Annotated in this window: 52 protein-coding genes and 1 riboswitch (1 of these 53 running past the window's edge); of the genes, 38 read left to right on the top strand and 14 right to left on the bottom strand. The window is 64.8% G+C overall.

From position 1 onward, the window contains the following. Positions 1 to 385: 385 nt before the first annotated feature. From IE101_RS04100 to IE101_RS04080, 5 genes are all read left to right on the top strand, one after another. Positions 386 to 1,489 (top strand): ABC transporter ATP-binding protein, encoded by a 1,104-nt coding sequence (locus IE101_RS04100; protein WP_189632498.1) that lies wholly within the window; start codon positions 386 to 388, stop codon positions 1,487 to 1,489. 111 nt (positions 1,490 to 1,600) lie between these two features. Then, positions 1,601 to 2,677, top strand: a complete 1,077-nt coding sequence (locus IE101_RS04095; RefSeq protein ID WP_189632497.1) for an ABC transporter substrate-binding protein — start codon at positions 1,601 to 1,603, stop codon at positions 2,675 to 2,677. 86 nt (positions 2,678 to 2,763) lie between these two features. Further along, positions 2,764 to 4,011: an ABC transporter permease gene (locus tag IE101_RS04090; RefSeq protein WP_189632496.1), complete on the top strand. Its 1,248-nt coding sequence runs from the start codon at positions 2,764 to 2,766 to the stop codon at positions 4,009 to 4,011. Positions 4,012 to 4,112: 101 nt separating this feature from the next. Next, positions 4,113 to 5,051, top strand: coding sequence for an ABC transporter permease (locus IE101_RS04085; RefSeq protein ID WP_189632495.1), 939 nt, complete (start codon positions 4,113 to 4,115; stop codon positions 5,049 to 5,051). 165 nt (positions 5,052 to 5,216) lie between these two features. Next, a complete protein-coding gene (locus tag IE101_RS04080) occupies positions 5,217 to 7,544 on the top strand; it encodes a Tex family protein (RefSeq protein WP_189632494.1) in 2,328 nt (775 codons plus the stop codon). A 163-nt stretch (positions 7,545 to 7,707) separates the two neighbouring features. Here IE101_RS04080 and tldD read toward each other — a convergent pair whose 3' ends face one another. Next, the gene (gene tldD, locus IE101_RS04075) at positions 7,708 to 9,129 is read right to left on the bottom strand and encodes a metalloprotease TldD (RefSeq protein WP_189632493.1); all 1,422 of its coding nucleotides are present in this window, start codon (positions 9,127 to 9,129) and stop codon (positions 7,708 to 7,710) included. Between the two features lie 166 nt (positions 9,130 to 9,295). Here tldD and coxB point away from each other — a divergent pair, with 166 nt between their 5' ends. The 11 genes from coxB to IE101_RS04020 all read left to right on the top strand — a co-directional run bounded on the left by coxB (position 9,296) and on the right by IE101_RS04020 (position 18,486). Further along, the gene (gene coxB / locus IE101_RS04070) at positions 9,296 to 10,150 is read left to right on the top strand and encodes a cytochrome c oxidase subunit II (RefSeq protein WP_189632492.1); all 855 of its coding nucleotides are present in this window, start codon (positions 9,296 to 9,298) and stop codon (positions 10,148 to 10,150) included. A gap of 77 nt (positions 10,151 to 10,227) precedes the next feature. Further along, complete coding sequence (cyoE, locus tag IE101_RS04065; protein ID WP_189632491.1) at positions 10,228 to 11,175, top strand: heme o synthase; 948 nt, start codon at positions 10,228 to 10,230, stop codon at positions 11,173 to 11,175. A gap of 1 nt (position 11,176) precedes the next feature. Then, positions 11,177 to 11,374 (top strand): cytochrome c oxidase system small membrane protein, encoded by a 198-nt coding sequence (locus IE101_RS04060; RefSeq protein ID WP_189632490.1) that lies wholly within the window; start codon positions 11,177 to 11,179, stop codon positions 11,372 to 11,374. Further along, a complete protein-coding gene (locus IE101_RS04055) occupies positions 11,374 to 11,943 on the top strand; it encodes a cytochrome c oxidase assembly protein (protein WP_189632489.1) in 570 nt (189 codons plus the stop codon). Before IE101_RS04060 ends, IE101_RS04055 begins: the two co-directional genes overlap by 1 nt. Before the next feature lie 22 nt (positions 11,944 to 11,965). Beyond that, positions 11,966 to 12,769 (top strand): cytochrome c oxidase subunit 3, encoded by an 804-nt coding sequence (locus tag IE101_RS04050; RefSeq protein WP_189632488.1) that lies wholly within the window; start codon positions 11,966 to 11,968, stop codon positions 12,767 to 12,769. 118 nt (positions 12,770 to 12,887) lie between these two features. Then, complete coding sequence (locus tag IE101_RS04045; RefSeq protein WP_189632735.1) at positions 12,888 to 13,553, top strand: SURF1 family protein; 666 nt, start codon at positions 12,888 to 12,890, stop codon at positions 13,551 to 13,553. An 8-nt stretch (positions 13,554 to 13,561) separates the two neighbouring features. Continuing rightward, positions 13,562 to 14,947, top strand: coding sequence for a threonine synthase (thrC, locus tag IE101_RS04040; protein ID WP_189632487.1), 1,386 nt, complete (start codon positions 13,562 to 13,564; stop codon positions 14,945 to 14,947). After that, a complete protein-coding gene (locus IE101_RS04035) occupies positions 14,944 to 16,203 on the top strand; it encodes a M16 family metallopeptidase (RefSeq protein ID WP_189632486.1) in 1,260 nt (419 codons plus the stop codon). The genes thrC and IE101_RS04035 overlap by 4 nt, the downstream gene beginning before the upstream one ends. Then, positions 16,203 to 16,787 carry a GNAT family N-acetyltransferase gene (locus tag IE101_RS04030; RefSeq protein WP_189632485.1) on the top strand — a complete coding sequence of 195 codons (585 nt, stop codon included), beginning with the start codon at positions 16,203 to 16,205 and terminating at the stop codon, positions 16,785 to 16,787. Before IE101_RS04035 ends, IE101_RS04030 begins: the two co-directional genes overlap by 1 nt. An 88-nt stretch (positions 16,788 to 16,875) precedes the next feature. Then, positions 16,876 to 17,040 carry a hypothetical protein gene (locus IE101_RS04025; RefSeq protein WP_189632484.1) on the top strand — a complete coding sequence of 55 codons (165 nt, stop codon included), beginning with the start codon at positions 16,876 to 16,878 and terminating at the stop codon, positions 17,038 to 17,040. A gap of 51 nt (positions 17,041 to 17,091) precedes the next feature. Continuing rightward, complete coding sequence (locus IE101_RS04020) at positions 17,092 to 18,486, top strand: FAD-binding oxidoreductase (RefSeq protein ID WP_189632483.1); 1,395 nt, start codon at positions 17,092 to 17,094, stop codon at positions 18,484 to 18,486. 152 nt (positions 18,487 to 18,638) lie between these two features. Here IE101_RS04020 and IE101_RS04015 read toward each other — a convergent pair whose 3' ends face one another. Together IE101_RS04015 and IE101_RS04010 are read right to left on the bottom strand one after the other, a co-directional pair. Beyond that, positions 18,639 to 19,172 carry an adenine phosphoribosyltransferase gene (locus IE101_RS04015; protein WP_189632482.1) on the bottom strand — a complete coding sequence of 178 codons (534 nt, stop codon included), beginning with the start codon at positions 19,170 to 19,172 and terminating at the stop codon, positions 18,639 to 18,641. A gap of 69 nt (positions 19,173 to 19,241) precedes the next feature. Continuing rightward, positions 19,242 to 20,111 (bottom strand): S-methyl-5'-thioadenosine phosphorylase, encoded by an 870-nt coding sequence (locus tag IE101_RS04010; RefSeq protein ID WP_189632481.1) that lies wholly within the window; start codon positions 20,109 to 20,111, stop codon positions 19,242 to 19,244. A 152-nt stretch (positions 20,112 to 20,263) separates the two neighbouring features. On the opposite strand from IE101_RS04010, the gene IE101_RS04005 reads away from it, so the two are divergent. Both IE101_RS04005 and IE101_RS04000 read left to right on the top strand, forming a co-directional pair. Beyond that, positions 20,264 to 20,752, top strand: a complete 489-nt coding sequence (locus IE101_RS04005) for a GNAT family N-acetyltransferase (RefSeq protein ID WP_189632480.1) — start codon at positions 20,264 to 20,266, stop codon at positions 20,750 to 20,752. A 45-nt stretch (positions 20,753 to 20,797) separates the two neighbouring features. Beyond that, the gene (locus IE101_RS04000) at positions 20,798 to 21,583 is read left to right on the top strand and encodes an EcsC family protein (protein ID WP_189632479.1); all 786 of its coding nucleotides are present in this window, start codon (positions 20,798 to 20,800) and stop codon (positions 21,581 to 21,583) included. Here the strand turns inward: IE101_RS04000 and ptsP are convergent, their stop codons facing one another. The 4 genes from ptsP to purD form a co-directional block, all read right to left on the bottom strand. Then, complete coding sequence (gene ptsP / locus IE101_RS03995) at positions 21,584 to 23,827, bottom strand: phosphoenolpyruvate--protein phosphotransferase (RefSeq protein ID WP_189632478.1); 2,244 nt, start codon at positions 23,825 to 23,827, stop codon at positions 21,584 to 21,586. It abuts the gene before it with no gap. A gap of 216 nt (positions 23,828 to 24,043) precedes the next feature. Continuing rightward, a complete protein-coding gene (locus tag IE101_RS03990) occupies positions 24,044 to 25,303 on the bottom strand; it encodes an aspartate kinase (RefSeq protein WP_189632477.1) in 1,260 nt (419 codons plus the stop codon). Positions 25,304 to 25,421: 118 nt separating this feature from the next. Beyond that, positions 25,422 to 26,312, bottom strand: coding sequence for a bestrophin family protein (locus tag IE101_RS03985; RefSeq protein ID WP_189632476.1), 891 nt, complete (start codon positions 26,310 to 26,312; stop codon positions 25,422 to 25,424). A 100-nt stretch (positions 26,313 to 26,412) separates the two neighbouring features. Next, on the bottom strand, positions 26,413 to 27,675 hold the full coding sequence (purD, locus tag IE101_RS03980) for a phosphoribosylamine--glycine ligase (protein ID WP_189632475.1): 1,263 nt from the start codon (positions 27,673 to 27,675) through the stop codon (positions 26,413 to 26,415). Positions 27,676 to 27,878: 203 nt separating this feature from the next. Here purD and xseA point away from each other — a divergent pair, with 203 nt between their 5' ends. Then, complete coding sequence (xseA, locus tag IE101_RS03975) at positions 27,879 to 29,495, top strand: exodeoxyribonuclease VII large subunit (RefSeq protein ID WP_189632474.1); 1,617 nt, start codon at positions 27,879 to 27,881, stop codon at positions 29,493 to 29,495. A gap of 4 nt (positions 29,496 to 29,499) precedes the next feature. Here the strand turns inward: xseA and IE101_RS03970 are convergent, their stop codons facing one another. The 3 genes from IE101_RS03970 to IE101_RS03960 form a co-directional block, all read right to left on the bottom strand. Further along, entirely contained in the window at positions 29,500 to 29,901 is a 402-nt protein-coding gene (locus IE101_RS03970) for a hypothetical protein (protein ID WP_189632473.1), read from the bottom strand. Between the two features lies 1 nt (position 29,902). Beyond that, positions 29,903 to 30,340, bottom strand: coding sequence for a hypothetical protein (locus tag IE101_RS03965; RefSeq protein ID WP_373296048.1), 438 nt, complete (start codon positions 30,338 to 30,340; stop codon positions 29,903 to 29,905). A 103-nt stretch (positions 30,341 to 30,443) separates the two neighbouring features. Beyond that, positions 30,444 to 31,505 (bottom strand): alkane 1-monooxygenase, encoded by a 1,062-nt coding sequence (locus IE101_RS03960; RefSeq protein ID WP_229804007.1) that lies wholly within the window; start codon positions 31,503 to 31,505, stop codon positions 30,444 to 30,446. Between the two features lie 147 nt (positions 31,506 to 31,652). Between IE101_RS03960 and ftsY the strand changes: the two genes are divergently transcribed. The 3 genes from ftsY to IE101_RS03945 all read left to right on the top strand — a co-directional run bounded on the left by ftsY (position 31,653) and on the right by IE101_RS03945 (position 34,215). After that, positions 31,653 to 32,663 carry a signal recognition particle-docking protein FtsY gene (gene ftsY / locus IE101_RS03955; protein ID WP_189632471.1) on the top strand — a complete coding sequence of 337 codons (1,011 nt, stop codon included), beginning with the start codon at positions 31,653 to 31,655 and terminating at the stop codon, positions 32,661 to 32,663. Next, on the top strand, positions 32,660 to 33,559 hold the full coding sequence (locus IE101_RS03950; protein ID WP_189632470.1) for an EamA family transporter: 900 nt from the start codon (positions 32,660 to 32,662) through the stop codon (positions 33,557 to 33,559). Before ftsY ends, IE101_RS03950 begins: the two co-directional genes overlap by 4 nt. A gap of 62 nt (positions 33,560 to 33,621) precedes the next feature. Beyond that, a complete protein-coding gene (locus IE101_RS03945; RefSeq protein ID WP_373296059.1) occupies positions 33,622 to 34,215 on the top strand; it encodes an inner membrane-spanning protein YciB in 594 nt (197 codons plus the stop codon). A 32-nt stretch (positions 34,216 to 34,247) separates the two neighbouring features. On the opposite strand, the gene IE101_RS03940 is transcribed toward IE101_RS03945, so the two are convergent. Further along, positions 34,248 to 34,940, bottom strand: a complete 693-nt coding sequence (locus tag IE101_RS03940; RefSeq protein WP_189632468.1) for a glutathione S-transferase N-terminal domain-containing protein — start codon at positions 34,938 to 34,940, stop codon at positions 34,248 to 34,250. 129 nt (positions 34,941 to 35,069) lie between these two features. Beyond that, positions 35,070 to 35,146, top strand: a riboswitch (SAM riboswitch). Between the two features lie 44 nt (positions 35,147 to 35,190). Here IE101_RS03940 and metZ point away from each other — a divergent pair. From metZ to IE101_RS03920, 4 genes are all read left to right on the top strand, one after another. After that, positions 35,191 to 36,372: an O-succinylhomoserine sulfhydrylase gene (gene metZ / locus IE101_RS03935; RefSeq protein ID WP_189632467.1), complete on the top strand. Its 1,182-nt coding sequence runs from the start codon at positions 35,191 to 35,193 to the stop codon at positions 36,370 to 36,372. A 1-nt stretch (position 36,373) separates the two neighbouring features. Beyond that, entirely contained in the window at positions 36,374 to 36,841 is a 468-nt protein-coding gene (locus tag IE101_RS03930) for a GNAT family N-acetyltransferase (RefSeq protein WP_189632466.1), read from the top strand. A 123-nt stretch (positions 36,842 to 36,964) separates the two neighbouring features. Next, positions 36,965 to 38,053 (top strand): GTP cyclohydrolase FolE2, encoded by a 1,089-nt coding sequence (gene folE2, locus IE101_RS03925; RefSeq protein ID WP_189632465.1) that lies wholly within the window; start codon positions 36,965 to 36,967, stop codon positions 38,051 to 38,053. Positions 38,054 to 38,155: 102 nt separating this feature from the next. Continuing rightward, entirely contained in the window at positions 38,156 to 39,604 is a 1,449-nt protein-coding gene (locus IE101_RS03920; RefSeq protein WP_189632464.1) for a TrkH family potassium uptake protein, read from the top strand. Between the two features lie 58 nt (positions 39,605 to 39,662). On the opposite strand, the gene IE101_RS03915 is transcribed toward IE101_RS03920, so the two are convergent. Beyond that, entirely contained in the window at positions 39,663 to 41,390 is a 1,728-nt protein-coding gene (locus IE101_RS03915) for a trypsin-like peptidase domain-containing protein (RefSeq protein WP_189632463.1), read from the bottom strand. A 165-nt stretch (positions 41,391 to 41,555) separates the two neighbouring features. Between IE101_RS03915 and IE101_RS03910 the strand changes: the two genes are divergently transcribed. The 10 genes from IE101_RS03910 to IE101_RS03865 all read left to right on the top strand — a co-directional run bounded on the left by IE101_RS03910 (position 41,556) and on the right by IE101_RS03865 (position 54,115). Further along, entirely contained in the window at positions 41,556 to 42,500 is a 945-nt protein-coding gene (locus IE101_RS03910) for a glycine--tRNA ligase subunit alpha (RefSeq protein WP_189632462.1), read from the top strand. A 2-nt stretch (positions 42,501 to 42,502) separates the two neighbouring features. Next, positions 42,503 to 43,012, top strand: a complete 510-nt coding sequence (locus tag IE101_RS03905) for a DUF6446 family protein (RefSeq protein WP_189632461.1) — start codon at positions 42,503 to 42,505, stop codon at positions 43,010 to 43,012. 94 nt (positions 43,013 to 43,106) lie between these two features. Beyond that, a complete protein-coding gene (glyS, locus tag IE101_RS03900) occupies positions 43,107 to 45,389 on the top strand; it encodes a glycine--tRNA ligase subunit beta (protein ID WP_189632460.1) in 2,283 nt (760 codons plus the stop codon). A 207-nt stretch (positions 45,390 to 45,596) separates the two neighbouring features. After that, positions 45,597 to 48,137 (top strand): putative PEP-binding protein, encoded by a 2,541-nt coding sequence (locus IE101_RS03895; RefSeq protein ID WP_189632459.1) that lies wholly within the window; start codon positions 45,597 to 45,599, stop codon positions 48,135 to 48,137. A 230-nt stretch (positions 48,138 to 48,367) separates the two neighbouring features. Then, positions 48,368 to 49,108, top strand: coding sequence for a cell wall hydrolase (locus IE101_RS03890; RefSeq protein WP_189632458.1), 741 nt, complete (start codon positions 48,368 to 48,370; stop codon positions 49,106 to 49,108). A 95-nt stretch (positions 49,109 to 49,203) separates the two neighbouring features. Further along, positions 49,204 to 50,112, top strand: coding sequence for a dihydroneopterin aldolase (locus IE101_RS03885; RefSeq protein ID WP_189632457.1), 909 nt, complete (start codon positions 49,204 to 49,206; stop codon positions 50,110 to 50,112). A 43-nt stretch (positions 50,113 to 50,155) separates the two neighbouring features. Next, positions 50,156 to 51,169, top strand: coding sequence for a dihydropteroate synthase (gene folP / locus IE101_RS03880; protein ID WP_189632456.1), 1,014 nt, complete (start codon positions 50,156 to 50,158; stop codon positions 51,167 to 51,169). Then, positions 51,166 to 52,509, top strand: a complete 1,344-nt coding sequence (glmM, locus tag IE101_RS03875; protein WP_189632455.1) for a phosphoglucosamine mutase — start codon at positions 51,166 to 51,168, stop codon at positions 52,507 to 52,509. Before folP ends, glmM begins: the two co-directional genes overlap by 4 nt. 2 nt (positions 52,510 to 52,511) lie before the next feature. Continuing rightward, positions 52,512 to 53,216: a sulfotransferase family 2 domain-containing protein gene (locus IE101_RS03870; protein ID WP_189632454.1), complete on the top strand. Its 705-nt coding sequence runs from the start codon at positions 52,512 to 52,514 to the stop codon at positions 53,214 to 53,216. Then, positions 53,213 to 54,115, top strand: coding sequence for a glycosyltransferase family 8 protein (locus IE101_RS03865; protein ID WP_189632453.1), 903 nt, complete (start codon positions 53,213 to 53,215; stop codon positions 54,113 to 54,115). The genes IE101_RS03870 and IE101_RS03865 overlap by 4 nt, the downstream gene beginning before the upstream one ends. A gap of 77 nt (positions 54,116 to 54,192) precedes the next feature. Here IE101_RS03865 and ilvC read toward each other — a convergent pair whose 3' ends face one another. Next, complete coding sequence (gene ilvC, locus IE101_RS03860; RefSeq protein ID WP_189632452.1) at positions 54,193 to 55,215, bottom strand: ketol-acid reductoisomerase; 1,023 nt, start codon at positions 55,213 to 55,215, stop codon at positions 54,193 to 54,195. A gap of 121 nt (positions 55,216 to 55,336) precedes the next feature. Between ilvC and IE101_RS03855 the strand changes: the two genes are divergently transcribed. Next, the gene (locus IE101_RS03855) at positions 55,337 to 55,801 is read left to right on the top strand and encodes an Lrp/AsnC family transcriptional regulator (RefSeq protein ID WP_189632451.1); all 465 of its coding nucleotides are present in this window, start codon (positions 55,337 to 55,339) and stop codon (positions 55,799 to 55,801) included. Next, the gene (locus IE101_RS03850; RefSeq protein ID WP_189632450.1) at positions 55,798 to 56,259 is read left to right on the top strand and encodes an Lrp/AsnC family transcriptional regulator; all 462 of its coding nucleotides are present in this window, start codon (positions 55,798 to 55,800) and stop codon (positions 56,257 to 56,259) included. Before IE101_RS03855 ends, IE101_RS03850 begins: the two co-directional genes overlap by 4 nt. Before the next feature lie 75 nt (positions 56,260 to 56,334). On the opposite strand, the gene IE101_RS03845 is transcribed toward IE101_RS03850, so the two are convergent. Continuing rightward, positions 56,335 to 56,528, bottom strand: partial view of a UbiH/UbiF family hydroxylase gene (locus IE101_RS03845; protein ID WP_189632449.1) — the end only. Its footprint extends 1,003 nt past the window's final position; 194 of the gene's 1,197 nt are visible here — the last part of the coding sequence; its start codon lies off the right edge, out of view — the gene reads right to left on this strand; its stop codon occupies positions 56,335 to 56,337.

Here is a 56,528-nt window from a genome sequence, read left to right as displayed (position 1 = left end):
GGGGCCGGGACGGGGCAGGCCGGGATACAACCTCCGGGCTTCGTGGGGGCGGTGGCTTTGGCATACCACTGATTTGCCTGCAAAATGATCGCCGCTCCATGTTGGCGCTATCATTTTGGGCGCTGGCCAGGCGGTGTCGGGGAGGATTCGGTGCCGCTGCCTGATTCTTTGGCTGTCGTCTTTCGTGACGCATTCGTCGTGAAACGGTGGGCATGTCGCGAAATCGCCGCTATGGGGCGTTTCTATGTCGTTTTATTTCCTATCAGTCGTCGCGGACGCAACGAATATGAAGGGCATCACATGGCCGTTGCAAAGGGCCGGAGCATCCGCTTAAGTCGGATCAAGACAAGTGCAGGAACACCTGCCGTAACACGGGGAGACCGGGGTGACGACAGCAGCCCGCAACGACAATTTTGTCGTTTTCGATCACGTTCAGAAAAGCTACGACGGGGTGTCCCTCGTTGTGAAGGACCTCAACCTCAACATTGCCAAGGGTGAATTCCTGACGATGCTTGGGCCGTCGGGTTCCGGCAAGACCACCTGCCTGATGATGCTGGCAGGGTTCGAGACGGCCACCCACGGCGAGATCCGCCTTGATGGCCGGAACATCAACCTCGTGCCGCCGCACAAGCGTGGCATCGGGATGGTTTTCCAGAACTACGCTCTGTTCCCGCACATGACGGTCGGCGAAAACCTCGCCTTCCCGCTGGAAGTGCGGGGCATGGGCAAGTCCGAGCGTGAAGCCAAGATCAAACGCGCACTGGACATGGTTCAGATGGGCAGCTTCATCAACCGCCGCCCGGCGCAGCTTTCGGGCGGCCAGCAGCAGCGGATCGCCCTTGCGCGTGCGCTGGTGTTCGATCCGGCGCTTGTCCTCATGGACGAACCGCTGGGTGCGCTGGACAAGCAGCTGCGCGAACACATGCAGTTCGAAATCAAGCACCTGCATGAAACGCTGGGCATCACCGTAGTTTACGTGACGCATGATCAGGGTGAAGCCCTGACGATGTCGGATCGTGTGGCCGTGTTCAACGATGGCAAGATCCAGCAGCTCGCACCGCCGGCCGATCTCTACGAACGCCCCGACAACAGCTTTGTCGCGCAGTTCATCGGTGAGAACAACAAGCTGCCGGGTATCATCGAGGAGCTGTCGGGTGACAAGGCGCTGGTGCGTCTGGCCACCGGCGAGCTGATCGACGCGACCCCGGTGAACGTGACGCAGAAGGGGCAAAAGACCCTTGTGTCGATCCGCCCCGAACGCGTTGAATTCAAACCCGAGATGATGCCCGCCGGTGCCCACACCATCGACGCCACCGTGCTCGAGGTCATCTACATGGGCGATATCCTGCGCGTCGTTCTGCGTGTGGCGGGCAGCGATGATTTCGTGATGAAGATGCGTAACACCCTGGGGCAGACCAAGCTGTCGCCCGGCCAGCACATCAATGTCGGCTGGCACCCGCAGGACGCGCGCGCGCTCGACCCGATGTGATAGAATTCCTGGCGCGGCCCTTCCCGGGTCGCGTCGGGTTGCCGCAAGGACGCGGCCAAAATACGTCCATTAATCGAACCAAAATCGAACCAGCAACCGGGAGCACCCAGAATGAAGAAAATTCTTGCCCTCACCACCGCGATGACGGTCGTGGCTTTCGCCGCTTCGGCGGAAACCACCCTGACCGTCATGTCCTGGGGTGGTGCCTATGGCGAGGCGCAGACCGAAGGTCACGTCAAGCCCTTCATCGCCAAGACCGGCATCAACACCGTGATGACCGACGCTGACAATCCGGCCCCGGTGATCAAGAGCCAGGTGGAAGCCGGCAACGTGACCATCGACGTGGCTTCGGTTGAATATGCCGACGCGATCCGCCTCTGCGACGAAGGCCTGCTGGAGCCGATCGACGCAGCCGCGCTGCCCGCCGGCGCCGACGGCACCCCCGCCGCCGACGACTTCCTGCCCGGCGCCGTGACCGAATGCGGCGTCTCGACCGACGTCTGGGCCAACGTCTTCGCCTATGACAGCTCCAAATTCCCGGAAGGCCCGACCACCGCGGCCGATTTCTTCGATCTGGAGAAATTCCCCGGCAAGCGCGGCCTTCGCAAGGGCGCCAAAGCCGTTCTGGAACTGGCCCTGATGGGTGACGGCGTCCCGGCTGCCGAGGTCTATGACCTGCTCTCGACCCCGGAAGGTCTGGATCGTGCCTTCGCCAAGCTCGACACCATCAAGAAGGACGTGATCTGGTGGGAAGCTGGTGCGCAGGCCCCGCAGCTGCTGGCTGACGGCGAAGTTGCCATGACCACCGCCTACAATGGCCGTATCTTCGCGGCGGCGATCAACGAAGGCAAACCCTTCCAGATCGTGTGGGATGGCCAGATCTACGAAAACGAAATGTATGTCGTGCCGAAGGGCGCGCCAAACAAAGACACGGCGATGCAGTTCATCCAATTCGCCACCTCGACCGAAGGTCTGCGCGGTCAGGCCCAGCACATCTCCTATGGTCCGTCGCGCAAGTCGGCCATGAAGGAAGAGCTGATCTTCAAGGACGGCAAGACCGTCATGGCGCCGCACCTGCCGACCTCGCCGGACAACATGAAGAATGCTCTGCTGACCTCGGCAGACTTCTGGGTTGACCACGACGCAGAGCTGAACGAGCGTTTCAACGCCTGGCTCGCTGCCAACTGATGGCACTCCGGGCCGGAGTCTGATCACTCCGGCCCGTTTCCCCTTGTCCTGCCTGACCGCGCCTCAGCCTTTTACAAGGACTGACGATGACCGATATTTCCTCGTCCCTGACCACTGCAGACGGGCGCCCGCTGAAGGCTGCCCTGGCCGCCGCACAAGCGCGGGCCCGCCGCAAGGCCTTTCTGCTTGTCGCCCCGCTGCTGCTTTTTGTGGTGGTGACCTTCATCCTGCCCATCGGCCAGATGCTCCAGCGGTCCGTCTATCATGACGGCTTCTCGAAAGCCGCGCCGAACCTGTCCCAATGGTTTTCGGCCAATCCCGAAGGCACCGTGCCCGATGAGGCGGCCTATGCCGCACTGGTGGCCGATCTTGTCCAGATGAAGAAGGACAAGACCGTGGGCGAGGCGGGTACCCGCATCAACTACACCCTGCCGGGTACGCGTTCGCTGTTCACCTCGGCGGCCCGCAAATCCGAGTCGCTTCAGCCGCCCTACAAAGAGGCGATGATTGCGCTGGATGCCGAATGGGGCAAAGCCGAGCTGTGGGGGGCCATGCGCTCCTCCGCCTCTCCCTGGACCTCGGACTTCTACCTGATCGCCACCGACCGCAAGCGCGACAGCGATGGCAGCGTCGTGATGGTGCCGGAAAACCAGCGGATCTACATCTGGCTCTTTGCCAAGACCTTCATCCTGTCTGGCGTGATCACGTTCGTCTGCCTGCTGCTGGCGTTCCCGATCGCCCACCTGCTTGCCACGCTGCCGATGTCGAAATCGAACCTGCTGATGATCCTGGTGCTCTTGCCCTTCTGGACATCGCTTCTGGTGCGGACGACGTCATGGATCGTGCTGTTGCAGGGGCAGGGGGTTGTGAACAACGTCCTCGTGTCTCTGGGCCTGATCGGAGACGATGGCCGGATTGCGATGATCTATAACCAGACCGGCACAATCATCGTCATGACACATATCCTGCTGCCCTTCATGGTGCTGCCGCTCTATTCGGTCATGCGCACGATCAAGCCGAGCTATGCCCGTGCGGCCCGCAGCCTTGGCGCGACCAGCTGGACCACCTTCCGTCGCATCTATCTGCCGCAGACCCTGCCGGGGATGGGCGCCGGTGCGCTGCTCGTGTTCATCCTTGCCGTCGGCTACTACATCACGCCGGCGCTGGTTGGGGGCGCGGATGGCCAGCTGATCTCGAACCTGATCCAGTTCCACATGTCGAAGTCGAACTGGTCTCTGGCGGCTGCCCTCTCGGGGATGCTGCTGGTCGGGGTGCTGCTGCTCTACTGGCTCTATGACCGCCTCGTCGGCATCGACAAGCTGAAGCTGGGCTGAGGCGTTCGCGCCTCCCTTCCGCCCGATCCTTCCAATCCCCTTGAACTTTCCGGCCTGCCCGGGGGATGCGTCCCCCGGCAATCCGGAAGAAGGAGACCCAGATGGCCCTTCCCGTCTATGCCGATCCGCTTGAGCGCATCTGGTATTACACCTATCACGCGATCTGTGTGGCGATCTTCCTGTTCCTGATTGCCCCCATCCTGATCGTCATCCCGCTCAGCTTCAACGCAGAGCCCTATTTCACCTTCACGCAGAAGATGCTGACGCTCGATCCCGAAGGGTATTCGTTGCGCTGGTATGATCTGCTGCTGACCTTCGGGATGGCCGCGCCTGACGTGCCGCGCGACAGCAGCTGGTGGGCCGATGCCTGGGCCAATGCCCATTGGGTGAAGGCCGCCAAGAACTCGGTCGTCATCGGGTTCTGGTCGACCATCGTGGCCACCGTGCTGGGCACGCTGGCTGCCCTGGGTCTGGCCCGCAACGAAATGCCCTATCGTCGCGTCATCATGGCGGTTCTGATTTCGCCCATGATCGTGCCGATCATCATCATCGCCACCGGCCTGTTCTTCTTCTACTCGAACCCCTGCTCGGTGATCGGGATGGAGTGCGGCCGTCTGACCTCGACCTATACCGGGGTGGTGCTGGCCCACGCGACGCTGGGGATTCCCTTCGTGATCATCACCGTGACGGCCACGCTGATCGGCTTTGACCAGTCGCTGAGCCGCGCCGCCGCCAGCCTTGGCGCCTCGCCGCAGCGCACGTTCTTCAAGATCATGCTGCCGCTGATCCTGCCGGGTGTGGTGTCGGGTGCGCTGTTTGCCTTCGTGACCTCGTTCGACGAAGTCGTGGCCGTGCTTTTCATCGCCGGCCCCGAACAGCAGACCATTCCGCGCCAGATGTGGAACGGCATCCGGGAATCGATCAGCCCGGCGATCCTGTCGGTGGCGACGATCCTCGTGATCATCTCGATCCTCTTGCTGGCGACAGTCGAACTGCTGCGCCGCCGGTCGGAGCGGATCCGCGGTGTGACGCCGCAGTGATCCCCTCTTCGGGAATGTCTGACCTGCAAACGGGGGCCTCGCGGCCCCCGTTTTCATGCCAGACCGGGGGGCACGGGCCTGTGGCCCGTGCGGGCGCCTGCGGCGCTCTTGCGTTCCGGGGCAGGGGGGGTATGGTCGCGGTCCTCTCTTTCGAACGGAAGCCCCATGATTCAAGATGCAGTTCGCCGCATTCCCCTTGTCATCGCGCGTGAGATCGGTGCGCAGGCCCAGCAGGTGGCCGCTGCGATCGAACTTCTGGATGGCGGGGCCACGGTGCCCTTCGTCGCGCGCTATCGCAAAGAGGTGACGGGCGGCCTCGATGATACGCAGCTTCGCACGCTGGCCGATCGGCTGACCTACCTGCGCGAAATGGAAGCCCGGCGCGCGGCGATCTTCAGCTCGATCACCGAGCAGGGGAAGATGACCGATGATCTGGCGGCAGCCATTGCCAAGGCGGATACCAAGGCCACGCTGGAAGACATCTATCTGCCCTACAAGCCCAAGCGCCGGACCCGGGCGATGATTGCGCGGGAAAACGGCCTTGGCTCGCTGGCGGAAGGCATTCTCGCTGACCGCTGCGCTGATCCGGCCGTGCTCGCCGCCGGTTTCCTGAATGAGGCGGTTCCGGATGTGAAGGCGGCGCTTGAGGGCGCGCGTGACATCGTCGCCGAAAGTCTGGCCGAGAACGCCGATCTGCTGGGTCGGCTGCGCGCCCATATGAAGCAGGTTGGGCAAATCGTGGCGGCCGTGGTGGCGGGGAAAGAGACTGACGGCGCGAAATTCTCGGACTATTTCGCCCATCGCGAGGGCTGGGAAAAGGCCCCGTCGCACCGCGTTCTGGCCATGCTGCGCGGGCGGAATGAGGGGATCCTGACACTTGATCTGGAGGTCGATGCCGATGCCCCCCGCGGCCAGTCCCCGGCCGAGCGGATGTGTGGCGCGGCCCTGCAAGCCGCTGGCGCCACCCCTGGCGACCAATGGCTGCGCGAGGCCGCAAGCTGGGCCTGGCGGGTGAAGCTCAAGACCTCGCTCACCCTCGATCTGATGGCAGAGCTGCGCGACCGCGCCGAGGCCGAAGCCATCCATGTCTTTGCCCGGAACCTGAAGGACCTGCTGCTGGCCGCGCCCGCAGGCGGCAAGGCGACGATGGGCCTTGATCCGGGCATCCGGACAGGCGTGAAGGTCGCGGTGGTGGATGCGACGGGCAAGGTTTTGGCCACCGATACCGTCTACCCCTTCCAGCCCAAGAACGACCTGCGCGGTGCACAGGTGGCCCTGGCCCAGCTGATCGCCAAACATGGCGTGAAGCTGATCGCCATCGGCAATGGCACCGCCAGCCGTGAGACGGAAAAGATGGTGGCCGATCTTCTGGCGCATCTGCCCGGCGAAAAGCCGGTGAAGGTGGTGGTGAGCGAGGCCGGTGCTTCGGTCTACTCGGCCTCTGAACTGGCGGCCAAGGAATTCCCGCAGCTGGATGTCAGCCTGCGCGGCGCCGTCTCCATCGCGCGCCGCCTGCAGGACCCGCTGGCGGAACTGGTGAAGATTGAACCGAAGTCGATCGGTGTGGGCCAGTATCAGCATGATGTCGATCAGCATCGCCTGGGCCGCAGCCTTGAAGCGGTGGTGGAAGACGCGGTGAACGCCGTTGGGGTGGACCTGAACACGGCCTCCGCCCCGCTTCTGGCCCGCGTGTCGGGCGTCGGCCCCAGCTTGGCCGAGGCCATCGTCAGCCACCGCGACGCCAACGGCCCCTTCCAGACCCGGCGCGAGCTTCTGAAGGTTGCGCGCTTGGGGCCCAAGGCCTTCGAACAGGCGGCGGGTTTCCTGCGGATCACCGGCGGGAAAGAACCGCTCGACGCCTCATCGGTTCATCCCGAAGCCTACGATGTCGCGCGCAAGATCGTCGCGGCCTGCGGACGCGACATCCGCAGCCTGATGGGCGACAGCGCCGCCCTGAAACGGCTGAACCCGCGCGATTTCATCGACGACCGCTTCGGCCTGCCGACGGTGCAGGACATTCTGGCGGAACTCGAAAAACCCGGCCGCGACCCGCGCCCGAGCTTCCGCACCGCGACCTTTGCCGAGGGGGTGGAAGACATCAAGGACCTGAAGGTCGGCATGATGCTGGAAGGCACCGTCACCAATGTTGCGGCTTTCGGCGCCTTCGTCGATATCGGTGTGCATCAGGACGGGCTCATCCATGTGAGCCAGCTTGCCGACCGGTTCGTGAAAGACCCTCATGAGGTGGTGAAGGCGGGTGACGTCGTGAAGGTCCGCGTGGTCGAGGTGGATGCCCCGCGCAAGCGCATCGGCCTGACGATGCGGAAAGACAGCGCCGATGCACGCGAGGCCGCACGCGACCGCTCCGCAGAGCGCGGAGCACAACCACCTCGCCCGGGAAAACAAGGCGCGGCTCCCCGCTCGGCTTCGCCGCAATCGTCCAACAGCGGCAATGCCTTCGCCGACGCGCTGCGAGGCAAGTTCGGCAAATAAGAGGGGGGGCTTTCCGCCCCCTCTGAGCCTGCGGCTCATTCACCCCCGAGGATATTTGAGGACAGAAAATTCAAGAAAGGTGATCTGCCCTCATTTTCTGTCTGAAAATATCCTCGGGGGAAGGCCCCATCAGGGGCCGCGGGGGCAGACAGCCCCCGCCTTTTCAGGTTGCTGACCCACCGACGGTGAGGCCGCCGATCAGCAATGACGGCTGCCCCACGCCCACTGGTACCCATTGTCCGGCCTTGCCGCAGTTTCCGATGCCGGGATCGAGCCGCAGGTCGTTGCCGATGGCGCGAATGTTGCGCAGTGCGGTGGCGCCATCGCCGATCAATGTTGCGCCTTTGACCGGGGCACCGATCTTGCCGTTCTGGACGCGATAGGCCTCGGTGCAGCTGAAGACGAATTTCCCGTTGGTGATGTCGACCTGACCGCCGCCGAAGCCCACGGCGTAGATGCCGTCCCTGAGGTCCGCGACCATGGCGGCGGGGTCTTCGGTACCGGCGAGCATATAGGTATTGGTCATGCGCGGCATCGGAATATGGGCAAAGCTTTCGCGCCGTCCGTTCCCGGTGCTTTCGGTGCCCATGAGCCGTGCATTCTGGCGATCCTGCATATAGCCCACGAGGATGCCATCCTCGATCAGCACGGTGCGGTTCGAGGGGGTGCCCTCGTCATCCACGCTGATCGAGCCGCGGCGATCGGGCAGGGTGCCGTCGTCCAGTACGGTGACGCCGGGGGCGGCGATGCGCTGGCCCATCAGGCCCGCGAAGGCCGAAGTGCCTTTGCGGTTGAAATCGCCCTCGAGCCCATGGCCGATGGCCTCATGGAGCAGGATCCCGGGCCAGCCGGGGCCAAGGACGATGTCCATCATGCCGGCGGGGGCGGGGACGGCGTCGAGGTTCACCAGCGCCACGCGCAGCGCCTCACGCGCCGTGTCCTGCCAATGTGCGGGGTCGAGAAGGGTCCGCAGGCCAAAGCGACCGCCGCCGCCGTGGCCCCCGCTTTCCCGCCGTCCGTTCTGTTCGACGATGACCGAGATATTGAGGCGGGCCATCGGGCGGACATCGCGCAGGCGCAGGCCTTCGGGGCGCAGGATTTCAATCTCTTGCAGCCCCGCGCTGATCGTCGCGGAGACCTGGACCACGCGGGGGTCGAGCGCGCGGGTGAAGGCGTCAATCTCGCGCAGGGCGTCGATCTTGCCGGCAAAGCTTGCGTCCAGCATCGGGTCCGCGTCGCTGTAAAGGCGCGTGTTGGTGCCGCGCGGGGCTTCGGCGAGGGTGCCGCCGCCATCCCCCACGGCAAGGCGGGCGGTTTCCGCGGCGCGGCGGAGCGCCTGTTCCGAAATCTCGGTCGAATGGGCATATCCGGCGACCTCGCCCCGCACCGCGCGCATGCCGAAGCCTTCGGAGGCGTCATAAGAGGCTGTTTTCACGCGACCGTCGTCGAGCACAAGCGCCTCTGACCGGCGGCGTTCGAGGAACAGTTCGCCGTCATCCGCGCCTGCGACAGCCTGTCGCAGGGTGGCCAGCGCCTTGCCCTCATCCAGAAGATTGTCGAACGGGCGGAAGGCTGTGTCAGTCATGAAACGTCCTTGATCTCGATCAAATGGCGGCGGATTGTCGCACGGTTTTGCTTGTCGTAGCCTGCCTAATATGTTTTCAACGGCAGAAGAAACAACGGGATTCTGCCCGCAACTCGGGCATGGTCGAATGGCGGACAACAAGCCGCACACGAACGGGATGAGAGACATGCGATTCATCAAGACCCTTTCCGGGCTCGTTTTGGGGATGGCGGCAGCTCCGGCGCTTGCTCAGGATCTGCCGGTCATCGGCAAGCCCAAGGATGGCGTTTACGGCTTCCAGCCGGCGGCGACTGAACTTGCGCGTGAGCTGCAGGGCCTCGACCACATGCTGCTGTACATCATCACGGCGATCGTGCTGTTCGTGACGGCGCTGATGATCTACAGCTTTGTGCGCTTCAACCGCCGCGCCAATCCGAAGCCGGCGACCTTCACCCACAACACCCCGATCGAGATCGCATGGACACTGGTCCCGATCGTGATCCTGGTCTTCATCGGCGCCTTCTCGCTGCCGGTGCTGTTCAAGCAGCAAGAGATCCCGGAAGCCGACCTCACCATCAAGGTGACGGGCTACCAGTGGTACTGGGGCTATGAATATGTGGGCGAGGACGTGGCTTTTGACAGCTTCAAGCTCGAGCGCGACCAGCTGGCCCAGTACGGCTATGATGACAGCGATTATCTGCTGGCCACCGACACCGCCGTGGTTGTTCCGGTTGGCAAGACGGTCGTGATGCAAGTCACCGGTGCCGACGTGATCCACTCCTGGACCATCCCGGCCTTCGGCGTGAAGCAGGACGCCGTCCCCGGTCGTCTGGCGCAGCTGTGGTTCAAGGCGGAAACGGAAGGCGTGTTCTTCGGTCAATGCTCGGAACTTTGCGGCAAGGATCACGCTTATATGCCGATCACCGTCAAGGTCGTGTCCGAGGCCAAATATGCCGAATGGCTGGCCAAGGCCAAAGGTGGCGACGTGCAACTGTCGTCGATCGCTCCGGCCCAGCCGGTGCAGGTCGCGGCGAGCAACTGATCGCCGATATCTGAAGGGCAGGTGCGGGCGGCCGATCTGGACAAGAGCGGCCGCCCGGGCCCACCGAGGGAACGGAAATGAGCGACATTCATGCAAATGGCGATGTGATCGGGGCCCAGACCGGCGAGGCGGGCTTTGGTGACTATGTGGCGCTGCTCAAGCCGCGCGTCATGTCGCTGGTGGTGTTCACGGCCATGGTGGGGCTGCTGGTCGCGCCGGTTTCCGTGCACCCCTTCGTGACCTTTACGTGCGTGTTGTTCATTGCGCTGGGGGGCGGTGCCTCGGGTGCGTTGAATATGTGGTGGGATGCCGACATCGATCAGGTGATGCGCCGCACCAAGGGGCGCCCGATCCCCGCCGGCCGCATCCAGCGCGGTGAGGCGCTGGGGCTGGGTCTTGCCCTGTCGGGTCTGTCGGTCATCATGCTGGCGCTGGCGGCAAATATCCTTGCCGGGGCGCTGCTGGCCTTCACCATCTTTTTCTACGTCGTGATCTATTCGATCTGGCTCAAGCGGTCGACGCCGCAGAACATCGTGATCGGCGGCGCGGCAGGGGCGTTTCCTCCCATGATCGGCTGGGTCTGTGCGACCGGCTCGATCTCGGTCGAGGCGGTATTGATGTTCCTGCTGATCTTCATGTGGACGCCGCCGCATTTCTGGGCGCTGGCCCTGTTCATGAACAGTGACTATGAAAAGGCCGGGGTGCCGATGCTGACCGTCACCCATGGCAAGCGCGTGACGCGCAACCATGTGCTGGCCTATACCATCGCGCTGGTGCCCTTCGCGCTGGCGGCGGGGTTCACATCGATCGGCGGGCCGGTTTACCTTGCGGTGTCGGTGCTGCTGAATGCGGGCTTCCTTTGGGGTGCTTGGCGCATCTGGACCCGGAATGAGATCACGGCTGAGGCCGATGGCTATGCCACCGAAAAGGCCGTGTTCAAATTCTCGCTCCTCTATCTTTTCCTGCATTTCACCGCCTTCCTCGTGGAAGCGGCGCTGAAATCCTATGGCCTTGGGGGCTGGTGACATGACGATCCGGACCGAGCATGAAATCCATCAGCGCCGCTTCGGGCGCAATTTGGGGCTGGGCCTGACTCTGGTGGCCTTTGTGGCGCTGGTCTTCGGCCTGACGGTCGTGAAGGTCACGAATGGTGATCCGATGCGGGGCCTGATGCCCGCCCATGCGCCCGCCGCCGCGCCGGAAGGCCAAGGGGGGAACGGCTGATGTCGAGCAGTCGCAAAACCGCGATGATGCTGGGGGGCGTTGCTGCCACCATGTGCGCGCTCAGCTTTGCCGCCGTGCCCTTCTATGACTGGTTCTGCCGGGTGACAGGCTTTGCCGGGACGACGGCGGTTGCCACGCAGGGCGCAGATCATGTGCTGGATCAGACGGTGCTGATCCGCTTTGACGCGTCGAAAGAAGCGGGGATGCCGTGGTCCTTCAAGGCGCAGCAGGTGTCGATGCGCGTCAAGATCGGCGAGACGGGGCTGGCCTTCTACGAGGCGCACAACCCGACAAACCGCACTGTCGCCGGCACGGCCAGCTATAACGTCACCCCGGATTCGGCCGGTGGTTATTTCACCAAGATCGAATGTTTCTGCTTTACCGAACAGGTGCTTGCCCCCGGCGAGACTGCGGTGATGCCTGTGACCTTCTATGTCGACCCCGAGATCGTGAACGATCCCGAGGGCAAGTTCGTGAAGGAGATCACCCTCTCCTACACCTTCCATGAAACACCGCTGCCAGAAAAACAGGCGGCGCTGGCGGTGCCGGCATCCGGCGCAACCAACTGATAAGTCAACGAGGGAACAAGAAATGGCCCACGCCAAGAACCACGATTACCACGTTCTTCCCCCGTCGATCTGGCCCTTCCTCGGCTCGGTCGGCGCGTTCATCATGCTGTTCGGGGCAGTGCTGTGGATGCACGGCTCGGGGCCCTGGATGGGTCTGATCGGCCTGGCCATGGTGCTCTACGTCATGTTCGGCTGGTGGGCCGATGTGGTTGCCGAGGCACAGGTCGGTGATCACACGCCGGTGGTGGTGATCGGTCTGCGCTATGGCGTGATCATGTTCATCATGTCGGAGGTGATGTTCTTCGCCGCCTGGTTCTGGTCGTTCTTCAAGCACGCCATGTATCCGATGGGGCCGATGTCGCCGCTGGTCGATGGCGTCTTCCCGCCCGAAGGCATCCAGACCTTCGATCCCTGGCACCTGCCGCTGATCAACACGCTGATCCTGCTCTGCTCGGGCGCGGCCGCCACCTGGGCGCACCATGCCATCGCGCATGAGAACAACCGCAAGGACCTGGTGAATGGTCTGGCTCTGGCGATCATTCTCGGCGTGTTCTTCACCATCCTGCAGGCCTATGAATATAGCCACGCCGCTTTCGGCTTTGCCGGCAATATCTATGGCGCAAACTTCTTCATGGCGACCGGCTTCCACGGCTTCCACGTGGTCATCGGCACGATCTTCCTGTTCGTCTGCCTGGTCCGCGCCCTGCGTGGCCATTTCACCCCGGAACGTCACGTGGGCTTTGAAGCCGCTGCCTGGTACTGGCACTTCGTGGACGTGGTCTGGCTGTTCCTCTTTGCCTCGATCTACGTCTGGGGCCAGGCCTGATCGCCTGATTGCGACGGGCAACCGCCGCACCTTCCCTCGGAAGCGCGGGCCTTGTAGAAGGCTCGCGCTTTTCCTGTTTCAGGGGCCGCGAATGGCCCAAGCCGCGCAAGGGACGATGATGACCCGCAAGATGATCTTACCGCTGCTCTTTGGCCTGATCGGGGTGGTCATCCTGATCGGCCTCGGGTCCTGGCAGGTGGCGCGGCTGCAGTGGAAATTGGGGGTTCTGGCCGAGATTGATGCCCGCGTCGCCGCAGCCCCCGTGCCGCTGCCCGCCGCGCCCGAAACGCCGCGCGACCTCTATCTGCCCGTCAGCGCCGAAGGCCGCTTCACCGGCGAGGCGCTGCGCGTGTTGTCGAGCCGCAAGATGGTCGGGGCGGGGCATCGTATCATTGCGGTCTTTGAAACCGGCGGGCGGCGCATTCTGGTCGATGCGGGCTTTGTGCCGGAAGGTGACGCCGCCCAGATGCCGCAAGGCCCGGCCATCATCACCGGGAACCTGCACTGGCCGTCCGAGGTCGACAGCTTCACACCCGCACCCGACGTGGCCAAGGGGCTGTGGTTCGCGCGTGATCTGCCTGCCATGGCCGGCGCGCTGCAGACCGAGCCGGTGCTGATCGTGGCACGGGCGCCCGTCGCCGCCGGAATCGAGCCGCTGCCGGTGGACAGTTCCGGCATCCCGAACGATCATCTGGGATATGCGATCACGTGGTTTTCGCTGGCTGTCGTCTGGTTGGGGATGACAGTTCTCTATCTCTGGCGTATCAGACGCCGGAACGCATGAGGGCAGGAATGCAATACATCTCGACCCGCGGGCAGGCGCCCGTCCTTTCTTTCGGCGAAGCCATGATGACGGGCCTTGCACGTGACGGCGGCCTTTATGTGCCGCAGGCCGTGCCGACCTTCACCGCCGATGAGATCGCGGCGCTGGCCGGGCTACCCTATGAAGAGATTGCCTTCCGCGTGATGAAGCCCTTCATGGGCGACACCTTTTCGGACGAGGAGTTCAAGGGCCTGATCGCGCGCGCCTACGCGGGCTTCGGCCATGCCGCCCGCGCGCCGCTGGTGCAGTTGGGCCCGAACCATTTCCTGCTGGAGCTGTTCCACGGCCCGACGCTGGCCTTCAAGGATTTCGCCATGCAGCTCATCGGGCAGATGATGCAGGCGGCCCTCGCCAAGACGGGTGAGCGGATCACCATTGTCGGCGCGACCTCGGGTGATACCGGATCGGCGGCGATCGAGGCCTTCAAGGGGCTGGCGAATGTGGATGTGTTCATCCTCTTCCCGCATGGCCGGGTGTCCGAGGTTCAGCGCCGTCAGATGACGACGCCCACTGAGGGCAATGTCCACGCCCTGGCGATGGATGGCGATTTCGATGATTGCCAAGCCCGCGTGAAGGACATGTTCAACGACTTCGACTTCCGCGATGGGGTGCGTCTGGCCGGTGTGAACAGCATCAACTGGGCGCGCGTGCTAGCGCAGGTTGTCTATTACTTCTCGTCGGCCGTCAGCCTTGGCGCACCGCTGCGGAAGGTGAGCTTCACTGTCCCCACGGGCAATTTCGGTGACATTTTCGCGGGTTACATTGCCCGCCAGATGGGCCTGCCGATCGAGCAGCTGGTGATCGCCACAAACCAGAACGACATTCTGGACCGGGCGATGAAATCGGGCGCCTATGCGACAAACGGGGTCAAGCCCTCGATCAGTCCGTCGATGGATATCCAGGTCTCCTCGAACTTTGAACGCGCGCTGTTTGATGCCTATGGCCGCGATGGTGCTGCCGTGGCGCAACTGATGGCGGAACTCAAGGCCGGGGGCTTCACCATCAGCCAAGGCGCGCTGGAGATTCTGCGCGCCACCTTTGCCTCGGGCCGCTGCTCTGAGGATGAGACGCGCGCCACGATCCAGAACTTTGCCGCCGCCACGGGTGAGGTTCTCTGCCCCCACAGCGCCGTGGGCGTGAAGGTGGCCGAGGAACATCTGGGCGCCGCCCCGATGATCACGCTGGCCACCGCCCATCCGGCGAAATTCCCCGATGCGGTGGAGGCGGCCACCGGTCAGCGCCCTGCTTTGCCCGCCCGCATGGCCGATCTCTTTGACCGCCCCGAACGCGTGACCCGCGTTCCCAATGACCTTGCCGCTTTGCAAGCCCTTGTTCGCGAAAGGATCGCGCGTTGACGCTTCGCATCACCACGCTGCCCAATGGTTTCCGGATCATCACCGAGGATATGCCGAGGCTGAAATCCGCCTCGGTCGGCATCTGGGTGACGGCAGGCGGGCGGCATGAACGGGCCGAACAGAACGGCATTGCCCATTTCCTCGAACATATGGCCTTCAAGGGAACCGAGCGCCGCTCGGCCCTGCAGATCGCCGAAGAGATCGAGGATGTGGGCGGGTATATCAACGCCTATACCTCGAAAGAGATGACCGCCTATTATGCGCGGGTGCTGTCGGCCGATGTGGCGCTGGCGCTGGATGTGATTTCTGACATCGTGCTGAATCCGGTCTTCGATCCGAAAGAGATCGAGGTGGAGCGCCACGTGATCCTGCAGGAAATCGGGCAGGCGCTGGATACGCCCGACGACATCATCTTCGACTGGCTGCAGGAAGTCAGCTACCCGGATCAGCCCTTCGGTCGCACCATCCTTGGCCCGGCCGAACGTGTGGCCGCCTTCACGCGCGAAGACCTTGTGGGCTTTGTGAAGGAACACTACGGCCCGGATCAGATGATCCTGTCCGCCGCGGGCGGGGTGGACCATGACGCGGTCGTCGCGCAGGCGACCGAGATTTTTGGGCATCTGGCCCCGGTGGGCGCCCCGACGGTGGAAACGGCCGTGTTCGGGGGCGGTGAACGGCGTGAGGTGAAAACGCTGGAACAGGTGCATTTCGCCCTGTCTTTCGAGGCGCCCGGCTATCGCCACCCCGATGTCTATACCGCGCAGGTCTATGCGACGGCGATGGGGGGCGGCATGTCCTCACGTCTGTTCCAGAAGATCCGGGAAGAGCGGGGCCTGTGCTATTCGATCTTCGCGCAATCGGGCGCCTATGAGGATACGGGCAGCATCACCATCTATGCCGGCACTTCGGAGGATGAGATCGCCGATCTGACCGAGCTTACGCTGGATGAACTGCGCCGCGCCGCCGAGGATATGTCGGATGCCGAGGTGAACCGGGCCCGGGCACAGCTGAAGGCCGGTCTGCTGATGGGGCTGGAAAGCCCGTCAAGCCGGGCCGAGCGCAATGCACGTCTGCTGGCGATCTGGGGGCGGGTGCCGGATGTCGAAGAGGCCGTTGCCAAGATCGATGCCGTCAGCACCGCCGATGTGCGCCGTTATGCCGGGGAACTGGCGCGGTCCAAGGCGGCGCTGGCAATCTATGGTCCGGTGGCCGATGCGCCGGGGCTGGAGGCAATCCGGCAGCGGCTTGACGCCTGATGTTCGGCCTGCGGCGTAAGCTCAGGATCGAGACCGAGCGCATGACGCTGCGCCTGCCGCAGCATTCCGACTATCGCGCTTGGGCCGAACTGCGCGAGGCCAGCGCCGCCTTTCTCGCCCCGTGGGAGCCGGTCTGGGCGCATGACCATCTGACACGGCGGGCCTTCACCAACCGCGTCTACTGGGCGCAGCGGGCCGAAACGCAGGGCACGGCCCTGCCGGTGCTGATGGTCCGGCGCGAGGATCAGCAACTGCTGGGGGCTATCACGCTCGACAATATCCGCCGGGGTCCGGTGCAGGCGGGGACGCTGGGCTATTGGGTGGGCGAACCCTTTGCCCGCCGCGGCTATATGCGCGAGGCGATTCTCGCCATGGTGCATCACGCCTTCCTGACGCTGGACCTCAGCCGGGTTGAGGCCGCCTGCCTGCCGGAAAACCTGCCGTCGCGCGGGGTGCTGGAAAAAACCGGCTTCAAATACGAAGGCGTCGCGCAAAGCTATCTGCAGATCGCGGGCCGCTGGCGGAACCATGTCCTTTACGCGAACCTCCGTGCAGACCGCCGTGGGCGGACAGACGCCGGTTGACACAAAGGTGAGCTTTCCCCGCGCGGGAATCGTGCTATTGCCCCATACATGAGCAGGGCCCCACCAAGAGGGCCATGGAGCAAGGCAGATGTATCTCGATATTATTTCCGCGCTGATGGGCGCGGCTGCGGCTGTGGCCGCACAATTTTTCTTTGATCCGATGCCCCAGGCGGTGGATGACGAACCGCTGGGCGCGGAAATGCAGTTTCTGGAAGATTTGGGCCAGCCGCCGGTGGAAACCCGCGCCGAATGATCCTTTGCCCCGCCTGCGCGCCGCGCTAGGTGAGGGGGCAGGAGGACCGTCATGCTGAACCCCGCCGATCCCGCTTTTCTGTCAACCCTGCCACAGGCGCTGCTCCGCGATGCCCGCCCCGCCGATCTGGAAGAGCCGCGTGGCCGCTGGACCGGGCAGGGCGGCGCCGTGGCCGTGCCCCGCAGCACCGAAGAGGTTGCGCTTTTGGTGCGCGCCTGTGCGGCGGCACGCGTCGGCATTGTTCCGCTTGGCGGGGGAACCGGGCTTGTGGGCGGGCAGCTGATGCCCGAAGGGCCTGTGCCGCTGATCCTGTCGCTGGAACGCATGACGGCGCTGCGGGGGCTATACCCGCAGGAAAACGTGCTGGAGATCGAGGCCGGGGCCGTGCTGGCCGAGGTGCAGGCGCTGGCCGAAGGGGCGGGGCGGGCCTTTCCGCTGACGCTGGCCTCGCAGGGGTCGGCGCGGATCGGCGGGTTGCTTGCCACCAATGCCGGGGGCGTGAATGTGCTGCGCTATGGAAATACCCGCGATCTGGTGCTGGGCCTTGAGGCGGTTTTGCCCGACGGATCGGTTCTGCATGGGCTGAAGCGGCTGCGGAAAGACAACACCGGCTATGATCTGCGCCATTTGCTGATCGGGTCGGAAGGCAGTCTTGGCATCATCACCGCCGCGAGCCTGAAGTTGCACCCGCGTCCGGCGGCCGAAGGTGCGGCCTTCTTTGCGGTGGCCGATCCGGCGGCAGCGCTGCGCCTGTTGTCTCTGGCGGAAGAACGACTGCCGGGCATGGTTTCGGCCTTTGAGCTGATCCACCGCCAGAGCCTTGCCTTTCTGTCCGAGACCCTGCCGCAGGTGCGACAGCCCTTTGCCACGCCGCCGGAATGGATGGTGCTGATTGACCTTGGCCTGCCTGCCGCGCTTGACCCGGTCGAGGCGCTGCTGACCCTGTCAGAGGCCGCGGGCGATCTGGTGCAGGATGGCGTGATCGCGCAATCCGCCGCGCAACGGGCCGAATTCTGGCAGCTGCGCGAATCGATCCCGCTTGCCAATCGGCGGATCGGGGCGGTGTCATCGCATGACATTGCGCTGCCTGCCTCGCTGATCCCGGCGTTCCTGGCCGAGGCCGGGCCGGCGCTGGCACGGATCGGGGATTTCCGCATCAACTGTTTCGGCCATCTGGGCGATGGGAACCTGCATTACAACGTTTTCCCGCAGCCCGGCTTCACCCGCAAGGACCATGATCATCAGCGCGAGGCGGTGAAGACCTGCGTCCATGACATCGTGCATCGGCTGGGCGGTTCTGTCAGTGCGGAACATGGGATCGGGCGATTGAAGGTGGCCGATCTGGAACGCTACGCCGATCCGTCAAAACTGGCTGCCATGCGGGCGATCAAGGCCGCGCTTGACCCCTTGGGGATCATGAACCCCGGCGCGGTGCTGCGCGCCTGACCCACCGAAAGAAGAACCCCGTCGGATTGGGTGATCCGACGGGGAGGGTGGGGTGTGTTGGACACATGTTGCAAGCAGCGCCCACCGGGTGGGTCGCCCGGCAAGACCCTGTCTAGCGACTCGCGGTTAACAATCCGTTAGCGGCAGAGCGATCAAAGACCCTCAAACGCGCAAAGGGCGTGGACATCCATCCCCAGCGCCTCAAGCCTGCGGCGTCCGCCCAGATCCGGCAGATCGACCACGAAGGCGCAGCCCACGATCACACCGCCCAGCCGTTCCACCAGACGGATGCCCGCATCGGCGGTGCCGCCAGTGGCCAGAAGATCATCGACGAGCAGCACCTTTTCACCGGGCTGGATGGCGTCGTCATGCAGTTCGACCACGGCCTCGCCATATTCCAGCGCATAGGCCTGCGAGATGGTCTGCCCCGGCAGCTTGCCCTTCTTGCGGATCGGCACGAAGCCGCAAGACAGCTGATGCGCCACGGCGCCGCCCAGAATGAATCCCCGTGCCTCAAGCCCTACGACCTTGTCGATGCGCGTGCCGGCATAGGGGTGAAGAAGCTGATCGATCGCCATGCGGAAGCCGCGCGGATCGGCGAACAGCGTCGTCACATCGCGGAACAGGATCCCCTCGTGCGGGAAATCCACGATGGTGCGGATATAGTCTTTGACGGTCTTTGCCATGTCAGCCTCTTGGCGCCCCGGAACGCGCGGGGCATATCACGCCGCCCGAAGGTGTCACAAGCGCGCGCTTCAGCCCAGCACCCGCCCCGCCACCGCATCCAGCCGTGCGACCAGCGCCGGGTCGCGCTTGTCGCGCGCGGTCATCACCGCATGATCCAGCGCCCGGTCGCAGCCGCAAGGGCAGGGCGCCAGCCCACCCCCCGCAAGGGCGGGCAGGGCGGTGATCATCGCCTTGGCGGTGCCCGCATTGGCCGCCAGAACCTGAAGGATCTGCGCCACATCGACATGGCCATGATCGGGGTGCCAGCAATCGTAGTCGGTGACCATGGCGACCGAGGCATAGCAAAGCTCGGCCTCGCGCGCGAGGCGGGCCTCGGGCATGGCGGTCATGCCGATCACGTCGCAGCCCCAGGCGCGATACATCCGCGATTCGGCCTTGGTGGAAAACTGCGGCCCCTCCATTGCCAGATAGGTGCCGCCGCGATGGACCCGCGCGCCCGCCGCCCGCAGCGCGGCTTCGCAATGGTCCGAAAGGCGGGCGCAGACCGGGTCGGCAAGGCTCACATGCGCGACGCAACCCGACCCGAAGAAGCTGCCGGGGCGGCCGCTCGTGCGGTCGATGAACTGATCCAGCACCACCATATCTCCGGGGCGGAAATCCTCGCGCAGGCTGCCCACGGCGGAAACCGCCACCACATCGGTGCAGCCCAGCCGTTTCAGCGCATCGATATTGGCGCGGAAGGGCACGGCCGCCGGCAGATGCACATGGCCCCGGCCGTGGCGCGGCAGAAAGCACATCTCGACCCCATTGAGCCGCCCGGTCAGGATCGCATCTGACGACGCACCCCAGGGGGTGTCCACCTCGGTCCAGGCGGCGTCTTCCAGCCCGTCCATCTGATAGACCCCCGATCCGCCGATCACGCCAATTTTCCGCTGCATCGCATTCTCCTGACCCATGCCCCAGCCTAGGCGACCGGCCCCTCTCCGCCAAGGGCGGCGCTGTCGCGGGCATTCCGACTTTTCCCCGTCACCTTCACATGTTACGCGGCGAAACGCATGATTCCGCCGGGACGCCGGCATCGGGGGGCGCGATGTATCAGCTCGAAGAGGAAACCGAAGCCGATTGGTGGGAGGTGGAGGCGCTTTACGACCTCTGCTTTGCGCCGGGACGAACGGCGCTTTCCTCCTATCGTCTACGCGACGGGGTGGCGACGGTGGCGCCGCTCTGCCTTGTGCTGCGTGACGAAACCGGCACCCTCGCCGCTGCGATCCGCTATTGGCCCGCCGAGGTCGCCGATCAGGATATCCTGCTGCTTGGCCCGGTGGCCGTTCACCCCACGCGCCAGGGTGAGGGGCTGGGGGGCCTCTTGATCAACGAAAGCCTGGCTGAGGCCAAGCGTCTGGGCTGGGAACGGGTCATGCTGGTGGGTGATGCGCCCTATTACAGTCGCTTCGGCTTCAAGAAGCTGGAGGGGGTGGTGATGCCGCCGCCCACCAACCCTGACCGTGTGCTGGGCCTGGAACTGGTCCGCGGCGCCTGGGACGGGGTCAAAGGCGCGGTGACCAAGGCACGATCCTGACGCCGGGCCATTGCGCGGGGCCCTGCGGATGCCTACCTAGCGTTCATGTCGCAAGATTTGCCCCCCGCTGCCCCTGTTCCGGCGCCCCTGCCTGCGCCCTTCCCGGATTATGAGATCGCCGAGCTGGCCCGCCGCGCGCGGCGCGCGCAGGGGCCGCTCATGACGCTCCTGCACAAGATCGGTGGCAAGCTGGAAGGGCAGCTTGCCCTGCTGCCTGACGGGCTGCGCCGCCAGATCGATGCGCTGACGCTGTCCACTCTGGAGCGTGCGTTAGGGGTGGCGGCGCTGGGGCGGCATGCGCCCGATCTGGGGCCGCGCGCCGCGCCGATTGCCGCCGCACTTTCGGGCGCTGCGGGCGGGGCTGGGGGCATTGTCACCTCGGTGGCCGAACTGCCGGTGACGATCACCCTGATCCTTTCCGCCATCCGCAGCGCGGCCGAGGCCGAGGGCTTTGACCCCGATGATCCCGCCATCAAGGCCGAGATCCTGCGCTGCTTCGCCTCGGGCACACCGGCAGGGGGCGATGACGGGGTGAACACCGCCTTTGTCGGCGCGCGTTTGGCGGTGACCGGACCTGCGCTGCATGGGCTGATCGCGAAGCTCGCGCCGAAGATCGCGGCGGCGCTGTCGCAAAAGCTCGCGGCGCAGGCGGTGCCGGTTCTGGGGGCGCTGTCGGGGGCGGCGCTGAATGCGGCGTTCCTGAACCATTACCGCGAACTCGCGCGCATCCGTTTTCGCCTGCTGCGCATCGCGCAGGACCATGACGGCGTGCGCGTCATGGCCCGGTTCAATGAGGCCACGAATGTGCGGCCGCTGCTCGGGTCTGACTGATCACTCCGGCAGCGTGGCCAGCCAGCCCAGAATTGCGGGGCGCACCGATTCGGCACCCTGATCCATCGCTGACTGCATCACGGCCCGCACCTCGCGCAGATCGACCTGACGCAGCAACGCCTTCACCGGCCCGATCGAGGCCGGACGCATAGACAGCGTCCCGATCCCCAATGCGGCAAAGCACATCGCCTCGACCGGCCGTCCGGCATCTTCACCGCAGAATGAAAGCGGCGTGTCGCTCTCGCGGCAGCGGTCCGAGATCGTGGCCAGGAAACGCAGGAAGCTGACGTTCAGCGTGTCATAGCGCCGCCGCACCCGTTCATTTTCGCGGTCCGCCGCAAAGAAGAACTGCTTCAGGTCATTCCCGCCGATCGAGATGAAATCCGTCAGGTCAAAGAAGGCGCGCGGTGCGAAGGCAAGGCTCGGCGTTTCCAGCATTGCCCCGATCTTGAGCGTTTCCGGTACCGGCCGCCCCAGCGCAGCCTCGCGGTCGCGCTGTTTCAGCACCACATCGCGGGCCTGGGTGAATTCCGACAACTCGGTGATGAAGGGGAACATCACGGTCAGCGGGCGCCCCCTAGCAGCCCGGATCAGCGCCTGAGCCTGCATCTGCAGCACGCCCGGCTTGTCCAACCCGACGCGGATCGCCCGCCAGCCCATCGCGGGGTTGGGTTCATCCTGCGGCTTCATATAGGGCAGCACCTTGTCCGACCCGATGTCGAGCGTGCGGAACGCCACCGGCCGCCCCTTGGCGGCATCCATCACCCGGGCGTAAAGCCGTGCCAGCTCATCCCGCTTGGGCATCTGGTTGCGGATCAGGAATTGCAGCTCTGTGCGGAACAGACCCACCCCCTCGGCGCCCGATCCTTCGATTGACGGCAGGTCGGCCATCAGGCCCGCATTCATGTAAAGCCGCGTGATGCTGCCGCATTTCGATTGCGCGGGCAGGCCGCGCAGGCTGGCATAGCGTTCCTGCGCCTTCGCCTGCATGGCCATCTTGTCACGGAAGCTGCGCGCCACGGTATCATCGGGGCGCAGATGGACCACACCCTGATCGCCGTCCACAAGGATGTGATCGCCGTTCAGCGCCTCGCCTGTGATGCGGTCGGCATGGATCACCAGCGGAATCGCCAGCGCCCGCGCGACAATCGCCGCATGGCTGCCGACAGATCCTTCCTCGAGCACGACGCCCTTCAGCTTGCGCCCGTATTCCAGCAATTCCGCCGGGCCGATGTTGCGGGCCACCAGAATGGGCATCTCTGGCATCGTCGCGCCCGTATCCTGCCCCTGTCCGGTCAGGATGCGGAGCAGGCGGTTCGACAGATCATCCAGATCATTCAACCGTTCGCGCAGATAGGCATCCGGCACCTGTTCCATGCGCGCGCGGGCGGCGGATTGTTCCTTTTCCACCGCGGCTTCGGCCGAAAGGCCGCGTGCAATGTCTTCTTCCATGCGCTTCAGCCAGCCCCGGCTGTTTGCGAACATCCGGTAGGCTTCCAGAACCTGTCGTTGTTCCTTGTCGAGCGATTCCGCCGACAGCAGATCATCAATCGACACGCGCAGTTGGCCCACGGCCTCGCGGATGCGCTCGATCTCGGTCAGTGGGTCATCGGCGACGGGGTTTGTGACCACCACGCGCGGCTCATGCAGCCAGACATGGCCCTCGGCCGCGCCCTCTTGGCCTGTTGAGCCCCGGAAAAGGCGCGGCTGCTTGTGCAGCGCCTTCATGCCCCCTTCATCGCCCAGAAACGCGCCCAGCTCCGTCATCTCGGCCAGCACCATGGCCACGACTTCCAGTGCATAGACCTCATCGTCGGAATAGCTGCGCGCGGTTTTCGATTGTACGACCAGCACGCCCAGACGTTCCCCGACCCGCTGGATCGGCACACCAAGGAATGAGGAATAAATTTCCTCCCCCGTCTCGGGCATATAGCGAAAGCCCTTTTCCGAGGGCGCATCCGCGGTATTCACCGGCGTCGCATTGCGCGCAACCCGCCCGACCAGACCTTCGCCCACCTTCATGCGGGTCTGGTGGACGGCCTCTTTCTTCAGCCCCTCGGTCGCGCAAAGTTCAAGCGTGTCCTCATCGCGGAAGAGATAGATCGAGCAGACCTCGGTCCCCATCGAATCGGCGATCAGATGGGTGATACGGTCCAGCCGGTCCTGCCCCTTGCCCGGCAAGGCAAGACTGTCGCGCAACCGGCGAAGCAATTTGCGGCTGTCACTTTCGCTGCGATCACCCATGTCCCTGTCCGTTCCTTGCCCTTTTCGGGGTGCTTTTGCCCCCTTAGAGCATATGTCCCGCCGAAACGGAACGCCCGCTTTCAGGGCAGGGTGTCGCAACGGCAGGCAGATGCCGCAAAAAGCGGCAGGATTGCTGACCTGTGCCGCCCCGCCGCCCCAAAGCAAAAGGCCCCGCCACTTGGGCAGGGCCTTTCAGAACCTTATCGGGACAAGCGATCAGGCGTCGCCCAAGGCAAAGGCATCGTGCAGCGCCTGCACGGCCAGTTCCATATACTTGCGGTCGATCAGCACCGAGATCTTGATCTCGCTGGTCGAGATCACCTTGATGTTCACGCCTTCATTGGCCAGGGCCGAGAACATCTTGGCGGCAACGCCCGCATGGCTGCGCATGCCGATGCCCACGACCGAAACCTTGGCCACGTCGGTGTCGATGATCAGCTCGTCATATTTGATCAGACCGGCGGTCTTGGCATCTTCCAGCGCTTTCTTCGCCCGCTCGACCTGATTGATCGGGCAAGAGAAGGTCATGTCCGTGACGGCACCCGGATGGGCCTCGTCATAGTCTTTTTCGCTGATGTTCTGGACGATCATGTCGACATTGACGCCCGCCTCGGCCAAGGGGCCGAAGATCGCCTGCGCCACGCCCGGACGGTCCTCGATGGTGAAGAGGGTGATCTTCGCTTCCTCGCGCGAGAAGGCGACGCCCGAGACAACTTTCGATTCCATGATTTCCTCCTCGTCGCAGACCAGGGTTCCAGAGTTCTCATCCGTGTCCTCGAACGAGGACAGCACCCGCAGGCGCACCTTGTAGCGCATCGCCAGTTCGACCGACCGGGTCTGCAGCACCTTCGCCCCGAGGCTGGCAAGCTCCAGCATCTCCTCGAAGGCGATCTTTTCAAGCTTGCGGGCCTTGCCGCTCACCCGCGGGTCGGTGGTATAGACCCCGTCCACATCGGTGTAGATGTCGCAGCGTTCCGCGGCAAAAGCGGCGGCAAAGGCCACGGCGGTGGTGTCCGACCCGCCCCGGCCCAGCGTGGTCACGCGGCCTTCGGGGCTCACGCCCTGGAAGCCTGCCACCACGGCAACCTTGAAGCCTTCCTTGAACTTCGCGTCGATATTGTCGCGCGGGATCGACACGAACCGCGCGGCGCTATGCGCGGCGGTGGTGTTGATCGGCACCTGCCAACCCTGCCAGCTGCGGGCGGGAATTCCCATCTCCTGCAGCCGCAGCGCCATCAGGCCCGCGGTGACATTCTCGCCCGAGGCCACGACGGCGTCATATTCGCGCGCGTCATACAGCTTCGAGGTGCCCTCGACGTAGCCAACAAGCTTGTTGGTTTCCCCCGACATGGCCGAGACGATGACGATCACGTCATAGCCCCGTTCGACTTCTTTCTGAACCTTCTTCGCGGCGTTTTCGATCCGCTCGAGGTTCGCGACGGACGTGCCGCCGAATTTCATTACCAGAAGCGGCATGTCGCCCCCCCGTAAGCCCATCAAACCGCGCGTTCCATAGCAGAAGCGGGGGGGGATGCAAGCGGTGCTTGGGGCAGTCTTGCGCGGGAAGAGACGCCGGGTCGCGCCACCAAGCGTTTCAATCCAGACGAAAGTTTACCGGCAGCAGCGGGGGCGGCGCTTCCTCACCCAAATGGGGGGCCAAGCTGATCTCGACCGCCCGGCAGATCGCGTCCAGCGGCAGGGCATTGGCCGTCGCACCAAAGGGATGGGCCAGTTCCTCGGTCACCTCGGCCAGCCCGAAAAACGTATAGGCCACGATCACCGTGAAGACAGGTGTCATCCAGCCCGAATTTTCCAGCAACGCCAAAGGCAAGAGCAGCACATAAAGCCAGGTGGTGCGGAACACGAGCAACGAATAGACATAGGGCAGGGGCGTGGCCCGGATGCGCTCGCACCCCGCCTGCGCCAACCCGATGCCTGTCAGCCGGGTTGAAATCGTCCGCGCCCCGAACCCGTCCAGACGCCCGGCGCGATAGGCCGCAGCCACCCGCCCGCTGATCTGCGTCAGCGCCGCCTCAACGCCCGGAACCTCCAGCCCTGCCGCGGCAACCCGCGCCCGCGTCACCTCGTCGGGCGCCAATCCCCGCAACTGGCAGCGATGCAGATGCAGAAAGGCCACCATCCCCCGCAGCAACCCGTGACGGTCCGCCGCCTCCGGCAGAAAGACCTCGGCCTCGCGCGCCAGACTGCGCGCATCCGCCAGCAACCCACCCCAGAGTTTGCGCGCCTCCCACCAGCGATCATAGGCCGCGTTGTTGCGGAACCCCAGAAACAGCGACAGCGCCACCCCGAACAGCGCGAAGGGCTGCGCGCTCACATGCGGCAGCGCCAGCAGATGCCGGTCGACCACTACCAGCAGCACCGAAAGCCCCGCTACAACCGTCAGCTCCAGCGCGATATGCGGCAAGACCGACCCGCGCACCGCAAAGAGCAGCTGCAATATGCCCGGCTTGTCCCGAATGATCATGCCGCCCGCCCCTTATACGCCCGAAACCCCGGCGCCGATTTTCTGTCCCGAAATATCCTCGGGGGTGCGGGGGCAGAGAGCCCCCGCTGCAACGCCCGGATTACAGCGCACGCCACCCGATATCGCGCCGGCAGAACCCTTCCGGCCAATCGATCGCATCCACCATCGCATAGGCCCGCGCCTGCGCCTCGGCCAGCGTCTCGCCCCGCGCCGTCACGTTCAGCACCCGCCCCCCGGTCGCCACAATCGCGCCATCCTTGGCAGCCGTCCCGGCATGGAACACCATATTGCGGCTGTCCTCGGGCAGCGCCTCCAACCCGCGGATCGCCGTGCCCTTCACATAAGCTCCCGGATACCCCCGCGCCGCCATGACCACCGTCACGGCATGATCCTCGGCCCAGGTGACACGCATCTCGGCCAGCCGACCCTCGGCACAGGCCTGCAGCAGGTCAAGCGCCTGCGCCCCCAGCCGCATCATCAACACCTGGCATTCCGGATCGCCAAAGCGGCAGTTGTATTCCACCAGCCGCGCCTTGCCGTCCTTGATCATCAGCCCGGCATAAAGCACCCCCTGATAGGGCGTGCCGCGCCGCGCCATCTCGCGGATGGTCGGCAGCACGATCTCGTCCAGCGCCGCCTGCGCGATGGCATCGGTCAGAACCGGGGCCGGGCTATAGGCCCCCATGCCCCCGGTGTTTGGCCCGGTATCGCCATCCCCCACGCGCTTGTGGTCCTGCGCCGTCCCCACGGCCAGCGCATCCGTCCCGTCGGTCAGGATGAAGAAGCTCGCCTCTTCCCCCTCCATGAACTCCTCGATCACCACCTCGGCCCCGGCCGCACCGAATTCGCCGCCAAACATGTCGTCGATGGCGGCCAGCGCCTCGTCCTCGGTCATGGCGACGATCACGCCCTTGCCCGCGGCCAGACCATCAGCCTTCACCACGATGGGCGCGCCCTCGGCGCGTACATGGGCCTTGGCCGGCCCCGCTTCGGTAAAGCGCGCATAGCCCGCCGTCGGCGCTCCGCAGGCATCACAGATTTCCTTGGTGAACCCTTTCGAGGCCTCCAGCCGCGCCGCCGCCGCACTCGGTCCGAAGGTCAGGATCCCCGCCGCCCGGCAGGCATCCGCCACCCCGGCCGCCAAGGGCGCCTCCGGCCCCACGATCACGAAATCGATCGCATGCTCCTCGCAAAAGGCCACCACCGCCGCCCCGCTCAGAATGTCGATCAGCGCGCATTCCGCCAGCTGGGCGATCCCGGCATTCCCCGGCGCCACGATCAGCCGGTCGCATTTGGGGTTCTGGCTCACTGCCCAGGCCAGCGCATGTTCGCGCCCGCCGCTGCCGAGAATGAGAATATTCATGCGCTGACCCCGAAATGACGATGCGTGTGATTGCGCGCGTCATAGGGGCGCCTACCCCGTCTTGCAAGCACCGATGCCAGCTGCCGCGCCCCTTCCCCCTTCCCGTTGTCGAAATATCCTCAGGGGGTGAATGGCCGCCAGGCCAGAGGGGGCGCGAGCGCCCCCTGCCTCTTGCCCCGCCGCCGCCGCTTTGGCATGAACGAATGATGGACCTCTTCGAAGACCCGACCCCCGCCTCGAACCAGCCCGAATTCACCGTGTCCGAGCTTTCGGGCGCGGTCAAACGCGTGATCGAAGGCGAATTCGGCCTTGTGCGCGTCCGGGGCGAGGTGGGCCGCGTCAGCCGCCCGGCCTCGGGGCATCTCTATTTCGACCTCAAGGATGACCGCAGCGTCATCGCCGCCATCAGCTGGAAAGGCCAGGTCGCGCGCATGCAGGTCCGCCCCGAAGAGGGGATGGAGGTCGTGGCCACCGGCCGCATGACCACCTTTCCGGGCCAGTCGAAATATCAGCTCATCGTCGATGACGTGGCACCGGCGGGGGCCGGCGCGCTCATGGCCATGCTGGAAAAACGCCGCGCCGCCCTGCAGGCCGAGGGCCTGTTCGATCCCGCGCGGAAGAAAGTTATTCCCTATCTGCCGCGCGTCATCGGTGTTGTCACCTCGCCCTCGGGCGCGGTGATCCGCGATATCCTCCATCGCCTGCGCGACCGTTTTCCGCGCCATGTGCTGATCTGGCCGGTGGCGGTGCAGGGGCAGGCCTGCGCGGCCGAGGTTGCGGCGGCCATTCGCGGCTTCAATGCCATCGAACCCGGCGGCCCGATTCCCCGCCCCGATCTTCTGATCGTCGCGCGGGGCGGCGGCAGCCTTGAAGACCTTTGGGGCTTCAACGAAGAAATCGTCGTCCGCGCCGCCGCGGCAAGCCAGATCCCGCTGATTTCGGCGGTGGGCCATGAAACCGATACCACGCTGATCGACTTTGCCGCTGACCGCCGCGCGCCCACGCCGACCGCCGCCGCGGAAATGGCCGTGCCGGTGCGGCTTGACCTGCTCGCCGCGCTGGATGCCATGGGCGCGCGCATGGCCGGGGGCATTGCCCGGGGCATCGGCCTGCGTGGGCAGCGCTTGCGCGATCTGGGCCGGGCGCTGCCGCGCCTTGACGCGCTGCTGGCCAGCCCGCGCCAACGCCAGGATGCGGCGGTGCAGCGGCTTGGTGGCGCGCTGACCCTTGCCGTTGCGCGCAAACGCGCCGCGCATGAGGCCCGCGCCGCCCGCCTTTCGCCCGAGGCGCTGCGCGCCCTGATCCGCCGCCGCAACGATGGTTTGGCCGCATCAAGCCAGCGTCTTGTGACGGGGCAAGAGCGGCGGCTGGAACGCGCCCATGCCAATCTCGACAAATGGGCCTCGCGCCTTGCTCCGGCGCTGACCCGGCTTCTGGGGGATGCTGCGCGCGATGCGGCCAACGGGCGCGACCGTCTGGCCCTGCTGTCCGATCGGCTCGAGGCCGCACCCCATCGCCGGTTGACGCAGCTTGCGGACCGGCTCGACGGGCTGGACCGGATGCGCCTGACGCTGGGCTATCAGGAAACGCTCAAACGCGGCTATGCCGTGGTGCGCGGCGCGGATGATACGGTCATCACCGATGCCGCATTGGCGGCAACGACCGCCCGCTTTGCCGTGCAGTTCCGCGACGGTTCGGTTTGGGTGCAGCCCGAGGACGACGCGCCCACTGCCGATCCGGCGCCAAAACCCGCGAAATCCGCCGCGCGCGCCCGTCCGAAAGGCGAGGATCCCGCAGGCGGGCAGGGCAGTCTGTTCTGACGGATCAGGCCGCAGGCAGCTCGACCGGGCAGGAGAGGGGTGGCGAGGTCGGGCGCAGCTCGACCTGCGGGGCTTTGGCATCGCCCTGCAACCGCGCAATCAGCCCGTCGCTCTGCCGGACATAGGACCAGCACCAGCGGTCGGCGCTGCCGTCATAGGCAAAACAGATCAGCCCGCCGCTTTCCTGCCACTGGCCGGAAAGACAGCCGTCGGCATCTTTCCAGATCACCCGGCGGCCGGGCAGATATTCCTCTGCGCCATAGACCTTGCCCTGTTCGGCATGGGTCATCACATGGCCTGTGGTCATCGCCTCGAATTCAGCGGCAGAGATCGGTCGCCCGCCATCCTGCGCCCAAAGCGGTGCGGCGATCAGCGCAACAGCAACGGCAAGGCCGTGGCGCCCCATGTCAGACCCCCACGTCTGGGCCGGGGCAGGAAAGTGGCCCCTGGCTTTGCTGCACCTCGCTCAGTTCGGTGCCATTGGGATCCCCGGCAAAGCGGGCGCGCAGGCCCCCGCCATCCTTCCAGAATTCCCAGCACTGCGGCCGGTTGCGGTCTTCATAGACAAAGCAGATCAGACCATTGGCCTCATACCAATGGCCGATGCGGCAGGCCGATTCGGTAAAGGCCCATCGCACCCGCCGTCCCGGCAGGTATTGTTCGGTCCCGAAGATCTGGCCAGCCATGCCGTAGGTCAGGGTTTTGCCTGTGGCATAGGCCTCGAACTCGGCGCCGGACATGCGCTCGCGCGCGCTGGCGGGGCCGACCGCCATCACGGCAAGGGCAACCGTCAGCACTGCCACAGGGGCAAGGGCCGGGGGGGCAAGGGCAAACGCAGGATACATCCATCTCTCCGTCCGGGGGCGGTCAGACGACGGCCCAATGATCAGACTGCCAGACGAAAGGCGGTCTTTCCAGCCCCTCCGTCAGGGCGGCATCTGCCGCGCGTCATTCCGCCGGTTCGGCCCAGCGGGCAAGGCGCGGGTCCATCACCCGCCGCCAGAGCCGCGGCACCAGCGCCAGCGCCGCGCAGACCGGCAGGGAATAGGGCAGCCAGGGCGCCTGACCGGGCGCGGGCAGGCGCAGGGCGGGGTAGGGGCGCGCGGGATGGGCGTGATGGTCGGAATGACGCGGCGCATTCAGCATCACGCCCGACGAAAACCAGTGCGGGGCGTTCCAGCTGTGCCGGTCATCGACCGGGGCATAGCGCCCATCCGCCAGCCGGGCGCGGCGCAATCCATAGTGCTGCACATAATCCGACAGCATCAGCTGCACGGTGGCATAGGCCGCAAGCGTCGCCCAGACCGCGACGCCCGCCCAGCCTGCCAGAAAGAACCCCAGCCCAAGGCACAGTGCCTGCCCCCCCAGATAGACCGCGTAGGGATGCGGCCCCTTGCCCCGCTGGGCGCGGCGCGTATCCTCAGCCCGTTTCCCGGCACGGAAGCTGCCCAGATAGGCGCGGGGCAGGAAGTGGTAGAAACTCTCCCCCGCAAGGGCCGAATTCGGGTCTTCGGGTGTGGCGACATGCCGGTGATGCACCAGCCGATGCGCCGAGGTGTGATGCCCGTTCAGCAGGGTGATATAGACGGCCGCCCCCAGCCGAAACAATCCGCGCTGACCCCGATGGATCAGCTCATGCGCGGCGGGGTTCGACACCTGCCCGAAGAACTGGCCAAAGCCCAGAAACAGCAGCCCCCGCACCCAGAGCGGCAATCCGCTGTCCCCCGCAATCGCCCAGACTGCCAGCGGAAAGGCCAGCAGATGCCCCAGCCCGATCACGGCCAGCAAGGGATCGGCGGCGGGAAATTCGGCACCCTCGAGCGCATCGGGGGCGGTGCGGCGGATCAGGTGATCCAGAAGCGCCGTCAGCCCTGCCATATAGGCCAGCCCCGCCAGCGCCCAAACCCCGCCCGCGGCAACCCCGAGCAACAGAAGAACCAGCGGCGCAACTGCGGCCGTGGCGAAGAGGACCATCTGGGGCACCGGCAGGACAGGAACAAAACCACGCATGCGCCACAGTCTAGCACCCCGCACGCGCGCCGCCAGCCCCGCCACTGTCGCAGCATGGGGCACAGCACGCGCGCGAATCGGGCCAAGCCCTTCCATCCGGCGCCCGAAACGACTAGGTGAAAAGGGAAACCCGAACCCGGTGGCCCCATGTCCTTTTTCAAGAAGCTGAAAGACCGGATGTTCCGGTCCTCTGACAAGATCGCCGGTTCGCTGGACGCGCTGGTCGATGGGGCGCCGGATACCACCCCCCCCACCCCTGCCGCCGAAGCGGGAAAGCCGGGTCTGATCGGGCGCATCCTCGGACGCAGCGAGGCGGATGAGCCGCGCCGCGTGCTGGATGACGCGATGCTCGAAAGCCTCGAAGAGCTGCTGATCGAGGCGGATATGGGCGTCGATACCGCCATGCGCGTGGCCGCCAATATCGCGGAAGGCCGCATGGACCGCCGCATCAGCGCGACCGAGCTGAAGGTCGCGCTTGCGGATGAGGTCGCGCGCATCATGGCCCCCGTGGCCCGCCCCTTGCCGCTTTATGCCAAACGCCCGCAGGTGGTGTTGGTGGTGGGCGTGAACGGGTCGGGCAAGACCACGACCATCGGCAAGCTTGCCGCGCAGTTCAAGGCGGCGGGGAAATCGGTGGTGATCGCCGCGGGCGATACCTTCCGCGCCGCGGCGGTGGAACAGCTGCAAATCTGGGGCACCCGCGCGGGCGTGCCGGTCCTGACTGCGCCCGAAGGATCGGACCCGGCGAGCCTTGCCTTCGATGCTATGACCCGCGCGCAGGAAACCGGCGCCGATCTGCTGCTGATCGACACGGCGGGCCGGTTGCAGAACCGCGCCGACCTGATGGAAGAGCTGGCCAAGATCGTCCGCGTGATCCGCAAGAAGGACGAAACCGCGCCGCATAACACCCTTCTGGTGCTGGATGCCACGACGGGGCAGAACGCTGTCGCGCAGGTCGAAATCTTCCGCAAGATCGCGGATGTTTCCGGTCTGGTGATGACCAAGCTGGACGGGACCGCCAAGGGCGGGGTTCTGGTCAGCCTTGCCGACAAGTTCGGCCTGCCGATCCATGCGATTGGGGTGGGTGAACAGATCGACGATCTGCAACCCTTTGATCCCGAAGATTTCGCCCGCGCGCTGGTGGGTCTGGCCGAGTGAGCGACTGGCTCCGCGCGCTGGAGGGGACCGAGGCGGGGCATGACCTTGCCCTCGCGCTTGCCCTTGCCGCGGCGGTGCTGCATGCGCTCTTCGGGGCGCTGCAGAAGGGGCGGCATGACCCTTGGCTGTCGCGCGCGGCGATTGACGCAACCTATGGTCTGATCGCGCTGCCCTTTGCCCTGTTCGTGGTGCCTTGGCCCGAGCCGCATCTGTGGCCGATCTTCGGCGGCGTCTTCCTGATCCATGCGGGCTACAAGCTTTTGCAGGCGGCCTGTTATGATCGGGGCGCGTTTACCGTGGTCTATCCGGTGGTGCGCGGCACCGGGCCGCTGGTGACGGTGGTGCTGTCGGGGCTGGTCTTTGGCGAACATTTCGCGCCGGGACAGTGGCTGGGTGTGGCCTGCCTGTCGGGCGGGATACTGGGCTTTGCCGTATGGAACCTTGCCCATGTGCAGCAGGGGCGCGAGACGATGGTGCCCGCGCTCTGGCTTGCGGCTGCGACGGGGGTTCTGGTTGCGGCTTACACGACCTTCGATGCCTATGGCATCCGCGCCACCGCCGACCCGTTCACCTTTCTGGCCTGGTTCTTCGTGATCGACAGCCTGCTGATGCCCGCGCTGACCTTCCGCCGCTGGCGGGGCCTCGGGGTGGCAGGGGTGTTGCCCCTGCTGCAGCGTGGCCTTCTGGGCGCCTTCACCGCCTATGCCAGCTTCGGGTCGATCATGCTGGCCACGCGGCTTGACAAGGTGGGCGAGGCGGCGGTGCTGCGCGAGACCTCGACCCTTTTTGCCGCCTTGATCGGGTGGTGGGTTCTGGGTGAAAAGGTCGGGCGCGTGCAGATCGCGCTGATGATGGCAATTGCCGCAGGCGCGGTCATGGTGGAGATGCTGGGATGAGCGGTCAGGGGCCGAATTCGGGGCCGAAGGCGGAAAACGGGGCGCGTGCGCTTTCGGGGCGGATGAAGGCGCTGCTGGAATTCGGGCCGATCATCGCCTTTTTCGCAGGCTATGTCCTGCTCAAGGACCGCAGCTTTGCGATTGCCGGGGCCGAATACAGCGGCTTTCTGGTGGTGACGGCGGCTTTCATCCCGTTGATGATCGCCTCGACGGCGGCCATCTGGGCGCTGACGGGGCGGCTTTCGCCCATGCAGATCGTGACGCTGGTGCTGGTCGTGGTCTTTGGCGGCCTGTCGGTCTGGCTGCAGGATGAACGGCTGTTCAAGATGAAGCCCACGGCGATCTATCTGATCTTTGCCGCCATCCTTGGCTTTGGTCTGGCGCGGGGGGAAAGCTACCTGAAGCTGGTCCTGGGTGAGGCGCTGCCCATGAAGGCGGAAGGCTGGATGATCCTGACCAAGCGGATGACCGGCTTTTTCATCCTGCTCGCCATCGCCAACGAAGGGATCTGGCGCAGCTTTTCGACCGAGACCTGGGTCAGCTTCAAGACCTTCGGCCTGCCCATCGCGCTGTTTGCCTTCCTCATGACGCAGGGCAAGCTCTTTGAGGCGCAGGCCCTGCCGAAGGATGACGCCTCGAAAGACGCGGGCAACTGACAAGCGGGGCGCCCCGCGGGGCGCCCGACCGTTCAGCGTTTGTAAAGGTTCTCGATCGCCTGTTTGTCGAGCGTGGGCTTGCGAAGTTCTGCCCCCACGGCATGACCGCGCTGGAACGCAGGGCGCGCGCCCAGATCGGCAAGCCAGCGGGCGAAATGGGGCTTGTCTTCCAGCGTCTGCTGCTGCTGTTCCCAGCTGATCGCCCAGGGCCAGATCGCGATATCGGCGATGGTCAGCTGATCGCCCGTGACAAAGGGCTTGTCGGCCAGCTGCCGGTCCAGCACGCTGTAAAGCCGCCCCACCTCTTTCCGATAACGATCCTGTGCATAGGGCAGGATTTGCGGCGGGTCCATCTGGGGGGCGTATTTCAGGAAATGGTTGGCCTGTCCGGCCATCGGCCCCACGCCGCCCATCTGCCACATCAGCCACTGGTCGGTGGCCACGCGGGCGCGCTCGGTTTCGCCATAAAGCTGGCCGGTCTTGCGGGCCAGGTATTGCAGGATTGCCCCCGATTCAAAGATCGAGATGGGCGCCCCGTCCGGCCCATCGGGATCGATGATCGCGGGCATCCGGTTGTTCGGCGCGATTTTCAGGAAATCGGGGTTAAACTGGTCGCCCGCGCCGATGTTCACCAGCCGGATCTCATAGGGAAGGCCCAGTTCCTCAAGCGCGATGGTGATCTTGTGGCCATTCGGCGTGGGCCAGTAGTAAAGCGCGATGGTCATCGCAGGTCCTTTCCTCAGGTCGCATGCGGCGCGATCAAACGACGATCGGCGGCAAAGGGCAAGGCCGCCCGCCTTCACATTTGCCAGCCCCCATTTGCCAGCGTTGACCTTTGCCGCGCCGGGGCGTATGCCCTTGGCCGTGGCGCTTTGTGACCGGATTGCGGGCCACGTTAAACAAACCGCTAAAAGGTGAAGGGCCGCGACCCCGAAGCCAACGGTCTTCGGGGTTTTTCTTTGCCGGAGGCAGGACATGAGCAAGGATTGGAAGACGCGCACCACGCTGGTGCATGAAGGCAGCCGCCGCAGCCAGTATGGCGAGATGGCCGAGGCCATCTTCCTGACGCAGGGCTTCGTCTATCCCACCGCCGAGGCGGCCGAGGCCCGGTTCGTCAAGCTGGAAGGCGATGAATTCATCTACGCCCGCTATGGCAACCCGACCACGCGGATGTTCGAAGAACGGATCGCCGCGCTGGAAGGCACCGAAGATGCATTCGCCACGGCCTCGGGCATGGCGGCGGTGAACGGGGCGCTGGCCTCGCTGCTGCGCGCGGGGGATCATGTGGTCTCTTCCAAGGCGCTGTTCGGGTCGTGCCTGTATATCCTCGAGGAAATCCTGACGCGCTATGGCGTCGAGGTGACCTTCGTCGATGGCGCCGATCTGGATCAGTGGCGCGCGGCGATGCGCCCCACGACCAAGGCCGTGTTCTTCGAAAGCATGTCGAACCCGACGCTGGAGCTGGTGGACATCCGCGCGGTGGCCGACATTGCCCATGCGGTTGGCGCGCTGGTCATCGTGGACAATGTGTTCTCGACCCCCATCTTCTCGCGCGCGGTGGATCTGGGCGCCGACGTCATCGTCTATTCCACGACGAAACATATCGACGGGCAGGGGCGCGCGCTTGGCGGGGTGGTTTGCGGCACGCAGGAATATATCCGCAAGGTGCTGGAACCCTACATGAAACATACCGGCGGCTCGATGAGCCCCTTCACCAGCTGGATCATGCTGAACGGCATGGCGACGCTGGACCTGCGCTGCCGCGCCATGGCGGATTCCGCGCTGCAGGTGGCCGCCGCTCTGGAAGGCGACGCCCGTCTGAGCCGCGTCATCCACCCCGCGCTGACCAGCCACCCGCAATATGATCTTGCAATGGCGCAGATGGGGTCGGGCGGCACGATGGTGGCCTTTGACATCAAGGGCGGCAAGGAAGCGGCCTTCCGCTTCATGAACGCGCTGGAAATCATCAAGATTTCCAACAACCTCGGGGATGCGAAATCCATTGCCACCCATCCTGCGACCACGACGCACCAGCGTCTGCCGCAGGATCAGAAGGATGCGCTGGGGATCACGCCGGGGTTGATCCGCCTGTCCGTCGGGCTTGAGGATGCCGGGGATCTGATCGCCGATCTGAAGCGCGCGCTGGACGCGGCCTGAGGTGATCCGCCGTTTCGCCCCTGCGGATGCGGGGCCTCTGGCCGATCTCTTTTTCGACGCGGTCCGCATCGGGGCCGCGCCGAAATACCCGGCCGAGGTTCTGGCCGCCTGGGCCCCCGAACGCCCCACGGCCGAGGGGGTCGGCCAGCGCCTTGCGGGGTTGGAGACCTTCGTCGCCACCGATGAACACGGGGCGGCGGGGTTCTTTTCTGTGCGGGGGGATGGCTATCTCGATCTCGCCTTCGTGCGTCCCGATTGCCGCGGGACCGGCGTCGCGGATGCGCTGCACGCAGCGGTGCTGTCCTGGGCGAAGGGGCAGGGGCTGGCGCAGCTGCATGTCGAGGCCAGCCGCATGGCCCGGCCGTTCTTTCTGCGGATGGGCTGGCAGATGGTCGCGGCGCAGCATGTTGAACGCCTTGGCCAGCAGATCGAGAATTTTCGCATGGCGTGTCCGGTGCCAAATGCGTGATCTTCGTCAGAACCAGTGATCCGATGTCGCAAAAGGTCCGTAAAAAGGATGCATGGGCTGGATGCGACCGGGACAGATCCCATATTGTGACCCAGCGACCAAGTTTGAGGACGGGAGCGCGCGATGAATATCCATACGCCGGAAATCGACCGGAAGCCGGGCCTGGATGAGGCTGCGGCAGCGCTGCAGCTGCTGCGGCAATGGGCGGGCCGTGCCAGCACGGCCGAGCTTGAGGCGCTGGACCCCGCGGCCCGGGCGCTGATCGGCGACGGCTATCCTGACCTGAGCCGCGATTATCCGACCGAATTCAAGGTGGATGACGCCTACAAGGACAGTTTGCCGGACCTGCAGAATGGCCCTTCCAGCCTGATCCGCGGCGCAAAGCGGCAGATCCAGCATGTGGGCATTTCCAACTTCCGCCTGCCGATCCGCTATCGCACCCGTGATGCGGCCGAAGTGATGCTGGAGACATCTGTCACTGGCACCGTCAGCCTTGAGGCGGAGAAGAAGGGCATCAACATGAGCCGCATCATGCGGTCCTTTTATGCCCATGCCGAAAGCGCCTTCAGCTTTGAGGTCATCGATCGCGCGCTGAGCGATTACAAACGTGATCTGGGCAGCTTTGATGCGCGCATCCAGATGCGGTTCAGCTTCCCCGCGCGGGTGCAATCGCTCCGCTCGGGCCTGTCGGGCTGGCAGTATTACGACATCGCGCTGGAACTGGTCGATCGCGCGGGCGAGCGGCTGAAGATTATGCACCTTGACTACGTCTATTCCAGCACCTGCCCCTGCTCGCTCGAGCTGTCGGAACATGCGCGCCGGTCGCGTGGGCAGCTGGCCACGCCGCATTCGCAGCGGTCGGTCGCGCGGATTTCGGTGGTGGCGAACCCCGGCCCGCGGCTGTGGTTCGAAGACCTGATCGAACTCTGCCGCCGCGCGGTGCCGACCGAGACGCAGGTCATGGTCAAGCGCGAGGACGAACAGGCCTTTGCCGAGCTGAACGCCGCCAACCCGATCTTCGTGGAAGACGCCGCGCGTCTGTTCTGCGAGGGGCTTCAGGATGATCCGCGCATCGGCGATTTCCGCGTGATCGCCAGCCATCAGGAAAGCCTGCACAGCCATGACGCGGTCAGCGTGCTGACCTCGGGCCCGACCTTCGCACAGGCGAGCCTTGACCCGCGGATGTTCTCGACCCTGTTCCACGTCGGCTGATTTTCCCTGTCCCATGTTCGACCCTGTCCCCCAGAACGGGGGCAGGGTTTTCCTTTGGGCGCTGCTTGACATGCCGGGGCGGGGCGGCCAAGGCTCGGCCCCATGAACGCTTATGCCCCTGTTGCCAATATCCTCGGTCGGATCATCCTGCTGCTCGGGCTGCTGATGTTGCTGCCTGCCGCGCTGGATTTGAGCCTGCGGAACGGCAATGCCGGGGGCATGGTGCAGGCCGCCTTTCTGAGCGCGGGCTTCGGCGCGATGATCGTTCTGGCAACGCATGGCGCGCTGAAACAGGCGTTCGACCTGCGATCTGCCTTTCTGCTGACCTTTGGTCTTTGGGTTCTGGTGCCGCTGTTCGGGGCATTGCCCCTGATGCTGGGTGCGCCGGAGCTGGGCCTGACGGATGCCTATTTCGAGGCGGTGTCGGGCATCACCACCACCGGGTCCACCGTGATCGTGGGGCTGGACGCACTTCCGGCGGGCATGAACCTCTGGCGCGGGATGCTCAACTGGCTGGGTGGGCTGGGCATGGCCTTCATCGCGATGATCTTCCTGCCCATCATGCGCGTCGGCGGGATGCAGTTCTTCAAGACCGAGGGCTTTGACACCTTTGGCAAGATCTTGCCCCGGGCAAGCGATATTGCCCTGTCGCTGGTCGGGGTTTACGCCGGGCTCACGCTGGTCTGCATCCTTGTTTACAAGGGGTTTGGCATGACCTCGCTTGACGCGGTGATCCATGGGTTTTCCACGATTGCGACAGGCGGTTTTTCGGGACGTGACGCCTCGTTCAACGTCTATGCGGGGGCGGGGGAATATGCGGGGGCCTTTTTCATGGCCGTCGCCGCCTTGCCCTATATCCGCTATGTCCAGATGGTGACGGGGCGAAGCGATGCGCTGTGGCGCGATCCGCAGGTGCGGTCCTATGTGATCTGGATGGCAACCGCGGTGGGGGTGGTGACACTATGGCGCGTCCTGACAAGTAGCGGCCCGATTGAGCCGATCTTTCGCGAAACGCTTTTCAACATGATCTCGATCATGACCGGGACGGGCTATTTTTCCGGCAGCTTCACCGCCTGGGGCGGATTTGTGTTGGTGGCGGCGTTCTTCGTGGGGGTGATCGGGGGGTGTTCGGGGTCAAGCTCGGGCGCGCTGACGGTGTTTCGGGTGCAGGTGGCGATGGCCGCGGTCCGGGCGCAGTTGCGGCAAATTTCGATGCCGCATCGTGTGGCCCCGGTGCGCCATGCGGGAAAAACGGTCGATGCCGAAACGCTGAACGGCGTGATGATGTTCGTGACGAGTTACATCCTGCTGATCGGCGGCGTGGCCGTGGCGCTGACCCTGACCGGGATTGATTTCCACACGGCACTTTTTGCCAGCTGGTCTTCGCTGGGCAATATCGGCTACGGGATTGGTCCGGCCATTGCGGAAACGGGCACCTACATCGACTTTCCGGCGACGGCGAAATGGGTGATGACGCTGGCCATGCTGCTGGGCCGGTTGTCGCTGATTGCAGTCTTCATGCTGTTCCTGCCCCGCTTCTGGATGCGCTGACAGCAAAAGGGCCACCGTCTACCGACGATGGCCCCAATCCCCGGCACCACCTGTGGCGTTACCAGCAGGACACCAGCACGGTCATGCCTTCGGCCAGACGGTTCAGGTCTTCCGGCGCAAGGGCGCCGGTGCGGGTCGAGGCCCGCGGCGCAACTCCGGCCTCGGACAGGCGCGGGGCCAGCGTTGCCGCCTGCAGCGCGTAAGAGACCGAGGCGGGAAGACGCCGCGCCCCTTCGGTATCGCGCGGCAGCAGAAGGCCGATCACGGTGCCTGTGCTATCCAGCACAGGGCCGCCCGCATCCCCCGCCAGAACCTCGACTGACAGGCGTGCCACCCCGGTTTCGCCGTTCAGGCCCTTCATCTCTTCCAGCGTGCCGAAGGTCAGGGTCGGGGCCGGCAACTTGTCTTCATAGCTGTAGCCCGACACGGCAATATCCTGCCCGCTGCGCGCCGGACCGGAGAGCAGATCCGCAACGGCCGGCGGGGACAGGGGCGTGACCGGCGTCAGCAAGGCAAGGCCGGTCGCTGGGTCCACATGCAAAAGCCGTGCATCGTGCCGCAGGTCGAGCGTGATGCGGTTGCAGCCCTCGACGGCCTCGGCCACGGTGGCGACAGTGCCATTGCCGTCCACATAAAACCCGCTGCGCGACAAGACGGGGCGACGCACCTCAAGCCCGGCCATCAGGCCGCGGCGGGTTTCATCGCTGAGCGGGACAAGCCCCGGGTCAAGCGCGGTATCGCCCACCGAGCGGAAGCTGGACTGCATCGCCGCCAGAACGCGCGCCATCCGCGCATCCTCCTTCGGGTTCCAGACCAGGATATAGCCCTTGACCAGACCCTTTGACAGTTCGGCATAGGCATGGGTCGCGCGGGTCGCGCTGCGTCCGTCGATGGTGAATGACGCCTCGGACCTGGAACGCTCCCCCTCGACAGGCATGATCTCGAGCGTTTGCAGCACGTCGTAAAGGCCATAAAGCGTGGATTGGTCGCCGGGCTGCGAAATCAGGATGACCTGCACCTCGGAACCGTTCTTGGCCCGGAAGTGAACGAATGGAGGTTCATAATGGTCGAATTCTACAAGTGCGGTCGGGAGGGTGATCTCGATCCCGGCCTCGGTCTCGGTCTGGGTGGCAAGGCCCAGCTCGGCCTGTGCCTGATCATAGGCCGCGACAAGGCTTTGTCTTTGGGTGCTGGTCAGGATACCCGTCGGCTCTTCTCCCTGCTCGGTCTGCCAATCGGCCATGCTGCGCCGGGTGCCCGCGCCAAAAGACCCGTCGATTTTGCCATCGTAATGGCCGAACCATTGTAGCGCGGCCTGCAGCTTCTGGCGTGCTTCGGGGGGCAGGGCCGCTTCGGCCGCACGGGCCTCCTCCGGGGTTTCCGTGCTGGACAGCGGGGCGGGTTCGGCGGCGACGAGAGGGGTGTCACCCGGATCGGACAGCGCCACGACAGGGGCAGACTGCCCCGCAGGCCAGAAGGGCGCGCGGTAATCCCCGCCCGAGGCGATAAAGCTGTCGCGCGGGATCAGCCCTTCGGATTTCAGCTGCCGCAGGCGGTCTTCGGCGGCGGCACGATCCTGAAACGGCCCCAGCGCGATGGCATACCACCCCCCGGTGGAGAACCCCGACACATCGGGAAACAGAGCCGCATAGGCCTGCGCGCGGTCGGACGCCTCATTGAGAGTGGGCTGTGCCTCGATCTGAAGCCAGATCTGGTCCTGCGCCGCAGCTGCGGAAGGCAGGGCCAACGCCGCGCAAAGCACCAGCCCGTAAATCACTTGCATCATTCTTGTCACGGTCCCGTCAAACTGCCTGACCTGACCGTTACACGCTGCGGGCGACCCATGCAAACGACGAAGGTCTGATGGATTCTGACAGTTGCGCGAGCGTGCCCGCATTGACGCCTCGGCGCCCGTCTCCTATGGAGACACTGCTTTGCGAAGAGGTAGAAGATGACCGCCGCCGCCGTGACCACGCCCCGCAGCTTTCAGGAAATCATCCTGCGCCTGATGACCTACTGGGGCGCCAAGGGCTGCGCGGTGCTGCAGCCCTATGACATGGAGGTTGGCGCGGGCACCTTCCACCCGGCCACCACCCTGCGTTCGCTGGGGTCGACCCCCTGGGCTGCGGCCTATGTCCAGCCCTCGCGCCGGCCGACCGACGGGCGCTATGGCGAAAACCCCAACCGCCTGCAGCACTATTATCAATATCAGGTGCTGATCAAACCGAGCCCGCCGGATCTGCAGGATCTCTATCTTGGCAGCCTCGAGGCCATCGGGATCGACACCAGCCTGCATGACATCCGCTTCGTCGAAGACGACTGGGAAAGCCCCACGCTGGGCGCCTGGGGGCTGGGCTGGGAGGTCTGGTGCGACGGCATGGAAGTGTCGCAATTCACTTATTTCCAGCAGGTCGGCGGCCATGACTGCAAGCCGGTTTCGGGCGAGCTGACCTATGGTCTGGAACGTCTGGCCATGTATGTGCTGGGGATTGACCATGTCATGGACATGCCCTTCAACGATCCCGACAGCCCCATTCCGCTGAAATACGGCGACATCTTCCGCCAGACGGAAGAAGAATACAGCCGCCATAACTTCAACGGCGCCACCACCGAGATGCTGTTCCAGCATTTCAAGGACGCCGAGGCCGAATGCGAACGCCTGCTGGCCTTTGACCCGCAGGATGCCAATTCCGGCAAGCGCATCATCATGGCCCATCCCGCCTACGACCAGTGCATCAAGGCGAGCCACCTGTTCAACCTGCTCGATGCCCGGGGTGTGATCTCGGTCACGGAACGTCAGGCCTATATCGGGCGCGTGCGCGCATTGGCCAAAAAATGCGCCGATGCCTTCGTGCAGACCGAAGCAGGCGGCTGGTCCGCCGCGGCACAGGCGTGAAGATGAGCGGAGGCGTAAGCGGCAAGATGCTGGCAGCGGGCTTGGTTCTGACGGCGGCCATCGCGGGGGCAGGGGTCTGGTGGACCCAGAGCTATGCCTATTACCATGATGCAGCCTTCACCCCCGGTCAGGAAATCGTCCTGACCCCGATCCTCGGCGCCGAGCCCGAGGTCATTTTGGCCGACGGCGTGACCGGCATCGATTCCGACAGCTCGCCCCTGCGGTTCCGGGCCTGTTTCCACACGCCCCTGTCGCAGGCCATGCTGACCGAGACCTACAAGGTCTATGAAGCGGCCGAGCCGCTGATCGCCCCCGGCTGGTTCGATTGTTTCGATGCCGTCCGCATCGGTCAGGCACTGGAAACCGGCGAGGCAATCGCCTTCCTTTCCGTGCGCGACATCGTGCCGGGCGTGGACCGTGTGGTCGCGGTCTTCCCCGATGGCGCCGCCTATGCATGGCACCAGCTGAACGAGACGCTCAAGGTCGATCCGACCGCGGATGTTATGAAATGACCGCCCGCCCGGCAGTCCATCGGGGCCTGCCGGATGCGGACCCGCCCAAGAAACGCATGATCCCCATGGCCAGACGCGATTGACGGAGAAGCCCATGTCCGACCTACTCATCGAACTCTTCTCCGAAGAAATCCCCGCCCGGATGCAGGCCGCGGCGCGTGAAAACCTCCGCAAGCTTGTGACGGACGGGCTGGTCGACGCCGGGCTGACCTATGAAAGCGCGGGCGCTTTCTCGACCCCGCGGCGGCTGACGCTCTCGCTCACCGGCCTCAGCGCGCAAAGCCGCGCCGTGCGCGAAGAACGCAAAGGCCCGCGCACCGATGCCCCGGCCGCGGCGATCGAGGGCTTCCTGCGCTCGACCGGTCTTACGCTTGACCAGCTTGAAAAGCGTGCCGACAAAAAGGCCGAAGTCTATTTCGCCGCGATTGAAAAGCCCGGTCGCGCGGCGGCCGACATCGTGGCCGAAGTGCTGGAGCGTACGATCCGCAACTTCCCCTGGCCGAAATCGATGCGCTGGGGCAGCGGCGCGCTGCGCTGGGTGCGGCCGCTCCATTCGATCCTCTGCATTCTGGTGGATGAGGCCGGCGCCCAGATCGTGCCGCTGAACGTTGACGGGATCGAGGCCGGGAACACCACCGGCGGCCACCGCTTCATGGCGCCCGCGCGCTTTGCCGTGACGTCGTTCGATGACTACGCCACCAAACTGCGCCGCGCCCATGTCATGCTCGACAGCGCCGAGCGCGAGGCCGCGATCTGGAACGATGCCCAGAACCAGGCCTTCGCCCGCGGGCTGGAACTTGTGCCCGATGCCGCGCTACTGGCCGAAGTGGCCGGTCTTGTCGAATGGCCGGTGGTCCTGATGGGGTCGATTGGCGAAGACTTCCTGCATCTGCCGCCCGAGGTGCTGCAAACCTCGATGCGCGAACATCAGAAGTTCTTCTCGGTCAAGAACCCCAAGACCGGGCGGATCGAAGGCTTCGTGACCGTCGCCAACCGCGAAACCGCCGATCACGGCGCGACGATCCTTAAGGGCAATCTCAAGGTGCTGTCTGCGCGTCTCAGCGATGCGCGGTTCTTCTGGGAAAATGACCTGCGCGTTGCCAAGGCGGGCATGGGCGAATGGGAAGAGGGCCTCAAGTCCGTGACCTTCCACAACAAGCTCGGCAGCCAGTCCGACCGCATCGCCCGGATCGCCGCCCTCGCGCGCGAAATTGCGCCCCTTGTCGGTGCCGACCCGGCCCAGGCAGAACGCGCGGCGAAACTCGCCAAGCTCGACCTCCGCTCGGCCATGGTCGGTGAATTCCCCGAATTACAAGGGACGATGGGCCGCTATTACGCGCTGGAGGCGGGCGAACCCGAGGCCATCGCCAATGCCGCGCGCGACCATTACTCCCCCCTCGGCCCCTCGGACGCCGTGCCCGCTGAGTCCATCTCGGTCGCGGTGGCGCTGGCCGACAAGATCGACACGCTGACCGGCTTCTGGGCGATTGACGAGAAACCCACGGGCAGCAAAGACCCCTTCGCCCTGCGCCGCGCCGCGCTTGGCGTGATCCGGCTGGTGCTGGGGAACGGGGTGCGGGTTGGGTTAGAGGCAGTATTTGCGAAGGCAATTCTTGACCTCTTGGACCGAGCGTTCGACAAGTTGGCGTCTGGCACACAAGAGGAATGGATTGCGCTTTGGTCCAATCGGGAAGGCAGTAGCACCGAGCACGCTGCCGCAATGCTCAGGAACTTCAAGAAATTCCTTGTCGTAGATTTGGCCTCACGTTCCCTAGAGGCACAGGGCAAATTTGATGAAGCGACCGCGCTCAAAGAAACGCATAAGATTAATTTTGAAGCCGAGCGCGATGAAGTGAGCCTCCTCTCCTTCTTCCACGACCGCCTGAAGGTCTTCCTGCGCGATCAAGGCACCCGCCATGACGTGATCGATGCTTGCCTTGCCATGCCGGGCAATGACGACCTGACGTTACTGGTCAAACGGGCCGAAGCGCTCGGCGCCTTCCTCGCAACGGAAGACGGCACCAATCTGCTGCAAGGCTTCAAACGCGCGAACAATATCCTCAGCCAGGCCGAGGCCAAGGACGGCGTGGAATACTCCTTCGGCGCCGATGTGAAATTTGCAGAAACCGAAGAGGAACGTGCCCTCTTCGCCGCCCTCGACGCTGGCGAGGCCGCAATCACACCCGCCATGGCCAAAGAGGATTTCGCCGCCGCCATGGCCGCCATGGCCCGCCTCCGTGCGCCGATCGATGCCTTCTTCACCGCCGTGCAGGTGAACAGCGACAATCAGATTGTCCGCCGGAACCGCCTGAACCTGTTGCACCGCATCCGCGCCCTTGTCGCTCAGGTCGCCGACCTGACCAAGGTGGAGGGGTGATAAAGGCCGGGGGCTGTCTGCCCCCGGACCCCCGAGGATATTTGTCCAACGGGAATTTGAAGGAAATCGCACTGCCTCTTCCCGTTGTTGAAATATCCTCGGGGGGTGAGGCCGAAGGCCGAGGGGGGCAGACAGCCCCCCTTTTCATGCAGGTTCTTGCGCGAAGGTTCGATCTGTTTATGCTGCGGTCAACAGAAGGGTGCCGCAGTGCAGAAAACCGAGCTTCTTACTGATTTTTCCGTCATCACGCCAAGCGCGCAGATCACGCGTGAGCAGCATGGGTGGCGCGCAAAATGTTTGCAGCGCCTGATCCGGCTGGAGTTGCCGGTGCCCGAGACGGTCGCCTTGCCCGCGTATGTCGTGCGGGCCATTGCCTCGGGGCAGATGGTTGATTGTCGCGCCATTCTTGCCCATTTCGGGGCGGACCCGCTGATTTCGGTGCGGCCGTCACCAGAAAACCCGGATTGGGGTGGGCCTGCAACCATTCTGAATATCGGCTTCAACATGGCGCGGCATGATCGTCTGGCGCAGCGGCATGGGCAGGCGGCGGCGGATGCGCTCTATCTGCGGTTCGTGCAGGGCTATGCGGTGCATGTGGCGCGGCTTGATCCTGACATGTTCGAAGGGGTGGAGCCTTCGGCCCAGGCGCTGCGCGATGCGCTGCGGACCTATCAGATCGAGATGGACGAGCCTTTTCCCGAAGACCCGGCGCGGCAGCTTGCAGATGTCTTGCGCTCGATGGCCCGGGCCTGGGAGGGGACGACGGCGCGGCTGTTGCGGCAGGCCAAGGGGGCGCCTGCCGAGGCGGGGCTCGGGCTGGTTGTCCAGCAGATGGCGCAGGGGATCGGGCAGGGGATTTCCGGTTCGGGCGTGATCCAGTTTGTCGATCCGGTCACGGGGGATGCCCAGGTCAAGGGGCGCTATCTGGGCCAGAGCCAGGGGCGTGACGCGCTGACGCGGGGGGAGGCGATTTACCTGACGCGTGACAAGCGGGGTCCATCGCTTGAGGAACTGGCACCCGATCTCTTTGCCGATTTGCTGCGCCATGGCGAGGTGTGTCGTCGCCGTCTGCGCGAGGAGATGCAGATCGAGTTTACCATCGAGGATGGGCAGCTTTCGGTGCTTGATGCGGTCAAGGTGCAGCGTTCGGCCCGGGCGGGGCTGAAGATTGCGGTGGCGCTGGCCAAGGATGGGGTGATTTCGCCCTCTGAAGCCGTGCTGCGGGTGGAGCCGCGCGCGCTGTCGGAGCTTTTGCATCCGCAGGTCGATCCGCGCGGGCCGCGGGATGTCTTTGCCCGGGGGATTGCCGCAAGCCCTGGGGCGGCGACGGGGCGGATCGTTTTCAGCTCGCAGGCGGCACAGGCGAGTGCGGCGCGGGGTGAGCCCTGCATCCTTGTGCGGCGCGAAACTGCGCCCGAGGATATTCGCGGCATGCATTCCGCCGTGGCGGTACTGACGGAGCGTGGTGGCATGACCAGCCATGCGGCGGTGATCGGGCGGGGCCTCGGCTTGCCCTGTATCGTCGGGGCCTCGGACATCCGGCTTGACACGCGTGACAAGCGTCTGACGGCCAAGGACGGGCGCGAGTTCCGCGAGGGCGATGTCATCACCATCGACGGCACCACCGGAGAGGCGTTGGTGGGGGCGGCCGAGATGTTGGCCCCGGCGCAGGACGATGCCTTCCGTCAGCTGCTGGCCTGGGCGGATGACCTGCGCGACATTGGTATCCGGGCCAATGCCGACACGCCGTCTGATGCGCAGACGGCGCGCGATTTCGGGGCGCAGGGCATTGGCCTGTGCCGTACCGAACATATGTTCTTTGACGAGGATCGTCTGGTCGCCATGCGCGAGATGATCTTTGCCGACACGCCCAAAGACCGGGCCGCCGCCCTGGCAAGGCTTTTGCCGATGCAGCGGGCGGACTTTGGGCAACTCTTTGAAATCATGAAGGGTTTGCCTGTTTGCATCCGTCTGTTCGACCCGCCGCTGCATGAATTCCTGCCCCATTCGCGCGAGGGTCTGCGCGAGCTGGCCGAAGCACTGGATCGCCCGCTTTCCGAGGTCACGCGACGGGCCGAGGCGCTGTCGGAATTCAACCCGATGCTCGGGATGCGGGGGGTGCGGCTGGGCGTTGTGCTGCCCGAAATCTACGACATGCAGGCGCGGGCGATTTTCGAGGCGACGGTCGAAACTGTCCGCGCGGGCGAACCTGTCGTGCCTGAAATCATGATCCCGCTGGTTTCGGCCCGGCGCGAGGTGGAGCTGGTCAAGACCCGTATCGATGCGGTGGCGGCGGCGGTGCGGACCAAGACCGGCGTCAGCTTTGATTACCGCCTGGGGGTCATGGTGGAAACCCCGCGGGCGGCGCTGCGCGCGGGCGAGATTGCCCAGCATGCGGCCTTCCTGTCTTTCGGGACGAATGACCTGACGCAGATGACCTATGGCCTGTCGCGCGATGACGCCGGGCGCTTCATGAACACCTATGTCCAAGAGGGCGTTTTCCCCGAAGATCCCTTCCATATTCTCGACGTCGATGGGGTTGGAGAGCTCTTGCTGATTGGGGCAGAACGGGGGCGGCGGACGCGGGCGAATCTTACCCTGTCGATCTGCGGGGAACATGGCGGAAACCCCGAATCGATCGCATTTTGTCGTCGTGCGGGCTTTGATTATGTGTCCTGTTCACCCTATCGCGTGCCGCAGGCCCGTCTTGCCGCCGCACACCTTGCGCTGACCGATCCGAAGGCGTGAAAATCTTTGCAATAACAGGGAAAAATGCGGGATTTGGCGCATTTTCCCCTTGATCTTTTCAAAGGCCATATCGGCAAGAATTCGCGCAAAAAGCGAGCAATTCATGTATCGCTTTTGCATCAAGACTTTACACCCCGCGGTTTTCTGGTCTAGGTGCCGCCCCTGTTGCCTGACGGTAGGGTCAAGATCCCCGGCTGGCGGCGCTGGAACAAGACCGGGAACACACGTAAATGCGCTTGCGACTTTGCTGGACGGCGGCCCTTCTGGGCGCGTTGGTCCTGAATGGAGCGGCCTTCGCCGATGTCACGGTGAGCCAGTCGAACGACCCGTCCGTCAGTATTGACGGTCGGATGTCCTCTCTCCTCGGGTTGGAAAAATCTGCCTTGGACAGAGTTGCCCCCACGCGGCTTGCGGCCTTGGCCGATGGTGTGGCCATGCCGCAGGTCAAGGTCGTGGCAAAACCCGCGGCGGCCGAGGTGAAACCTGAAAAGGCCGTTGTGGCTAAGCCGTCCAAAACGGCCGTGAAATCTTCGCCCGCCCTGATCAGCTATGATCCCGCCTATCTGGCGGCGCTGCCGGTCGCATCCGGGGATGCGGAATGGCAATGCCTTGCGACGGCGGTCTACCATGAGGCGCGCGGTGAATCCCTCAAGGGCCAGTTCGCGGTGGCCGAGGTCGTTCTGAACCGCACCGACAACCCGGCCTATCCGCGCAGCATCTGCGGCGTGGTGCGGCAAAGCGGCAATGGCGGGTGTCAGTTCTCGTTCACTTGCGATGGCAAATCAGATGCCGTGCATGATCGTGGCGCTTGGGAAACGGCAGGCAAGATTGCCCGCCTGATGATGGATGGTGCCCCCCGCGGCCTTACGAATGGGGCGCTTTATTTCCATACGGTCGGTGTTCGTCCCGATTGGTCGCATCGCTTCGATCGGACGGCTGCCATCGGCGCGCACCTTTTTTATCGTCACTGATGTCGCGCAGATCATCTTGCCTGCCGCGGGCGGGCAGGGCATAGGCTGGGCTGGCGGGTAGTGTCCCGCCATTCTGACCGCGCCGGAGGGCGAATATGACGACTGATATCCGCCTTGCCTTTGCGCATCCCGAGGAACGCTCTGTCGCGTCCGCCTCGGCCGACCCGCGTGACCGCATCTCGCTGCGTGATCATATTGTGGAGGCCGACATCGGGGCCTTCCAGCAGGAACGCGGCAAGACGCAGCGCCTGCGCTTCAACATCGTGGTCGAGGTGCGCCCCCATCCGGCGCAGCTGGGCGATGATGTCGATCTGATCCTGTCCTATGACCGGATCACTGAGGCGATTGCCGCCGAACTGGCCGCCGAACGGTTGAACCTGCTGGAGACGCTGGCAGAAAAAGTGGCCGAGCGCATCTTGCAAGAGCCGCAGGCCATGCGCGTCTTCATCCGCATCGAAAAGCTGGATCGCGGTCCCGGTGCGCTTGGGGTCGAGATCGTGCGGACCCGGGCCGAGGCGCCCTTGCGTGCCGTGGGCAGCGATGGCGTCATGGCGGCGCTGCATCCGCTGGTCGTGTTCTTCGACAATGCCGCGATTGCGGCGCCTGATCTTTCGGCGCGGCTGGACCGGCTTCAGGCGCGCGGCCTCCCGGTGATCCTGACCGTGGGTCTGCCCGATTTTCCGCGTCCGGTGACGGGCCACAAACCGACCCAGCGCCGGATCGACCTTCTTGCCATTGAACAGAACGCCTGGACCCTGGCCGCGCGGGATGACCGGTGTGTCGTGGTCGGCACGCGGACGGAAATTGACTGGGCCATGAAGAACGGCCAGATGATCGTCTGGGCGCCGTCGAAACTGGTGCTGGATGCGGTCGATGGCCCCCATTCGCGCGAACCGGTGGCGCTGGCGCTTTGGTTGGCCGAACTGACGGCGGCCGAGGCGATGGTGGTTCACGGCGATGTAACAGTCCCGGCAGGAAGCCGCGTGACGGTCGAACGCGCCTGACAGCGGGCCTTGCCTGCAAGGGCGGTTGGGCCTAATCGAAGGCATGATCTATTACCGTCCCATCCCGATGAGTGACACCGCACGCCCCGCAGGGGCCTTGCCGCTTGCGGGCGGCTGGCTCTGGTTCGACCGGGTCGAGGTGTTGGAACGTGGCCAAAGCCCCCGGCTGATTGCGGCCGCCGATCTGCCCACCGACATGCGCGACCGGCTGACCGCGCCCCGCGCCGATTTTGCAGGGCTGTCTATGGACCGGCCGCGGCTGATGGGCATCCTCAACGTGACGCCCGACAGCTTTTCCGACGGCGGTCGCTTCCTTGCGCCCGAGGCTGCCGTGCATCAGGGGCAGGTCATGGCCGGTGCCGGTGCCGAGATCATCGACATCGGCGGCGAAAGCACGCGCCCCGGTGCGGCCGAAGTGCCGGTGGTCGAGGAAATTCAGCGCACCGCCCCCGTTATTGCCGCTTTGCGTGAAGGCGGGATCGACACGGCAATCTCTATCGATACCCGCAAGGGCGCGGTGGCCGAGGCTGCCCTGAAGGCGGGGGCGAGCTTTGTGAATGATGTTTCGGCTTTTACCTGGGATACGACGCTGAAGGATGTGACCGCCGCCGCACAGGCGCCGATCTGTCTGATGCATGCCCAAGGCACGCCGCAGACCATGCAGCATGATCCGCAATATGAGGATGTGCTGCTCGACGTTTACGATTTTCTGGCCGAGAAAGTGGCCGAGGCCGAGGCAGCGGGCATCCCGCGTCACTGCATCATGGTTGATCCGGGCATCGGGTTCGGCAAGACGCTGGACCATAACCTGACGCTGATCCGGGGCCTGTCGCTTTTTCACGGGCTGGGCTGCGCGATTCTTCTGGGCGTCAGCCGCAAGAAATTCATCGGCACCATCGGCGGTGAGGCCGAGGCCGCGCGGCGCGCGCCCGGATCGGTCGCGGTGGCGCTGGCCGGGGTGGCGCAGGGCGCGCAGGTCTTGCGCGTGCATGATGTTTGGGAAACCCGTCAGGCGCTCGCGCTCTGGCGGTCTGTCACCGTGGGGGATTTGGCATGAGCCGCAAGCTTTTTGGCACCGATGGCGTGCGCGGGCGCGCCAATACCTATCCGATGACCGCGGAAATGGCGCTGCGCCTTGGGGCGGCTGCGGGGCGGTTCTTCCGCCGCGACGGCAGTTCGGCGCATCGGGTTGTCATCGGCAAGGATACGCGGCTTTCGGGCTATATGCTGGAAAATGCGCTGACGGCGGGTCTGACCTCGACCGGGATGAATGTGCTGCTGCTGGGGCCAGTGCCGACGCCGGCGGTGGGCTTTCTCACCCGGTCGATGCGTGCCGATCTGGGGGTGATGATCTCGGCCAGTCACAATCCGCATCATGACAATGGCATCAAGTTCTTTGGCCCCGACGGGTTCAAACTGTCGGATGAGGCCGAGGCCGAGATCGAGGCCATTCTGGAAGGCGAGATCCTGCCTGCCCAACCCCAGAACATCGGCCGCGCCAAGCGGATCGAGGATGGCCGCGGCCGCTATCAGGAATTTGTCAAGACGACCTTCCCGGCGGGACTGCGGCTGGACGGGCTGAAGGTGGTGATCGATTGCGCCAATGGCGCCGCCTATCGCGCCGCGCCTGAGGTGCTGTGGGAACTGGGCGCCGAGGTGATCCCGGTGGGTGTTGCGCCCAATGGCACCAATATCAATGACCGTTGCGGATCAACCCATACCCAGACCGCCGCCGAAGCGGTGGTGGCTCATGGCGCCCATGTCGGCATCAGTCTTGATGGCGATGCGGATCGGGTGATGATCCTTGATCAGAATGGCCGTGTGGCGGACGGCGATCAGATCATGGCGCTGATGGCGGCCCGTTGGGCGGAGGAGGGGCGGCTGAAAGGCGGCACGCTGGTTGCGACGGTGATGTCCAACCTCGGGCTTGAGAAATTCCTGACCGCGCGTGGCCTGCGTCTGGAACGCACTGCCGTGGGTGACCGCTATGTCGTCGAGGCAATGCGCCGCAACGGCTATAACCTGGGCGGGGAACAATCGGGCCATATCGTGATGACCGATTACGCCACTACGGGCGATGGCCTGATCGCGGGGCTGCAATTCCTGGCCGAGATGGCGCGCACCGAAAAGCCCGCCTCCGAACTGGTGCAAAGCTTTGAGACCGTGCCGCAAATGCTGCGGAATGTGCGCTACGGTGCCGACAAGCAGCCGCTGGCCGAAGGCACGGTCAAGGCCCGCATCGCCGAGGCCGAAGCCCGCCTTCAGGGCAAGGGCCGCGTGCTGATCCGCAAATCCGGCACCGAACCCCTGATCCGCGTGATGGCGGAATGTGAGGATGAGGCGCTGCTGCGGGCCGAGGTGGACGGCATGGTCGCCGCCATCGAGGCGGTGGTCTGACGGTGTCCGTCCTGTCCTATCTGCGCCCGCATCAGGTTTTGCTGCATATCCCGAAAACCGGCGGCACCTGGCTGGGCGATGTGATCGCGGCCAACCGCCGCTGGTATGAGGCACCTCTGGTGCGGCAACTATCACATGGCAACAGCCTTGCACGGGTGGACGAACGCTTTGGCCCGACGGTCAAGGTGGGGTTCGTGTTCCGCGATCCGATGGCACGGCTGCATTCCGCCTTTGACAGCCGCCGCAATTTCTCGCGCCCCACCCGGAACACCCCCTGGACCGAGGCGGAAACCGCCTGCTTCACCCGCTTCTCCAGTTTTGACGCCTTCGCGCGCGCCTTCGGGGAGAACAGCACCCACCCCGACCGTGCCGCGGCCGAGGCGGCCCTGGCGGGTGTGGGGCATTTCAAGCGCGGGCTGGGGTTCTTCTTTGGCGACCACGACCGCCTGCTTGCGGCCCGGAACCGTGTGCTTTTCTGCGCCGAGACACAGAATGTCCGCCGCCTGCTGCCCGATTTCGCGCGCGCCTATGGCATCCGCCCGCTGCGCGAGCCGGAAACCGCGCGCAGCCATTCCAGTGCGGCCTTCCGCACGGAATGCTCCGACGACGCCCGCGCCATGCTGCGGGACCGTCTGCAGGGGGAATATGCGCTTTATGACATCTGCCGCCGGATCGAGGCCGATCTGCACGGGGCCAGCCTTGCATGACGGCGGTTGATGTCACCTATGTCTTTGACGGCGGCTATCTGCGCCCTTCGCTGATTTCGGCCTATTCGGTGCTGAAACACCGCCCCGCCGATCTGACGCTGCGCTTTCTGGTGACGGAAGCCATCCCCGCGCTGGTCCCGGCTGCTGATCATCTGCGCGCGGCCTTTCCCAAGGCGCGGATCGAGGTGCAGCCCATCGATTTCGACAGCAGCCTTGCGGTGCAGGGCCATGTCTCGGCCGCGGCGCTGGCACGGCTGAACCTGCCCGCACTCTTGGATCAGCCGACGCTTTATCTGGATGGTGACACGATGGTGCGGCGGGATATCGGCCCGCTTTTCGCCCCTCGGCCCAATGGGGCGCCACTGGCGGCGGTGCGCGATCCGGGGATCCTCAAGGCGCTGCACCAAAGGGCAGGGCGGGGCTGGCTCCCCTCGCGCAAATCGGCGCGGCATCTGCGCGATCTGGACCAGCTGGCCGATCTGGTCGATCCGTCCACTTATATCAACAGCGGCGTGGTGCTGTTCGATCTGCCGCGCATCCGGGCGCTGGGGCTGCATCGGCGCATGGGTGATCTGGCGGCGGCGGTCGATCTGCGCAAGCGGCTTGGCTTGCGCTTCAACGACCAGAACTGGCTGAATGTTGTCTTCAAGGGCCAGATTGATCTGCTGGACCCGACCTGGAACACCCTCTGGGGCAATCGCCTGACTGGGCGCAGCCCCTTTCCGCAGGCCGATCGCGCCGCCTTCTCCGCCTCGCGCCGCGATCCGGCCATTGTGCATTTCACTGGTCGCCTGCGCCCGTGGGAGATCCGCCATCCCTGGCTTTACCCGAAGCGTCACCCCTGGCTCGGCGCCTACAAGGCGCTGCAGGCCGAGGCCGAGGCGATCTTGCAACTTTGACAGCAAAAAGGCCGGGGTGCAGCACACCCCGGCCTTCGTCTAGGGTGGGAAGGGCGGGCGCAGTGCCCGCCGCCCGATCAGTTCCGCGAACGGTCGACCATCTTGCCCTTGGAGATCCAGGGCATCATGGCGCGCAGTTTTTCGCCGACTTTTTCGATCTGGTGTTCGTCGTTGATACGACGGGTCGCCTTGAAGAACGGCTGACCCACGGCATTTTCCAGCATGAAGTCACGCACGAACTTGCCGGTCTGGATGTCGGCCAGAACGGCTTTCATGCGGGCCTTGGTTTCTTCGTAGGGCAGAATGCGCGGGCCCGAAACATACTCGCCATATTCGGCGGTGTTCGAGATCGAGTAGTTCATGTTCGCGATGCCGCCTTCGTAGATCAGGTCCACGATCAGCTTCACTTCGTGCAGGCATTCGAAATAGGCCATTTCCGGCTCGTAGCCAGCTTCGACCAGGGTTTCAAAGCCCATGCGGATCAGCTCGACCAGACCGCCGCAAAGCACGGCCTGCTCGCCGAACAGGTCGGTTTCGCATTCCTGACGGAAGTTGGTTTCGATGATGCCCGAACGGCCGCCGCCGATGGCCGAGCAATAGGACAGCGCGATTTCCTGCGCCTTGCCGGTCGCATCGTGATGCACGGCGAACAGGCAGGGCACGCCGCCGCCTTTAGTATATTCGCCACGCACGGTGTGGCCCGGGCCTTTCGGGGCCATCATGATGACGTCGATGCCCGGCTTCGGCTCGATCAGGCCGAAATGCACGTTCAGGCCGTGGGCGAAGGCAATGGCCGAACCTTCGCGCAGGTTGTCATGCACATATTTCTTGTAGGTTTCGGCCTGCAGCTCGTCGGGCATGGTGAACATGATCACGTCGCACCAGGCCGCCGCTTCGGCAATGCCCATGACCTTCAGGCCTTCGCCTTCGGCTTTCTTGGCCGAGGGCGAACCCTCGCGCAGCGCCACGACGATGTTCTTCGCGCCCGAGTCGCGCAGGTTCAGCGCATGGGCGTGGCCCTGGCTGCCGTAGCCCAGGATGGCGACTTTCTTGTCCTTGATCAGGTTGATGTCGCAGTCGCGATCGTAAAACACGCGCATGGCGGTTCCTTTCCGGTTAAACTGGCGGCAAGATACGCATTCTCGCCGGGTGATCCGTGCATAGTTTGACGATTTTCCTCAAATCTGCGAAAGATCATGCGCAGAAAAGCGTAAGTGTGAAATGTCCATTCAGATCGACGATACCGACCGGCGCATCCTGCGCCATTTGCTGGCCGATCCGGCGCTGGCCACCCCCGATCTGGCCGAACGTGCCGGGGTGACACAGGCGACCTGCTGGCGCCGGCTCGAGAAACTGGCCGAGGCGGGCCTCCTTCTCGCCCGCGAAGCGGTGGTCGACTGGCGCGCCCTGGGCTATGAGGTCGAGGTCTCGCTCCGCTTCACGCTGGACAAGACCGAACCCCGCGCCTTCGATGATTTCATCGCCGCCGCGCGTGAGGTGCCCGAGGTGATCGGCATCGAAACCTTCCTGGGCCGCGTCGATGTGCGCCTGAACGTAATCGCCCGCGACATGGCACATTACCAGCAGATCTACCGCGAACGCATCCTGACCCTGCCGCATATCTCGGATATCGAGGCGCTGATGCTGATTGCCACCATCAAGGACAGTGCGGGGTTGCCGCTATGACGCTTGATCTGGATGATCTCGACCGCGCGCTGCTGCGCGATCTGGCGCGCGACGGCACACTGTCGGCCGGGGAACTCGGCCGCCGCCACGGCGTCTCGCAGCCCTCGGCCTGGCGGCGGGTGCGGCGCCTCGAAACGGCGGGCGTGCTCAAGGGGCAGCGCGTGGTCGTCAACCGCACCGCGCTCGGCTTCGGCGTCACGGTGTTTCTGGGCATCAAACTTGCCACCAAGGGCCGCGTCAGCCTGGAAGATTTCGAACGCGCCGTGACTGCCATCCCCGAGGTGCAGGTGGTGCAGCACGTCCTCGGCCTGTTTGATTACCGCCTGCGCGTCGTCGCCCGCGATATTGCCGATTTCGAACGCGTTCTCCGCCGCCGGATCATGACCCTGCCGGGCGTGGGCCAGGTCGAGGCCAATGTCCTTCTGAGCGAGGAAACCCGCCCCGGCCCGCTGGGCTGATATCCCGACGGCGCCCTTTCATCTTGGCAAAAATATCCTGGGGGTGAGGCCGCAGGCCGAGGGGGCAAAGCCCCCTTACCTGACCCCGATCCCCGCCCGCATCAGCGTCTTGCGTACCGGGGCAATCGAATACATCGCATCCAGGGTCGCCGCCCGCAGATCGCGCAAGGGCTGCGCCCCGATCTGCGAGGCGCGGTTCAGCAGGTCAATCCCCATGACCCGCGTCTGCACATCCAGATGCCGCGCGCGGTGATAGGCGTCCAGCACCG

Origin of the sequence: Gemmobacter lanyuensis, assembly GCF_014652355.1 — a bacterium.
GTDB lineage: Bacteria > Pseudomonadota > Alphaproteobacteria > Rhodobacterales > Rhodobacteraceae > Gemmobacter > Gemmobacter lanyuensis.
Note: the sequence above shows the minus strand (reverse complement) of the source record. Positions and strands in the feature narration are given on the sequence as shown.

What these genes read in the sequence shown, in the direction of transcription:
- coxB (WP_189632492.1), top strand. Translation starts at nt 9,296, where the DNA reads ATGCGATTCATCAAGACCCTTTCCGGGCTCGTTTTGGGGATGGCGGCA.
- purD (WP_189632475.1), bottom strand. Translation starts at nt 27,675, where the DNA reads ATGAATATTCTCATTCTCGGCAGCGGCGGGCGCGAACATGCGCTGGCC.
- IE101_RS04005 (WP_189632480.1), top strand. Translation starts at nt 20,264, where the DNA reads ATGTATCAGCTCGAAGAGGAAACCGAAGCCGATTGGTGGGAGGTGGAG.
- IE101_RS04090 (WP_189632496.1), top strand. Translation starts at nt 2,764, where the DNA reads ATGACCGATATTTCCTCGTCCCTGACCACTGCAGACGGGCGCCCGCTG.
- folE2 (WP_189632465.1), top strand. Translation starts at nt 36,965, where the DNA reads ATGAATATCCATACGCCGGAAATCGACCGGAAGCCGGGCCTGGATGAG.
- IE101_RS03850 (WP_189632450.1), top strand. Translation starts at nt 55,798, where the DNA reads ATGACGCTTGATCTGGATGATCTCGACCGCGCGCTGCTGCGCGATCTG.
- IE101_RS03865 (WP_189632453.1), top strand. Translation starts at nt 53,213, where the DNA reads ATGACGGCGGTTGATGTCACCTATGTCTTTGACGGCGGCTATCTGCGC.
- cyoE (WP_189632491.1), top strand. Translation starts at nt 10,228, where the DNA reads ATGAGCGACATTCATGCAAATGGCGATGTGATCGGGGCCCAGACCGGC.
- IE101_RS03990 (WP_189632477.1), bottom strand. Translation starts at nt 25,303, where the DNA reads ATGCCGCTTCTGGTAATGAAATTCGGCGGCACGTCCGTCGCGAACCTC.
- IE101_RS04080 (WP_189632494.1), top strand. Translation starts at nt 5,217, where the DNA reads ATGATTCAAGATGCAGTTCGCCGCATTCCCCTTGTCATCGCGCGTGAG.
- IE101_RS04025 (WP_189632484.1), top strand. Translation starts at nt 16,876, where the DNA reads ATGTATCTCGATATTATTTCCGCGCTGATGGGCGCGGCTGCGGCTGTG.
- folP (WP_189632456.1), top strand. Translation starts at nt 50,156, where the DNA reads ATGATCTATTACCGTCCCATCCCGATGAGTGACACCGCACGCCCCGCA.
- IE101_RS03985 (WP_189632476.1), bottom strand. Translation starts at nt 26,312, where the DNA reads ATGATCATTCGGGACAAGCCGGGCATATTGCAGCTGCTCTTTGCGGTG.
- glmM (WP_189632455.1), top strand. Translation starts at nt 51,166, where the DNA reads ATGAGCCGCAAGCTTTTTGGCACCGATGGCGTGCGCGGGCGCGCCAAT.
- IE101_RS04095 (WP_189632497.1), top strand. Translation starts at nt 1,601, where the DNA reads ATGAAGAAAATTCTTGCCCTCACCACCGCGATGACGGTCGTGGCTTTC.
- IE101_RS03970 (WP_189632473.1), bottom strand. Translation starts at nt 29,901, where the DNA reads ATGGGGCGCCACGGCCTTGCCGTTGCTGTTGCGCTGATCGCCGCACCG.
- ftsY (WP_189632471.1), top strand. Translation starts at nt 31,653, where the DNA reads ATGTCCTTTTTCAAGAAGCTGAAAGACCGGATGTTCCGGTCCTCTGAC.
- IE101_RS04030 (WP_189632485.1), top strand. Translation starts at nt 16,203, where the DNA reads ATGTTCGGCCTGCGGCGTAAGCTCAGGATCGAGACCGAGCGCATGACG.
- IE101_RS03960 (WP_229804007.1), bottom strand. Translation starts at nt 31,505, where the DNA reads ATGCGTGGTTTTGTTCCTGTCCTGCCGGTGCCCCAGATGGTCCTCTTC.
- thrC (WP_189632487.1), top strand. Translation starts at nt 13,562, where the DNA reads ATGCAATACATCTCGACCCGCGGGCAGGCGCCCGTCCTTTCTTTCGGC.
- IE101_RS03965 (WP_373296048.1), bottom strand. Translation starts at nt 30,340, where the DNA reads ATGTATCCTGCGTTTGCCCTTGCCCCCCCGGCCCTTGCCCCTGTGGCA.
- IE101_RS03910 (WP_189632462.1), top strand. Translation starts at nt 41,556, where the DNA reads ATGACCGCCGCCGCCGTGACCACGCCCCGCAGCTTTCAGGAAATCATC.
- IE101_RS04085 (WP_189632495.1), top strand. Translation starts at nt 4,113, where the DNA reads ATGGCCCTTCCCGTCTATGCCGATCCGCTTGAGCGCATCTGGTATTAC.
- IE101_RS03855 (WP_189632451.1), top strand. Translation starts at nt 55,337, where the DNA reads ATGTCCATTCAGATCGACGATACCGACCGGCGCATCCTGCGCCATTTG.
- IE101_RS03905 (WP_189632461.1), top strand. Translation starts at nt 42,503, where the DNA reads ATGAGCGGAGGCGTAAGCGGCAAGATGCTGGCAGCGGGCTTGGTTCTG.
- IE101_RS04015 (WP_189632482.1), bottom strand. Translation starts at nt 19,172, where the DNA reads ATGGCAAAGACCGTCAAAGACTATATCCGCACCATCGTGGATTTCCCG.
- IE101_RS03940 (WP_189632468.1), bottom strand. Translation starts at nt 34,940, where the DNA reads ATGACCATCGCGCTTTACTACTGGCCCACGCCGAATGGCCACAAGATC.
- IE101_RS04000 (WP_189632479.1), top strand. Translation starts at nt 20,798, where the DNA reads ATGTCGCAAGATTTGCCCCCCGCTGCCCCTGTTCCGGCGCCCCTGCCT.
- IE101_RS04010 (WP_189632481.1), bottom strand. Translation starts at nt 20,111, where the DNA reads ATGCAGCGGAAAATTGGCGTGATCGGCGGATCGGGGGTCTATCAGATG.
- glyS (WP_189632460.1), top strand. Translation starts at nt 43,107, where the DNA reads ATGTCCGACCTACTCATCGAACTCTTCTCCGAAGAAATCCCCGCCCGG.
- IE101_RS03915 (WP_189632463.1), bottom strand. Translation starts at nt 41,390, where the DNA reads ATGATGCAAGTGATTTACGGGCTGGTGCTTTGCGCGGCGTTGGCCCTG.
- IE101_RS04050 (WP_189632488.1), top strand. Translation starts at nt 11,966, where the DNA reads ATGGCCCACGCCAAGAACCACGATTACCACGTTCTTCCCCCGTCGATC.
- ptsP (WP_189632478.1), bottom strand. Translation starts at nt 23,827, where the DNA reads ATGGGTGATCGCAGCGAAAGTGACAGCCGCAAATTGCTTCGCCGGTTG.
- IE101_RS04020 (WP_189632483.1), top strand. Translation starts at nt 17,092, where the DNA reads ATGCTGAACCCCGCCGATCCCGCTTTTCTGTCAACCCTGCCACAGGCG.
- ilvC (WP_189632452.1), bottom strand. Translation starts at nt 55,215, where the DNA reads ATGCGCGTGTTTTACGATCGCGACTGCGACATCAACCTGATCAAGGAC.
- IE101_RS03890 (WP_189632458.1), top strand. Translation starts at nt 48,368, where the DNA reads ATGCGCTTGCGACTTTGCTGGACGGCGGCCCTTCTGGGCGCGTTGGTC.
- xseA (WP_189632474.1), top strand. Translation starts at nt 27,879, where the DNA reads ATGATGGACCTCTTCGAAGACCCGACCCCCGCCTCGAACCAGCCCGAA.
- tldD (WP_189632493.1), bottom strand. Translation starts at nt 9,129, where the DNA reads ATGACTGACACAGCCTTCCGCCCGTTCGACAATCTTCTGGATGAGGGC.
- IE101_RS04060 (WP_189632490.1), top strand. Translation starts at nt 11,177, where the DNA reads ATGACGATCCGGACCGAGCATGAAATCCATCAGCGCCGCTTCGGGCGC.
- IE101_RS03945 (WP_373296059.1), top strand. Translation starts at nt 33,622, where the DNA reads ATGAAGGCGCTGCTGGAATTCGGGCCGATCATCGCCTTTTTCGCAGGC.
- IE101_RS03920 (WP_189632464.1), top strand. Translation starts at nt 38,156, where the DNA reads ATGAACGCTTATGCCCCTGTTGCCAATATCCTCGGTCGGATCATCCTG.
- metZ (WP_189632467.1), top strand. Translation starts at nt 35,191, where the DNA reads ATGAGCAAGGATTGGAAGACGCGCACCACGCTGGTGCATGAAGGCAGC.
- IE101_RS03885 (WP_189632457.1), top strand. Translation starts at nt 49,204, where the DNA reads ATGACGACTGATATCCGCCTTGCCTTTGCGCATCCCGAGGAACGCTCT.
- IE101_RS04055 (WP_189632489.1), top strand. Translation starts at nt 11,374, where the DNA reads ATGTCGAGCAGTCGCAAAACCGCGATGATGCTGGGGGGCGTTGCTGCC.
- IE101_RS04045 (WP_189632735.1), top strand. Translation starts at nt 12,888, where the DNA reads ATGACCCGCAAGATGATCTTACCGCTGCTCTTTGGCCTGATCGGGGTG.